Annotated in this window: 47 protein-coding genes, 1 tRNA gene and 3 pseudogenes (1 of these 51 running past the window's edge); 29 read left to right on the top strand and 22 right to left on the bottom strand. The window is 66.7% G+C overall.

Annotated elements, in window-relative coordinates:
• Both FHS42_RS28320 and FHS42_RS37585 read right to left on the bottom strand, forming a co-directional pair.
• A protein-coding gene (locus tag FHS42_RS28320; protein WP_184576975.1) for a site-2 protease family protein crosses the window boundary here: on the bottom strand, window positions 1–834 show its 5' portion. Its footprint begins 402 nt before the window's first position; 834 of the gene's 1236 nt are visible here — the first part of the coding sequence; the start codon lies at window positions 832–834; its stop codon lies off the left edge, out of view.
• A gap of 254 nt (window positions 835–1088) precedes the next feature.
• The gene (locus FHS42_RS37585; protein WP_246495523.1) at window positions 1089–1301 is read right to left on the bottom strand and encodes a hypothetical protein; all 213 of its coding nucleotides are present in this window, start codon (window positions 1299–1301) and stop codon (window positions 1089–1091) included.
• On the opposite strand from FHS42_RS37585, the gene FHS42_RS28315 reads away from it, so the two are divergent.
• Together FHS42_RS28315 and FHS42_RS28310 are read left to right on the top strand one after the other, a co-directional pair.
• A complete protein-coding gene (locus tag FHS42_RS28315) occupies window positions 1300–2115 on the top strand; it encodes a RecB family exonuclease (protein WP_246495521.1) in 816 nt (271 codons plus the stop codon). The two genes, FHS42_RS37585 and FHS42_RS28315, sit on opposite strands and share 2 nt — an antisense overlap.
• Before the next feature lie 13 nt (window positions 2116–2128).
• A complete protein-coding gene (locus FHS42_RS28310; protein WP_184576969.1) occupies window positions 2129–2800 on the top strand; it encodes a response regulator in 672 nt (223 codons plus the stop codon).
• 147 nt (window positions 2801–2947) lie between these two features.
• On the opposite strand, the gene FHS42_RS28305 is transcribed toward FHS42_RS28310, so the two are convergent.
• The 4 genes from FHS42_RS28305 to metH all read right to left on the bottom strand — a co-directional run bounded on the left by FHS42_RS28305 (window position 2948) and on the right by metH (window position 11590).
• Window positions 2948–4543 (bottom strand): ABC transporter substrate-binding protein, encoded by a 1596-nt coding sequence (locus FHS42_RS28305; protein ID WP_184576966.1) that lies wholly within the window; start codon window positions 4541–4543, stop codon window positions 2948–2950.
• A gap of 68 nt (window positions 4544–4611) precedes the next feature.
• A complete protein-coding gene (locus FHS42_RS28300; RefSeq protein WP_184576963.1) occupies window positions 4612–6216 on the bottom strand; it encodes an ABC transporter substrate-binding protein in 1605 nt (534 codons plus the stop codon).
• Window positions 6217–6949: 733 nt separating this feature from the next.
• Window positions 6950–7678, bottom strand: a complete 729-nt coding sequence (locus FHS42_RS28295; protein WP_184576960.1) for an HAD family hydrolase — start codon at window positions 7676–7678, stop codon at window positions 6950–6952.
• Window positions 7679–8083: 405 nt separating this feature from the next.
• Complete coding sequence (metH, locus tag FHS42_RS28290) at window positions 8084–11590, bottom strand: methionine synthase (RefSeq protein ID WP_184576957.1); 3507 nt, start codon at window positions 11588–11590, stop codon at window positions 8084–8086.
• Window positions 11591–11890: 300 nt separating this feature from the next.
• Here metH and FHS42_RS28285 point away from each other — a divergent pair, with 300 nt between their 5' ends.
• From FHS42_RS28285 to FHS42_RS28265, 5 genes and pseudogenes are all read left to right on the top strand, one after another.
• Window positions 11891–12655, top strand: coding sequence for an IclR family transcriptional regulator (locus FHS42_RS28285; RefSeq protein WP_184576954.1), 765 nt, complete (start codon window positions 11891–11893; stop codon window positions 12653–12655).
• Window positions 12656–13285: 630 nt separating this feature from the next.
• Complete coding sequence (locus FHS42_RS28280) at window positions 13286–14083, top strand: MIP/aquaporin family protein (protein WP_184576952.1); 798 nt, start codon at window positions 13286–13288, stop codon at window positions 14081–14083.
• A 37-nt stretch (window positions 14084–14120) separates the two neighbouring features.
• Window positions 14121–15686, top strand: coding sequence for a glycerol kinase GlpK (gene glpK / locus FHS42_RS28275; protein ID WP_184576949.1), 1566 nt, complete (start codon window positions 14121–14123; stop codon window positions 15684–15686).
• 2 nt (window positions 15687–15688) lie between these two features.
• Window positions 15689–17290 (top strand): glycerol-3-phosphate dehydrogenase/oxidase, encoded by a 1602-nt coding sequence (locus tag FHS42_RS28270; protein ID WP_184576946.1) that lies wholly within the window; start codon window positions 15689–15691, stop codon window positions 17288–17290.
• Between the two features lie 498 nt (window positions 17291–17788).
• Window positions 17789–18796: pseudogene (locus FHS42_RS28265) on the top strand (PAC2 family protein); the annotation flags it as partial.
• Window positions 18797–19292: 496 nt separating this feature from the next.
• Here FHS42_RS28265 and mshC read toward each other — a convergent pair.
• The 4 genes from mshC to FHS42_RS28245 all read right to left on the bottom strand — a co-directional run bounded on the left by mshC (window position 19293) and on the right by FHS42_RS28245 (window position 22909).
• Window positions 19293–20522: a cysteine--1-D-myo-inosityl 2-amino-2-deoxy-alpha-D-glucopyranoside ligase gene (gene mshC, locus FHS42_RS28260; protein WP_184576944.1), complete on the bottom strand. Its 1230-nt coding sequence runs from the start codon at window positions 20520–20522 to the stop codon at window positions 19293–19295.
• 96 nt (window positions 20523–20618) lie between these two features.
• Window positions 20619–21503 (bottom strand): Rv2133c family protein, encoded by an 885-nt coding sequence (locus FHS42_RS28255; RefSeq protein WP_184576942.1) that lies wholly within the window; start codon window positions 21501–21503, stop codon window positions 20619–20621.
• A complete protein-coding gene (locus FHS42_RS28250; RefSeq protein WP_184576939.1) occupies window positions 21467–22057 on the bottom strand; it encodes an Rv2134c family protein in 591 nt (196 codons plus the stop codon). The genes FHS42_RS28255 and FHS42_RS28250 overlap by 37 nt, the downstream gene beginning before the upstream one ends.
• 150 nt (window positions 22058–22207) lie before the next feature.
• Window positions 22208–22909 (bottom strand): histidine phosphatase family protein, encoded by a 702-nt coding sequence (locus tag FHS42_RS28245; RefSeq protein WP_184576936.1) that lies wholly within the window; start codon window positions 22907–22909, stop codon window positions 22208–22210.
• A gap of 65 nt (window positions 22910–22974) precedes the next feature.
• Here FHS42_RS28245 and corA point away from each other — a divergent pair, with 65 nt between their 5' ends.
• Window positions 22975–23967 (top strand): magnesium/cobalt transporter CorA, encoded by a 993-nt coding sequence (corA, locus tag FHS42_RS28240; RefSeq protein ID WP_184576933.1) that lies wholly within the window; start codon window positions 22975–22977, stop codon window positions 23965–23967.
• A gap of 170 nt (window positions 23968–24137) precedes the next feature.
• Here the strand turns inward: corA and FHS42_RS28235 are convergent, their stop codons facing one another.
• Window positions 24138–25187, bottom strand: a complete 1050-nt coding sequence (locus FHS42_RS28235; RefSeq protein WP_184576930.1) for an LLM class F420-dependent oxidoreductase — start codon at window positions 25185–25187, stop codon at window positions 24138–24140.
• 127 nt (window positions 25188–25314) lie between these two features.
• Here FHS42_RS28235 and FHS42_RS28230 point away from each other — a divergent pair, with 127 nt between their 5' ends.
• The gene (locus FHS42_RS28230; RefSeq protein ID WP_184576927.1) at window positions 25315–26298 is read left to right on the top strand and encodes an aldo/keto reductase; all 984 of its coding nucleotides are present in this window, start codon (window positions 25315–25317) and stop codon (window positions 26296–26298) included.
• Complete coding sequence (locus FHS42_RS28225) at window positions 26295–29090, top strand: helix-hairpin-helix domain-containing protein (RefSeq protein ID WP_312867069.1); 2796 nt, start codon at window positions 26295–26297, stop codon at window positions 29088–29090. Before FHS42_RS28230 ends, FHS42_RS28225 begins: the two co-directional genes overlap by 4 nt.
• A 245-nt stretch (window positions 29091–29335) precedes the next feature.
• Here the strand turns inward: FHS42_RS28225 and FHS42_RS28220 are convergent, their stop codons facing one another.
• The gene (locus tag FHS42_RS28220) at window positions 29336–30019 is read right to left on the bottom strand and encodes a hypothetical protein (RefSeq protein ID WP_184576925.1); all 684 of its coding nucleotides are present in this window, start codon (window positions 30017–30019) and stop codon (window positions 29336–29338) included.
• A 47-nt stretch (window positions 30020–30066) separates the two neighbouring features.
• Here FHS42_RS28220 and FHS42_RS28215 point away from each other — a divergent pair, with 47 nt between their 5' ends.
• Window positions 30067–30255, top strand: a complete 189-nt coding sequence (locus FHS42_RS28215; RefSeq protein ID WP_018537156.1) for a DUF5703 family protein — start codon at window positions 30067–30069, stop codon at window positions 30253–30255.
• Window positions 30256–30399: 144 nt separating this feature from the next.
• Here FHS42_RS28215 and FHS42_RS28210 read toward each other — a convergent pair whose 3' ends face one another.
• The 3 genes from FHS42_RS28210 to FHS42_RS28200 all read right to left on the bottom strand — a co-directional run bounded on the left by FHS42_RS28210 (window position 30400) and on the right by FHS42_RS28200 (window position 33438).
• On the bottom strand, window positions 30400–31545 hold the full coding sequence (locus tag FHS42_RS28210) for a chaplin family protein (protein WP_184576922.1): 1146 nt from the start codon (window positions 31543–31545) through the stop codon (window positions 30400–30402).
• A 143-nt stretch (window positions 31546–31688) separates the two neighbouring features.
• Window positions 31689–31922, bottom strand: a complete 234-nt coding sequence (locus FHS42_RS28205; protein ID WP_184576919.1) for a chaplin — start codon at window positions 31920–31922, stop codon at window positions 31689–31691.
• 178 nt (window positions 31923–32100) lie between these two features.
• Entirely contained in the window at window positions 32101–33438 is a 1338-nt protein-coding gene (locus FHS42_RS28200; RefSeq protein WP_184576916.1) for a M20/M25/M40 family metallo-hydrolase, read from the bottom strand.
• 232 nt (window positions 33439–33670) lie between these two features.
• On the opposite strand from FHS42_RS28200, the gene FHS42_RS28195 reads away from it, so the two are divergent.
• Window positions 33671–33758 (top strand) — tRNA-Leu (locus tag FHS42_RS28195).
• A gap of 86 nt (window positions 33759–33844) precedes the next feature.
• On the opposite strand, the gene FHS42_RS28190 is transcribed toward FHS42_RS28195, so the two are convergent.
• On the bottom strand, window positions 33845–35041 hold the full coding sequence (locus FHS42_RS28190; RefSeq protein WP_184576913.1) for a tyrosine-type recombinase/integrase: 1197 nt from the start codon (window positions 35039–35041) through the stop codon (window positions 33845–33847).
• An 80-nt stretch (window positions 35042–35121) separates the two neighbouring features.
• The gene (locus FHS42_RS28185; protein ID WP_184576910.1) at window positions 35122–35694 is read right to left on the bottom strand and encodes a helix-turn-helix domain-containing protein; all 573 of its coding nucleotides are present in this window, start codon (window positions 35692–35694) and stop codon (window positions 35122–35124) included.
• 132 nt (window positions 35695–35826) lie between these two features.
• Between FHS42_RS28185 and FHS42_RS28180 the strand changes: the two genes are divergently transcribed.
• The 5 genes from FHS42_RS28180 (at window position 35827) to FHS42_RS28160 (ending at window position 41249) form a co-directional block, all read left to right on the top strand.
• Window positions 35827–36048 (top strand): helix-turn-helix domain-containing protein, encoded by a 222-nt coding sequence (locus tag FHS42_RS28180; protein ID WP_312867068.1) that lies wholly within the window; start codon window positions 35827–35829, stop codon window positions 36046–36048.
• 932 nt (window positions 36049–36980) lie between these two features.
• Entirely contained in the window at window positions 36981–37376 is a 396-nt protein-coding gene (locus tag FHS42_RS28175; protein WP_184576908.1) for a hypothetical protein, read from the top strand.
• 53 nt (window positions 37377–37429) lie between these two features.
• Window positions 37430–38335 carry a phage major capsid protein gene (locus FHS42_RS28170; RefSeq protein WP_184576907.1) on the top strand — a complete coding sequence of 302 codons (906 nt, stop codon included), beginning with the start codon at window positions 37430–37432 and terminating at the stop codon, window positions 38333–38335.
• A gap of 396 nt (window positions 38336–38731) precedes the next feature.
• Entirely contained in the window at window positions 38732–39463 is a 732-nt protein-coding gene (locus tag FHS42_RS38745) for an Lsr2 family DNA-binding protein (RefSeq protein WP_312867067.1), read from the top strand.
• A gap of 403 nt (window positions 39464–39866) precedes the next feature.
• Window positions 39867–41249 carry a DUF3987 domain-containing protein gene (locus FHS42_RS28160; protein ID WP_184576903.1) on the top strand — a complete coding sequence of 461 codons (1383 nt, stop codon included), beginning with the start codon at window positions 39867–39869 and terminating at the stop codon, window positions 41247–41249.
• 252 nt (window positions 41250–41501) lie between these two features.
• Here the strand turns inward: FHS42_RS28160 and FHS42_RS28155 are convergent, their stop codons facing one another.
• The 3 genes from FHS42_RS28155 to FHS42_RS28150 all read right to left on the bottom strand — a co-directional run bounded on the left by FHS42_RS28155 (window position 41502) and on the right by FHS42_RS28150 (window position 42596).
• Window positions 41502–41714, bottom strand: coding sequence for a DUF397 domain-containing protein (locus FHS42_RS28155; RefSeq protein ID WP_184576900.1), 213 nt, complete (start codon window positions 41712–41714; stop codon window positions 41502–41504).
• Between the two features lie 422 nt (window positions 41715–42136).
• Window positions 42137–42415 carry a DUF7848 domain-containing protein gene (locus tag FHS42_RS39420; RefSeq protein ID WP_446696887.1) on the bottom strand — a complete coding sequence of 93 codons (279 nt, stop codon included), beginning with the start codon at window positions 42413–42415 and terminating at the stop codon, window positions 42137–42139.
• A gap of 25 nt (window positions 42416–42440) precedes the next feature.
• Window positions 42441–42596, bottom strand: a complete 156-nt coding sequence (locus FHS42_RS28150) for a hypothetical protein (RefSeq protein WP_184576897.1) — start codon at window positions 42594–42596, stop codon at window positions 42441–42443.
• Between the two features lie 404 nt (window positions 42597–43000).
• Here FHS42_RS28150 and FHS42_RS39515 point away from each other — a divergent pair, with 404 nt between their 5' ends.
• On the top strand, window positions 43001–44359 hold the full coding sequence (locus FHS42_RS39515; protein ID WP_512700944.1) for an NsdA family TPR-like regulatory protein: 1359 nt from the start codon (window positions 43001–43003) through the stop codon (window positions 44357–44359).
• Window positions 44360–44819: 460 nt separating this feature from the next.
• On the opposite strand, the gene FHS42_RS28145 is transcribed toward FHS42_RS39515, so the two are convergent.
• Window positions 44820–45335 carry a GNAT family N-acetyltransferase gene (locus FHS42_RS28145; protein ID WP_184576894.1) on the bottom strand — a complete coding sequence of 172 codons (516 nt, stop codon included), beginning with the start codon at window positions 45333–45335 and terminating at the stop codon, window positions 44820–44822.
• The gene (locus FHS42_RS39510; protein ID WP_512700945.1) at window positions 45313–46533 is read right to left on the bottom strand and encodes an NsdA family TPR-like regulatory protein; all 1221 of its coding nucleotides are present in this window, start codon (window positions 46531–46533) and stop codon (window positions 45313–45315) included. The genes FHS42_RS28145 and FHS42_RS39510 overlap by 23 nt, the downstream gene beginning before the upstream one ends.
• Before the next feature lie 183 nt (window positions 46534–46716).
• Between FHS42_RS39510 and FHS42_RS28140 the strand changes: the two genes are divergently transcribed.
• The 11 genes and pseudogenes from FHS42_RS28140 to FHS42_RS28095 all read left to right on the top strand — a co-directional run bounded on the left by FHS42_RS28140 (window position 46717) and on the right by FHS42_RS28095 (window position 57427).
• Complete coding sequence (locus FHS42_RS28140) at window positions 46717–46950, top strand: DUF7848 domain-containing protein (protein ID WP_184576892.1); 234 nt, start codon at window positions 46717–46719, stop codon at window positions 46948–46950.
• Between the two features lie 8 nt (window positions 46951–46958).
• The gene (locus FHS42_RS28135; RefSeq protein WP_184576889.1) at window positions 46959–47288 is read left to right on the top strand and encodes a hypothetical protein; all 330 of its coding nucleotides are present in this window, start codon (window positions 46959–46961) and stop codon (window positions 47286–47288) included.
• Window positions 47289–47627: 339 nt separating this feature from the next.
• A complete protein-coding gene (locus FHS42_RS28130; protein ID WP_184576886.1) occupies window positions 47628–47864 on the top strand; it encodes a hypothetical protein in 237 nt (78 codons plus the stop codon).
• 476 nt (window positions 47865–48340) lie between these two features.
• Entirely contained in the window at window positions 48341–48838 is a 498-nt protein-coding gene (locus FHS42_RS28125; protein ID WP_184576883.1) for an NUDIX domain-containing protein, read from the top strand.
• 34 nt (window positions 48839–48872) lie between these two features.
• A complete protein-coding gene (locus FHS42_RS28120) occupies window positions 48873–49391 on the top strand; it encodes an NUDIX domain-containing protein (RefSeq protein ID WP_312867066.1) in 519 nt (172 codons plus the stop codon).
• Between the two features lie 45 nt (window positions 49392–49436).
• Complete coding sequence (locus FHS42_RS39235; RefSeq protein WP_376772728.1) at window positions 49437–49976, top strand: NUDIX domain-containing protein; 540 nt, start codon at window positions 49437–49439, stop codon at window positions 49974–49976.
• 499 nt (window positions 49977–50475) lie between these two features.
• Window positions 50476–50958, top strand: a pseudogene (locus FHS42_RS28110) (transposase); the annotation flags it as partial.
• Window positions 50886–51161, top strand: a complete 276-nt coding sequence (locus tag FHS42_RS39230; RefSeq protein WP_376772727.1) for a transposase — start codon at window positions 50886–50888, stop codon at window positions 51159–51161. The pseudogene FHS42_RS28110 and the gene FHS42_RS39230, both read left to right, overlap by 73 nt.
• A 122-nt stretch (window positions 51162–51283) precedes the next feature.
• A pseudogene (locus FHS42_RS28105) lies at window positions 51284–51583 on the top strand (transposase); the annotation flags it as partial.
• A 272-nt stretch (window positions 51584–51855) separates the two neighbouring features.
• Window positions 51856–55965, top strand: a complete 4110-nt coding sequence (locus FHS42_RS28100) for an NB-ARC domain-containing protein (protein WP_184576877.1) — start codon at window positions 51856–51858, stop codon at window positions 55963–55965.
• 85 nt (window positions 55966–56050) lie between these two features.
• Window positions 56051–57427 carry an IS1380 family transposase gene (locus tag FHS42_RS28095; protein WP_184576874.1) on the top strand — a complete coding sequence of 459 codons (1377 nt, stop codon included), beginning with the start codon at window positions 56051–56053 and terminating at the stop codon, window positions 57425–57427.
• The last annotated feature ends 244 nt before the right edge of the window (window positions 57428–57671 follow it).

Genomic DNA, 57671 nt, shown 5'->3' with positions numbered 1-57671 from the left:
TTCGCGGAGCCGGGCCATGCGCAGGCTGTTGCCGGCGCCGGTCCAGATGATGGCGGCGAGGATGGCGGCGAGCAGTGCGTCGGTGAGCGAGTCAACGCTGCCGAAACCGTCGGACTCACCGAACCCCCCGGTCTGGGTGAGGAGCGGCAGCCCGATCAAAACGGCGACGGCGAGCGCGCGCCCGGTCCATGCGGCGGCGACGGTTCCGGTCATCGGCTTGCCGCTGATCTTCCACACCACGGCGCGCAGCATCCGTCCGCCGTCCAACGGCAGCCCGGGGAGCAGATTGAAGGCGGCGACGATGAGGTTGGAGATCATCAATCCGGCGAACAGCACGCCGGGCACCGTGCCGGACTCCACGGTGAGCATCCCGAGGTAGAAGAGCCCCGCGAGCACCAGCGAGAGCAACGGGCCGACGAAGGCGAGCACGAACTCCCGGCCTGGGGTCTCGGACTCCTTCTCGATCTCCGATACGCCCCCGAAGAACTGCAACTGGATGCGGCGTACCGGCAGTTTGAAGCGGAGCGCGGCAACCGTATGGGCCAGCTCGTGCACGAGCACCGAGGCGTAGAAGGCGATGGCGAAGAAGAGCGAAACCAGATAGCGCGCGTTGCCGAGTTCCGGCAGCACACGGTCGAGCTGGGCGCCGAACACCCAGGTGATCAGGGCGGCCACCAGGAACCAGCTCGGTGCGACATAGACCGGAACGCCGAAGGGCCGGCCCATCAAAAAGCCCCCGCCGACCTCCTTGGGCCGATCCGGTTTACGGTCCTCGGGCCCGGTCGGGCGGTCCGGCCCCCCGCTGCCGGACTGCCGCTGCCCGCTGTTGTCCACGGTGTCCTCTCGTCTGTATGTCCCTCACGCCGCCTGGCGCGGTCTCACGATCATGCAGCGTGAGGTGGTCTGCCGTCGATGGTATGCGTCTGCCTGGGCTTCGCTCGGCCTCGGCTCCCTCTTTACCCTCCCGAAGGCAAGGCCTCGGGCTTTTCGACCGTCCTGCAGGCCCTTGGGAGCACCGCAGGTACGACGCATGCCCGTGGTGCGTGTGGCGATACCGCGGTCCGGCGGGCGTCCGATTGCCGTGCATGTCAGTGCGGGGTCGTAAGGTCTTGCGCTATGGGAACCACTGAGAAAGCAGGTCCGGCGGCGCCCTCGTCACCCCAGCCGACGACGGCATCGTCCCGACCCGCACCGGCCTCGGCCCAGCCGGCAACGGCACCATCCCGGCCGGCAACGGCACCGTCCCGGCCGGCGCGGTCATCGCGATCGTCGCTGTCGCCGTCGCGCGCTGCCGACTTCATGCGGTGCCCCCTGCTCTACCGTTTTCGTGTGATCGACAAGCTTCCGGAGAAGCCGAGCGCGGCAGCGACCCGGGGCACGGTGGTGCACGCGGTGCTTGAGCGGCTGTTCGACACCCCGGCGCCGGACCGTACGGCCCCCCGGGCGCGGGCCATGGTGCCCGGTGAGTGGGAGCGGCTGCTCGCGGCCAAGCCGGAGTTGGCCGAGTTGTTCGCGGCGGAGGACGGCGCTCAGGACCCGGAGCGGTTGGCGGGGTGGCTGCGCGAGGCGGAGCAGTTGGTCGAGCGGTGGTTCACGCTGGAGGACCCGATGCGGCTTGAGCCTGCCGAGCGCGAGCTGTATGTCGAGACGGCCCTGGAGTCGGGGCTGACCCTGCGCGGCTATATCGACCGGGTGGACATCGCGCCGACCGGCGAGGTGCGGGTCGTCGATTACAAGACGGGCAAGGCCCCGGCTCCGCAGTTTCGGGGGGACGCCCTGTTCCAGATGAAGTTTTACGCGCTGGTGCTGTGGCGGCTGCGCGGGATCGTCCCCAAGCGGCTCCAGCTCGTCTACCTGGGCAGCGGTGACGTGCTCACCTACGACCCGCAGGCGGCAGAGCTTGAGGCCGTGGAGCGCAAGCTGCTGGCGCTGTGGGAGGCGATCCGGGAGGCGACCGAGACGGGGAACTGGCGACCGCGCCAGACGAAGCTGTGTGGCTGGTGCGACCACCAGGCGCTGTGCCCGGAATTTGGCGGCACTCCCCCGCCGTACCCACTGAAGGTCATCCCGGCGCAGTCCAGCCCAGCCAGTCAAGGCAGAATGGACCAGGTCTAACGAAGGAGAACCCGTGGCGATCCGCGTCCTGCTCGTCGATGACCAGCCGCTGCTGCGCACCGGCTTCCGGATGATCCTGGAGGCCGAGCAGGATCTTGCGGTCGTCGGTGAGGCCGGGGACGGGCTACAGGCTCTCGACCAGGTCAGGGCCCTACAGCCGGACGTGGTGCTGATGGACATCCGCATGCCGCGGATGGACGGCGTGGAGGCGACCCGGCAGATCACAGGCCCCGGCCGGGATGGTCCGGCGAAGGTGCTGGTGCTGACCACCTTCGACCTCGACGAGTACGTGGTGGAGGCGCTGCGCGCCGGGGCCAGCGGCTTTCTGCTGAAGGACGCGCCCGCTAACGAGTTGGTGCAGGCGATCCGGGTGGTTGCCGCGGGCGAGGCCATGTTGGCCCCCAGCGTGACCCGGCGCCTGTTGGACAAGTACGCCGGGCATCTGCCGTCCGGCGAGGAGCAGGTGCCCGACACGCTGCACACGCTGACCGACCGCGAGGTGGAGGTCCTCAAGCTGGTGGCCAGGGGCCTGTCGAACGCGGAGATCGCCGCCGACTTGTTCGTCAGCGAGACGACGGTCAAGACGCACGTCGGGCATGTGCTCACCAAGCTGGGGCTGCGGGACCGAGTACAAGCCGCGGTGTACGCGTACGAGAGCGGCCTGGTCCGGCCCGGCGCGCAGTAGCTAGCAGGGCGCCGACGTCCACTTTCGTCAGGTGGGGGCGCCGGTGTCCGAATCCGCAGGCCTACGCGCGGCGGCTAGGTAGGGCGGCGGGCTTCTGCGTGGCCGTTGGCCTCCGCTCGTATGCGCGCCGCCCTCGTCTTGCCGCTATCAGTCGTCCGACTTGCCGATCTCCCAAAAGCGGAAGACGGTGGACGCGTCCAGGGACCACTGGAGCCCGGAGACGCTGTCGCGGGCCACCGCGTACTGCTTTCCCTGCCACAGCGGGATGACCGGTAGGTCCTTCGCGACCTTCTGCTGGATGCGCTCGAAGTCATCGACCGTGGCGGCCCTGTTGACCTTGCCCGCGGTGCGCGGGAGCAGCTTCGAGGTGATGTCGCCGGCGTCGTAGTGGTTGGCCAGCACGTTGTCCGGGCCGAAGAAGGGCGCAATGAAGTTGTCCGGGTCCGGGTAGTCGGGGACCCAGCCCTTCACGTAGACGCTGTAGTCGCCGTTGTTGATGCCCTTTTCGTACGCATCGAACTCGGCGCTCTGCACGTTGGCCTCGAACAGGCCGCTCTCGTTGAGCTGCTTGGCGATCAGGCGCAGCGCGGGGCCGGTGCCGGGCCCATAACGGATCGGGGTCGCCCACAAGGTGAGCTTGACCTTGTCGGTGATGCCGTCAGCCCGCAGGGCCGCCTTGGCCTTGGTTTTGGCCTGCTGTGGGTCATCGCCGTACATGTCGTAGTACGGCGTCTTATGCGTGGTGATGCCTGCCGGAACGATGGAGTACAGCGGCTGAACAGTGCGCTGGTAGACGTCGCGCGCCAGTGCGCTGCGGTCGATGAGGTAGGCCATGGCCTTGCGTACACCCAGCTTTCGCACCACCGGGTCATGCATGTTGAAGACCAGATGTTGAACCTCGGACCCGGTGCCCTCGACCACCTGGAGGGCCGCGTCGTCGCCGGTCTGGGCCGATATCGCGGCGACGGCCGGGGACTCAAGACCGCGGTACGCGAGGTCGATGTCGCCCTTGCGTACGGCGGCGGCCAGCGCGGGCTGGTCGCCATGGAAGAACTTCATGGTCAGGCCGGAGTTCTGCGCGTCGGCTGGGCCCTTGTACGTCCCGTTGACCGCGAACTTCGCTTCCTTCTTGTCGAAGGAGTCCAAGCTGTAGACGCCGGAGCCGACTGCCTTGTTGTCGGTGCGCAGCTTGTCTTTTGGGTATTCGCGATGGTCCACGATGGAACCGGCGCCCGAGGCGATCTTTTGCGGGAAGGTGGCGTCCGACGTCTTGAGTCGGAAGGTAACGGTCCGTTCGTCCGGCGTATCGATCTTGTCGATCGAGGAGAGCATGACGGCGGGGCCGTCCGCGTCATCGATGGCCAGCGTGCGCTCGAAGGAGAACTTGACGTCCTCGGAGGTGAGGTCATGGCCGTTGGTGAACTTCAGCCCGCTCTGGAGCGTGCAGGCAAAGACCTTGCTCTCGCTGTCCTTGAAGCCACAGGTCTTGGCCGCCTCCGGCTGCGGCGTGCTGCTGCCCTTGGGGAAGCTGAGCAGCGACTGGAAGACGTTGTTGAACAGCAGCCAGGAGCCAGGGTCGTAGCCAGCGGCCGGGTCGGTGGACAGCACCTGGTCCGACATCCCCATGACTATCCGCTTGCCCGTGCCCGCCGACGCCCCGTCGCCTGAACCACACCCCGCCAGCACAGCAGCGACGAGCCCGACACCAAGCGGGGTCGCCAGCCACTGGTCACGTTTCCTCACGCGCGCCTACCTCACATTGCTTCGGAAAATTCCCCCTGGAACCGGTGACTCCGCTGGCACCGGCCTGATCAACCATCAACCCCACGGCCCAGTTCCCACAGCCGGAGCTTGCCTGCGTCATCGACCGCCCACTCCGCGCCGGTGACGCCGTCGCGGGTGGCGACGTACTGCTTCCCCTGCCACAGCGGCAGCACGGGCACCTCGTCGGCGACGATGTCCTGTATCTGCTGGAAGTCCTTGACGGCCGCGGTGCGCTGCTCCTGCTGTCGCGTGCGCCTGATCAGGACGTCCTCGATCATCGTGTTCCGGTAGGGGGAGTTGAGGAAGTTGTCGGCGCCGAAGAACGGCGCGATGTAGTTGTCCGGGTCGGGAAAGTCCGGGTACCAACCCATGCCGTACGCGGCGTACTTCCCCTTGGCCGCAGCCGGCCGGAACTTCGACCAGGGCACGTCCTGGATCTTCGCCTCGAACAGCCGGCTCGCGTTGAGCTGCCCCTGGAGCGTCTGGAACTCCTTGACTGACGCCGGCCCGTAGTGGTCGGACGAGTAGCTGAGGGTCAGCTTCACCGGGGTCGTGACACCGGCGTCCCGCAGGATCTTCCGGGCCTTGGCAACGCTGGGCTCGCCGTAGGTGTTGTGGAAGGAGTTGGTGTGCGCTGAGGTACCGGTCGGCACCAGCGAGTACAGCGGCACAGTGGTGCGCCGGTAGACGTCCCGCGCCAGCGCTGGCCGGTCAATGAGCTGCGCCATCGCCTGCCGCGTCGCCTTCTCACGCACCGATGACGCGTTGGTGTTGAAGGCGAGGTAACGAATTTCCTGACCTGACGACTCGGTGACTTTGACGTCCGCCTGGCCGCCATCGCGCAGGCGCACGATCTGCTCCGGTGCCAGGGTGCGGTTCAGCGCGCTGATGTCGCCCTTGGTGAGCGCCTTCTCCATGGCCTTGGAGTCATCGAAGAACCGCATTTCGACCTTGCTGTTCTTGACCTCGACCGCGCCCTTGTAGTCGGGGTTCTTGGTGAAGACGGCCTTGGTCAACCGGTTGTCGTGGGTCTCGGTACGCAGCGTGTACGGGCCCGAGCCGCTGGCCTCGAAGCCGGCCCTGAGCTTGCCCTTGTCATAGTCCTCGCTGTCAAGCAGCGCGGCGGCCGGGGTCGCGAGCTTGTGCGGGAAGGTGGCGTCGGGCGACTTCAGATGGAAGACGACCTCCAACTCACTGGCGGCCTCGACCTTGTCGATGTTGCCGGTCAGCGACAGGGGTCCGTTCTCGTAGTCGATGCCAAGCGTGCGTTGGAAGGAGAAGACCACGTCCTTTGCGGTCAACTCGTGCCCGTTGGCGAACGTCAGGCCCTCGCGCAGCGTGCAGCGGAACTGCTCGCTCTGCTTGTCCTGGAATCCACAGTTCCGAGCGGCGTCCGGCGCCGGCTGATTGCCCGAACGCGGCATACGCACGAGCGTCTGGAAGACGTTGTGCATCACGCCCCACGCTCCCACGTCATACACCTGGGCCGGATCGAGCGGCGCTGGCGCCGCATCCGTTGCCTCGATCAGATCCGTACTTCCCACGACGATGGAGTCGCCACCCGAGCCCGCACCACTCGTGCCCCCGCAACCCGCGAGAACAGATGTCAACAAGCCCGCCATCGCAGGCAACACCATCGTCTTACGGTTCATTCTCGGGGGTCTCCCTACCATCGAAACCCGGAACCCTACCGTTGTTCGGTGAGCGGGCTACGGGGCTGTGCTGAAGTGCTCCGCAAGACATTAGTAGTCGTCACCAGCATTACCGGAACGCAACGGAGTTGAGGCGATATCCCGACGTTATAACGCTCTCCTCTAGTGAGATATACGCACCCGGGAACGATTCGTGCGAGAGAACGCCAAACGGGACACAAGGACTTACCCGAAACCGACCGAATCGGTCAGCCAGCACACTCAACCACCGTCTGTCGATGGCCATTCCGGTGAGATAAATCACGGCCGGCGTGCGGGGGTGATACGCGTTTATGGCCTGGCCGGCGGGCCGATGCGCCGAGCAGAAATTGATCAGCTTATTTGGCCGGCGGCATCCCGCACTCCCCGCGCGCACCGTGATCAATTTCCGTAGTCTCGGCGCCGGCGCAGCGGAAGTTCGGTGCGCGACACGACATGAACTGTAGTGCTCCCGCACCGTGTTGGGCCTGCGGCGAGTTCCGCGCTTGGCCTCACGGGAGTTCGCTATGCCCGTGCGACTTCGCTCGGCGATGGGCCGCTGTTCGCCTCGTACTGTGCGGTCTACGCCTTCTACCGCGCGGATTGCGCTGCACACCGTACGAGCTCTACTTCGCGCTACGTAGAGTTCGCTTCGCGCTGTGTATGACGGGTATGGCGCACGGGCGAAGGTGGAATACGAGCGGCGACCGATCGATTACGCAATGGTCGTCCGAGCTTGATCAACTGGCTTCACCAGGGTGTGAAGAAAAGCGAGATTGACGTCCTCCAGGGACCGCATGATGGTCCGGCCTGGCGCGGGCTCGATCGGCACAACCGATGGCACCGCCAGCACCGGGCAGCCCGCGGCCTCGGCGGCCGTCACGCCGGTCACGGTGTCCTCGATGACCACGCACCGCTGCGGGTCGGCCCCCAGACCAGCAGCCGCGAGCAGATAGGGGTCCGGATGCGGCTTGGTCCGCTCGACCTCGTCACCGGCGACGGTGAGCGCGAAGTTCTCGGCCCCCAGTGAGACCAGCACCCGGTCGATGACCCGCCGGTGGGATGCGGAGACCAGCGCGGTCGGCACACCGTGCGCGGCCAGCTCGGTCAGCAGCCCCCTGGCGCCGGGCAGCAGCGGCACCGTGCTCCCGATCAGCTCGGTGAATCGGGTGTTGAGCAGCGTGATCAGCTCGTCCAACGCGATGTCGGCGCCGGTGGCCTCGATCAGGTAGGAGGCGCTGCGCGACATGGGGCCACCGACGACGACCGTACGGTGCGCCTCGTCCAGCACATGCCCGAGCTCGGCGAAGATCGCAGCCTCTGCCGTCCACCACACGCCCTCCGTGTCCACGAGGGTGCCGTCCATGTCCAGCAGGACGCCCTCCAGGGCAGGGGCGGGGGCTTGGGTCAGCCGGGTATCGACAGCCGGGATGCTGCTGGTCATCGGTGTACCTCCGTAACGAGAGCCCCTTCGCGGGAGGCTCGCCTGCCTGGCGGGGCGGAACCCTCACAAGGCCACAACGAGCCGGTCACCCTCCGCTGGGCGGAGGGCAACCGGCTGCTACCGGACCGATAAGTGTACGTCGGGTGCGCTGGGAGCGCGCTGGGATATCGCACGCCCCTGCCAGGCAGGGCGCCACCGTGGCGGCGCGGGGCGCCCCTGCACCGGGTCTTCTTGGCACCCGGGCCCCGATAAGGCCCACGCCCCACCTGAGCCCTTGCCAGGCCCGGGTGCCTGAGCCCTTGCCGGCCCGGGCGCCTCGGCCCTTGCCGCGCCCGCAACCGGCTCCGCCCCGGTCGCGCGCGGTGCGCGGCCGGGGCGGAGGGGAACGGTTCTAGCAGGTGGGGGTCAGCGGGCGTTGAAGTACTTCGCTTCCGGGTGGTGGATCACGATGGCGTCCGTGGACTGCTCCGGATGGAGCTGGAACTCCTCCGAGAGCTCCACGCCGATCCGTTCCGGCTTCAGCAGATCGGCGATCTTCGCGCGGTCCTCCAGATCCGGGCAGGCGCCGTAGCCGAGGGAGAAGCGCGCACCTCGGTACTTCAGGTCGAACATCGCATCGACGGAGTCCGGGTCCTCCCCGGCAAAGCCGAGTTCGGAGCGGACGCGGGCGTGCCAGTATTCGGCCAGCGCCTCGGCGAGCTGGACGGAGAGGCCGTGTAGTTCGAGGTAGTCGCGGTAGGAGTTGGCCTCGAAGAGCTCGGCCGTGGCTCCGCCGATCTTCGAGCCGACCGTGACGACCTGGAGGCCGACCACGTCCCGCTCCCCCGACTCCTCCGGGCGGAAGTAGTCGGCGAGGCACAGCCTGCGGCTCCGACGCTGGCGGGGGAAGGTGAACCGGGTGCGCTCAGTGCCGTCCTCGTGCAGCAGCACCAGGTCATCACCCTTGGACACGCACGGGAAGTAGCCGTAGACCACGGCCGCCTCCAGCAGGTTCTCAGTCAGCAGCTTGTCCAACCAGCCGCGCAGCCGGGGCCGCCCCTCGGTCTCGACCAGTTCCTCGTAGGTCGGTCCGTCGCCGGTACGCGCCTGCTTGAGGCCCCACTGGCCCTTGAACAACGCGCCCTCGTCCAGCCAGGACGCGTAGTCCACGAGCTGAATGCCCTTGACCACCCGGGTCCCCCAAAACGGCGGCTCGGGCACCGGGTTGTCGGTGGCCACATCGGAGCGCGCCGGGCCCTCATCCGGCTCCGGCTCGCTCACCTCGACGGCGCGCTTGGCCACCCGCCGCTGTCGTAGCTCGGGCAGTGCGGCGCCCGGCACGCCGCGCTTGACGGCGATCAGCGCGTCCATCAGCCGCAGTCCCTCGAAGGCGTCCCTGGCGTAGCGAACCTCGCCCTCGTAGATCTCGTACAGGTCCTGTTCGACGTACGCACGAGTCAGGGCGGCGCCGCCGAGGATGACCGGGTAGTCGGCGGCCATCTTGCGCTGGTTCAGCTCTTGCAAGTTCTCTTTCATGATCACGGTGGACTTCACCAGCAGCCCTGACATGCCGATCACGTCCGCCCGGTGTTCCTCAGCGGCCTCCAAGATCGCCGAGACGGGCTGCTTGATGCCCAGGTTGACGACGTTGTAGCCGTTGTTGGACAGGATGATGTCCACGAGGTTTTTGCCGATGTCATGGACGTCGCCGCGCACGGTGGCGAGCACGATGGTGCCCTTCCCATCCGCGTCCGTCTTTTCCATGTGCGGCTCCAGATAGGCCACCGCGGTCTTCATGACCTCGGCCGACTGGAGGACGAACGGGAGCTGCATCTGGCCGGAGCCGAACAGCTCGCCGACCACCTTCATGCCTTCAAGCAGCGTGTCATTGACGATCTCAAGCGCTGGACGGATGGACAGGGCCTCATCCAGGTCCCGCTCAAGGCCCTTCTTCTCACCGTCGATGATGCGCCGCTGGAGGCGCTCGTCCAGCGGCAGGGCCAGCAGTTCTTCGGCCCTGCCTGCCTTGAGCGACTTGGTGGTCGCGCCCTCGAAGAGTCCGAGGAACGTTTGCAGCGGGTCATAACCCTCCGCACGCCGGTCGTAGATGAGGTCAAGCGCGGTCTTGACCTCCTGTTCCTCCAGCCGGGCGATGGGCAAGATCTTCGAGGCGTGCACGATGGCCGAGTCCAGGCCGGCCTTGACGCATTCATCGAGGAAGACGGAGTTCAGCACGATGCGGGCGGGCGGGTTGAGACCGAAGGAGATGTTCGACAGGCCCAGCGTGGTCTGCACGTCCGGGTGCAGGCGCTTCAGTTGGCGGATGGCCTCAATGGTGTTGAGGCCGTCCCGGCGAGACTCCTCCTGGCCGGTGCAGATGGTGAAGGTGAGGCAGTCGATGAGGATGTCCGACTCGTGGATGCCCCAGTTGGTCGTCAGGTCCTCAATCAGCCGTTCGGCGATCGCGATCTTGTGCTCGACGGAGCGGGCCTGGCCCTCCTCGTCAATGGTGAGCGCCATCAGCGCGGCGCCGTGCTCCCGGGCCAGGGCGCTGACGCGGGCGAAGCGGGACTCGGGCCCGGCGCCGTCCTCGTAGTTGACCGAGTTGATCACCGCGCGCCCGCCGAGCTTTTCCAAACCGGCGCGGATGACGTCCACCTCGGTGGAGTCGAGCACGAGCGGCAGGGTGGAGGCGGTGGCGAAGCGGCCCGCCAGTTCGCGCATGTCGGCAACGCCGTCTCGGCCGACGTAGTCCACACACAGGTCGAGCAGGTGGGCGCCCTCGCGGATCTGGTCGCGGGCCATCTCCACGCAGTCGTCCCAGCGGCCCGCCAGCATGGCCTCGCGGAACTTCTTGGAGCCGTTCGCGTTCGTCCGCTCGCCGATCGCCAGGTACGAGGTGTCCTGGCGGAACGGGACGGTCTGGTAGAGGGAGGCGGCGCCGGGCTCGGGGCGCGGGTTGCGCACGGTGGGTGTCATGTCCCGCACCCGTTCAACGACCTGGCGCAGATGCTCGGGCGTGGTGCCGCAGCAGCCGCCGATCAGCGAGAGCCCGTACTCCCGGACGAACATCTCATGGGCGTCGGCCAGCTCGCCAGGTGAGAGCGGGTAGTGCGCGCCGTTCTTGCCGAGCACGGGCAGTCCGGCATTGGGCATGGCGGAGACCCGGGTACGGGCGTGCCGGGCCAGATAGCGCAGGTGCTCGCTCATCTCGGCAGGACCGGTCGCGCAGTTGAGGCCGATCATGTCGATGCCCAGCGGTTCGAGCGCGGTGAGGGCCGCACCGATCTCGGAGCCGAGCAGCATGGTGCCGGTGGTCTCGACGGTGACCTGCACAAGGAGCGGCAGGTTCACGCCCGCATCGGTCAGCGCCCGCTTGACGCCGATCACGGACGCCTTGGTCTGCAACAGGTCCTGCGTCGTCTCCACCAGCAGGGCGTCGGCACCGCCCGCGATCAGCCCTGCGGCGTTTTGCTGGTACGCATCGCGCAGCGCGTCGTACGGGGCGTGGCCCAGTGTGGGCAGCTTGGTGCCGGGCCCCATCGAGCCGAGCACCCAGCGGGGGCGGCCATCGGCAGCGAACTCATCGGCGACCTCGCGGGCGATACGGGCGCCCGACTCGGACAGTTCGTAGATCCGGTCAGCAATGTCGTACTCGCCCAGCGCCGATAGATTGGCGCCGAAGGTGTTCGTCTCCACACAGTCAACGCCGACGGCGAAGTACTCCTGGTGAACGCTGCGCACGATGTCGGGGCGGGTGACGTTGAGAATCTCGTTGCAGCCTTCGAGCTGCTCGAAGTCGTCGAGGCTGGGGTCCTGCGCCTGAAGCATCGTGCCCATCGCGCCGTCCGCAACCACCACTCGGGTGGCTAGGGCCTCGCGCAGTGCGCCTACTCGGTCGGTGCTGTTGGACGATGGCTTGTGCGAGGCCATGGGTGAGCTCTCCCTGAGGTGCGACGGCTGTCGGCTTTGCGTCTTCCGGTGGAAGGCGCACCCGGCCAGCCTAGCTCTCGGCCCTGAAGCGGCGCCGGATGTCCCACGAGACGGGACGGCGAAGGGTGGCGAATAACGGCCAAGAACAGCCGAGAACAGCCGAGAACGGCCAGAACGGCAGCATCCTGGACGTTTTCTAGATCTTTTTCGCCTGGCGTTCTGGTACCCCAAGGTCGGCATGGGCCGATAGTGTTCAGCATTGTCGAACCGTGTTGGTCGAACTCAAGAGGAGGTTGCGCGATGGCACGGACCATCCAGTCGCTTGAGCGCGCCGCGGCGATGCTCCGGCTGTTGGCGGGCGGCGAGCGCAGGCTTGGCCTATCCGATATCGCGTCCTCGCTTGGCCTCGCCAAGGGCACCGCGCACGGCATTTTGCGCACCCTCCAACAGGAGGGCTTCGTCGAACAGGACGCAGCATCGGGCCGCTATCAGTTGGGCGCGGAGCTGCTGCGGCTAGGCAACAGCTACCTCGATGTACATGAGCTGCGCGCCCGGGCCCTGGTGTGGACGGATGACCTTGCCCGGTCCAGCGGCGAGAGCGTGTACCTGGGGGTGGTGCACCAGCAGGGCGTGCTGATCGTTCACCACGTCTTTCGGCCCGACGACAGCCGCCAGGTGCTTGAGGTGGGGGCGATGCATCCGCTGCACAGCACGGCCCTTGGCAAGGTGCTGTCCGCGTACGACCCGGTGGCCCACACCGAGGTGGCCGAGGGAAAGCGCGAGGTGTTCACACCTCGTACGGTGACCGGGCTCGCGGAGTTCGAGGAGGTTCTCGATCTGGCCAGGGCGCGCGGCTGGGCGGCCGATGTGGAAGAGACCTGGGAGGGCGTGGCCTCGGTGGCGGCGCCGGTCCATGACCGGCGCCGGATGCCGGTGGGCGCGGTGGGCATCACCGGCGCGGTGGAGCGGGTCTGTGCGGACGGTGCGCTGCGCTCGGATCTGGTCGCCGCCGTACGGGACTGCGCCCGGGCCGTCTCTCGTGACCTGGGCGCCGGCCGTTTTTGACCTGCCCTGGGTGCCGCCGGCAACCGGCCACCACCCCCGCCACGGGTTCGGGCGCGACTAGGGGCTTAGGCGGGGCTCGGACGCAGGCGGGCCGCACCATACGCACGCGCGGGGCCGCGGCACACAGGGCTGCTGACACATCGAGGGCTGCCCCGGCCCCGGCTACGACGCTGAGCCGGCCCTGCCCAGACCGCGGCCAGCCACGGCCGTCTGCCCTGGTCGCCGTCCAGGCACGCCTGCCTACCCCGCCTGCCCGCCTGCCTGCCTGCCTTTCGCGCGGGTTTCGCGGGCCGCCTGCGTGCTGTTCGGTCGCCGACCGGCGATCGCTGCTAGTTCGTGAGGCCGCGGCTGGCCCGTGAGGCCGCTGCTCGCGGAAGGTGCCGCAACCACCCGCCGTAACCACCCTGCACTCCCCGTGAGTTACCGGCGAGTTTTGCGTCACAGGACTCTTGACGCGACCGAGGCGGTGAAGAAAACTGCCGTTCATCGGTCGGCATTGTCGAACATCTAACGACAATATTCGCTATGGTGGGCACTGCCACGGGCCGGTGAACGCGCTCACCGAGCGCGCGAACCTCCGGTAGGGACCCGGGGTTCGCCTTCCCTGGACGAACGACAAAGGAGTCGCGGGTGTCCAGCTCCGACATCTTCTTCGGCGAAACCATCGGTACCGCCGTCTTGATCCTGCTTGGCGGCGGCGTGGTGGCCGCTGTCACACTCAAGCGGTCAAAGGCCCTCAACGCAGGCTGGCTCGCCATTACCTTCGGGTGGGGTTTTGCCGTACTGACCGGCGCGTACATCGCGGGCGGCCTCAGCGGTGCCCATCTGAACCCGGCGGTGACCGTCGGCCTCGCCATCAAGGGCGGTGCGGGCGGCACCCAGTGGAGTGACGTACCGCTCTACTTCGCCTCCCAGCTGCTCGGCGCGATGATAGGTGCCGTGCTGGTGTGGATCTCGTACTACGGCCACTTCCATGCCCACCTCACCGCTCCCGAGGTCATCGGGGCGGCCACCGGGCAAGAGGGCCTTGTCGATAAGTCGGCAGCACCCGCCGCCGGGCCCGTGCTCGGCATCTTCTCCACCGGTCCGGAGATCCGCCACGCCGTGCAGAACCTGGCCACCGAGATCATCGCCACCACCGTTCTCGTGCTGGCCATCCTTACCCAAGGCCTCACCAAGGGCCTGGCCGTCTCGGGCACCGGCGCCCTGATGACCGCGCTCGTCGTGGTCGGACTCGGCCTCTCCCTCGGCGGGCCGACCGGCTACGCCATCAACCCGGTGCGCGACCTCGGCCCGCGCATCGTGCACGCCCTGCTGCCGCTGCCCAACAAGGGCGGCTCGGACTGGGGCTACGCCTGGATTCCCGTCGTCGGCCCGCTTGCTGGCGGGGCCATCGCCGGCGGACTCTACGAACTCGCCTTCGCATAAAGCCCCCACCGACGCAACTCAGCAGGAGCCGCACATCATGACCGACACCCAGGACTACACCTCGGGCCCAGGCGCCGCATCGCACGGGCACGGGCACGGCCCGTTCATCGCGTCCATCGACCAGGGCACCACCTCAAGCCGCTGCATCGTCTTCGACCGGGACGGCCGCATCGTCGCGGTCGACCAAAAGGAGCACGAGCAGATCTTCCCGAAGCCGGGCTGGGTGGAGCACGACGCCGCCGAAATTTGGACCAACGTCCAAGAGGTCGTCGACAGGGCGATCGCCAAGGCCGGCATCACCGGCGCCGACGTCAAGGCCATCGGCATCACCAACCAGCGCGAGACCACCTTGCTCTGGGACAAGGCCACCGGCGAGCCGGTGCACAACGCGCTGGTCTGGCAGGACACCCGCACCGACGCGTTGTGCAAGGAACTAGGTCGCAACGTCGGATCGGACCGTTTCCGGCGCGAGACCGGGCTACCCCTCGCCTCCTACTTCGCCGGCCCCAAGATCCGTTGGCTGCTCGACCACGTGGACGGGTTGCGCGAGCGGGCCGAGGCGGGCGAGATCCTCTTCGGCACCATGGACTCCTGGGTCATCTGGAACCTCACCGGCGGACCCCATGGAGGCGTACACGTCACCGACGTCACCAACGCCTCGCGCACCATGCTCATGAACCTGGCCACGCTGGACTGGGACGAACGCATCCTGACGTCCATGGAGATCCCGGCCGCCGTGCTGCCCACGATCCGCTCGTCGGCCGAGGTCTACGGCACCGCGGCGGCCGGCGCCCTCGCGGGGGTGCCAGTGGCCTCCGCGCTCGGCGACCAGCAGGCCGCGCTGTTCGGCCAGACCTGCTTCGACAAGGGCGAGGCGAAATCCACGTACGGCACCGGCACCTTCCTGCTGATGAACACCGGTGACGCGCCAGTCAACTCCTACAACGGCCTGCTGACCACCGTCGGGTACCGGATCGGCGACCAGGCACCGGTCTACGCGCTGGAAGGCTCGATCGCCGTCACCGGGTCGCTGGTGCAGTGGATGCGCGACCAGATGGGCCTGATCAAGAGCGCGGCCGAGATCGAGACGCTCGCCAGCTCCGTCGAGGACAACGGCGGCGCCTACTTCGTACCCGCCTTCTCCGGCCTGTTCGCCCCCTACTGGCGTGCCGACGCAAGAGGCGTGATCGCCGGACTCACCCGCTACGTCACCAAGGCGCACATCGCGCGTGCCGTGCTTGAGGCCACCGCTTGGCAGACCCGCGAGATCGTGGACGCCATGACCAAGGACTCCGGTGTCGAGCTGACCGCCCTCAAGGTTGATGGCGGAATGACCTCCAACAACCTGCTGATGCAAACCCTTTCGGACTTCCTGGACGCGCCCGTGGTGCGCCCCATGGTTGCCGAGACCACTGCACTCGGCGCGGCCTACGCCGCGGGTCTGGCCGTCGGATTCTGGCCGGACACCGATGCCCTGCGCGCCAACTGGCGCCGGGCCGCCGAGTGGACACCCCGGATGGAAGCGGACGTACGCGACCGCGAGTACAAGAACTGGCTCAAGGCCGTCGAGCGGTCCATGGGCTGGATCGAGGACGAGGAGTAATCATGACCACCCTGCAGAGCGTCCCCGAGCCCGGGACGCGCCCGGCTGCCGGTCCGCGCCAGGACCGCGCCGAAACCCGGGACCGACTGTCCAGTGCGACGTACGACCTCCTGGTGATCGGCGGCGGCATCCTGGGCACCTCGGTGGCCTGGCACGCCGCGCAATCCGGACTGCGGGTCGCGATGGTGGACGCCGGCGACTTCGCCGGCGCCACCTCGTCCGCGTCATCCAAGCTGGTCCACGGCGGTCTGCGCTACCTACAGACCGGCGCGGTCAAGCTGGTCGCGGAAAACCACCACGAGCGGCGGGTACTGGCCAAGGACGTGGCCCCGCACCTGGTCAGCCCGCTCACCTTCTACCTGCCGGTCTACAAGGGCGGCCCGCACGGGGCCGCCAAGCTCGGCGCGGGCGTATTCGCCTATTCCGCGCTGTCCGCGTTCGGCGATGGCGTCGGCCGGGTCATCTCACCCGCCAAGGCCGCCGCCGACAATCCGGCGCTGCGCACCGAGAACCTCAAGGCCGTAGCCGTATTCGGTGACCACCAGATGAACGACTCCCGGGTCGCGGTGATGACCGTGCGCGCCGCGGCCGAGTCCGGTGCCATAGTCCTCAACCACGCCAAGGTGCAGAGCCTGCGCTTCACGCACGGCCGGGTCAGCGGCGCGGAGCTACGCGACAGCGTGGACGGCACCGAGTTCGGCGTGGACGCCCGGATCGTGCTCAACGCCACCGGCCCCTGGGTGGACCACCTGCGCACCATGGAGGACAAGGGCGCGGCGCCCAGCATCCGGCTCTCCAAGGGCGCGCACGTGGTACTCAAGCGAAAGGCCCCGTGGAAGGCCGCCATGTCGACGCCGGTCGATAAGTACCGGATCACCTTCGCGCTGCCCTGGGAAGACCAGCTTCTCCTGGGCACCACGGACGAGGCGTACGAGGGCGACCCGGCGGATGTGCGGGCCACCGATGCCGACATCGACCAGATCCTGGAAGAGGCGGCGTTCTCGGTCCGCGACGAGCATCTGTCGCGGGATTTGATCACCTACGCGTACGCGGGGCTGCGGGTGCTGCCCGGTGGGCCCGGCGGCACCGAGTCCGCCAAGCGCGAGACGGTGGTCACCGAGGGCCGCGGCGGGATGCTGTCGGTGGCGGGCGGCAAGTGGACCACATACCGCCACATCGGCCGCACCGTGATGAACAAGCTGGCCAAGCTGCCCGGCGGGGCGCTCGCCGATGACATGGAGCCGCTGTCCCAGCTCCCGCGCCGGGTGCCGCTCCCCGGCATCGCCAACCCGAACGCCGTCGCACACCGACTCCTGATGGACCGCGAGCCGGGCGTACGGATGGACCCGCTCACCGCCCGCCAACTCGCCACCCACTACGGCTCGCTGTCCTTCGAGATCGCCCGCCTGGTCGCCGATGACCCGGCCCTCGGCGAGCGCATCCACCCGGACGGCCCGGAGATCTGGGCGCAGGTCGTGTACGCGCGCGACCACGAGTGGGCCGAGACCGTCGATGACGTGCTGCGCCGCCGCACCACGCTCACCGTCCGCGGCCTGGACACCGAGGAGGTGCGGGCCACGGTCGCGGACCTGCTGCGCCGCTAGCGCGCGGTCTGGGCCGGACCCATCCGGCCCAGACCGGGCCACACTGCGCTGGGCGGGGCTAGTTTGAGCTGGACTGAGCTGGACTGAGCTGGGTGAAGCCGGGCCGCCCGAGCGGGTGGGCCCGGCACCCCGGCGACTGAGGGGAGAGACTCCTGACGGGGCTTCTCCCCTCGGTCGTTGCCCGCCGCACCCGGTCAGCTTCGGTCGCCTTCAGCCATCCTTTGCCGCCTTGTGTCGCCTTCGGTTCGCTCTCGGCCGTACGATGACGCGCCCGCGCCGGTAGACGGAAAGCGGAGCTCAACGCGGAAGCCGCCCACCCGCGACCGACCGCGCCCCTCATCGCATCGCACCACGGTTGCGCTCCACGCTGTGAGCTAAACGTGATGCGTCCACAGGGGCTGCGGGCAAGGGTGGGGGAAGCCGTAGGCTTGGGGCCGCACGCAATGGAACTGGAACCGGCGGGGTCTCCCGACCACCCCGGTCGGAAGGAGGCGCTGGGTGATCGAGCTTGAGGGGGTTCCCGAGCTGATCGACCCGGTCATGATCTGTGCCTTCGAGGGTTGGAACGACGCCGGGGACGCCGCGTCCACCGCGGTCGGGCACCTGGACCGGGAATGGAAGGGTGAGGTCTTCGCGGCGCTCGATGCCGAGGACTACTACGACTTCCAGGTCAATCGGCCCACCGTCTGGCTGGACGGCGGGGTCCGCAAGGTCACCTGGCCGACTACTCGGCTCTCGGTGGTCAGGACCGGCGGCGACAAGCCGCGCGACCTCGTGCTGGTGCGAGGCATCGAGCCGAGCATGCGCTGGCGCTCGTTCTGCAACGAGATCCTCGGCTTCGCGCACGAACTGGGCGTGGAGATGGTCGTAGTCCTAGGGGCGCTGCTGGGCGACACCCCGCACACTCGGCCAGTGCCGGTCAGCGGCGTGACATCGGACCCGGATCTGGCCCGCACCCTCGACCTGGAGGAGTCCCGCTACGAGGGCCCGACCGGCATTGTCGGCATCCTCCAGGAATCATGCACGCATGCCGGTGTTCCGGCGGTGAGCCTGTGGGCGGCGGTGCCGCACTACGTGTCGCAGCCGCCCAACCCGAAGGCCACGCTGGCACTGCTCAACCGTCTGGAGGACCTGCTCGGGCTGCGTATCCCGCTCGGCGAATTGCCGGAGGACGCGCGGGCCTGGCAACTGGGCGTGGACCAACTCGCCGCAGAGGACAGCGAGGTGGCCGAGTATGTGCAGTCGCTGGAGGAAGCCCGCGATACGGCGGAGTTGCCTGAGGCGTCGGGTGAGGCCATCGCCCGGGAGTTCGAACGGTATCTACGCCGGCGGGACGGCCAACCGGGGCCAGGTGGTCACGCCACGGACACCGGCGGCATCGCCGACGGCCGCGATTCCTACCTTCGCGATACGACGAGCGGGCGGACCCGTCCAGCCAGGCCAACGGCGCGCGAAGAGCCCAAGGAGGAGCCGGGGGACGGGCCACAGGACGAGCCGGAAAGCGAGCCCAAGGCCGAGGCAGATGGCGAGTCGAAGGACGGCCCATCGGGCGGGGCCATGAACGACCCCGACCACCAGGCGACCGCCAACGGCAATCGCGCCAAGAGCTCCGCAGACGACACAGGCAGCACAGGCAGCACAGACGGCACAGACGGCAAGGACGACGCAGAGGCCACGGACGCCGAAGACACCAAGGGCCCCCCGGACGCCGAAGACGCTGAACAAGACCCTGCCGCCAAGGACGACGCGGCCGAGCAGGACACCAAGGGCAGTGACACCAAGGGCAGTGACGGCACGGGCAGCAGCAACGCCGCCGGTGGTAGCAAGGGCAGCGGCAACAAGGGCGGTGCGGCCGGGGGCCGCAGCGGCGAGGCGGACGGCGGTGCCTAAGTCACCGCACAGCCTCAACTCACCGCACGGTAGAGGCTGAGCCACCGGTACGGGGACGGGCCGCAGCCCGCCCCCGTACCGGCATGGTGCTCCGCCGCAGGGTGCGCTGGCCCTACAGGGCCACACCAAGCAGTGCGTCAACGGCGCGCGAGACGACACCGGGGGCGCCCTCGTCGGTGCCGCCATCGTCCGCCTGCTGTGCCGCCCAGCGGTCCACTGCCGCCAGCGCGGCCGGTGCGTCCAGGTCGTCGGCCAGCGCCGCGCGCATCTCCTCGACCACGGCTTCGGCCGCGGGGCCATCGGGCCGAGAGACCGCGGCACGCCAGCGGCCCAGCCGCTCGCGCGCCGCGCTCAGCACCTCGTCCGTCCACTCCCAGTCGGCGCGGTAGTGGTGCGCGAGGAGGGAGAGACGGATCGCCGCCGGGTCCACGCCATCTCGCCGAAGCTGGGATACAAAGACCAGGTTGCCCTTGGATTTGGACATCTTAGCGCCGTCAAGGGCGACCATCCCGGCGTGGACGTACGCCTTGGCGAAGGGTCGTTCGCCGGTAAGCACCTGGGCGTGCGATACGCCCATCTCGTGGTGCGGGAACACCAGGTCGGAGCCGCCGCCCTGCACATCGAAACCCATGCCGAAGTGTTCCAGCGCGATGGCGACACACTCGATGTGCCAGCCGGGACGGCCAGCTCCCAGCGAAGCACCGTCCCAGCTCGGTTCGCCCGGTCGGGCGGCCATCCACAGCATCGGGTCGAGCGGGTTCTTCTTGCCCGGGCGGTCCGGGTCACCGCCGCGCTCGGCCGACAGCAGCCGCATGGCCTGCGCATCGAGTCCGGAGACGGCGCCGAAGTCGGGATCGGACTCGACGGAGAAGTAGGTGTCGCCCTCGACCTCGTAGGCGGCGCCCAGCTCGCGCAGCCGCTCCACCAGCGGAACGATGCGCGGTATGGACTCGACCGCGCCGATGTAGTGGCGGGGCGGCAGCATGCGCAGGGCGGTCATGTCCTCGCGGAAGAGAGCGGTCTCGCGCTCGGAGAGCGCGGTCCAGTCCTCCCCGTTGGCGACCGCCCGCTCTAGCAGCGGGTCGTCGATGTCCGTGACGTTCTGGACATAGTGCACCTGCCGCTTGGTATCGAGCCACACGCGCTGCACCAGGTCAAACGCGTTATAGGTCGCCGCGTGTCCCATATGGGTGGCGTCGTACGGCGTGATGCCGCAGACATAGACGCGAGCGACGGGACCGGGGTCGAGGGCCATCGGCCCTCCGGTCGCAGTGTCGTAAATCCGGAGGTCGCGGCCCCTGCCGGGCAGGGCGGGGACCTCAGAAGCGGGCCAGGCATACATGTCATGAGCGTAACCGGACGCGGCATCCGGCTACGCACCGGATCGGATGTCTTGGCGCGATAGGCGGTCTTGCGTCAGCGCCTGCACCATGCTGCGTCAGACCGGAGGCCAGGGGATCGCGGGCCACTGGCCGCTGGGCTGCGGGTGCCTGCCGCTTCGCAGCAGATCGGCTATCCGGCCGCGGAGCGCCTCGATCTCAGCGGTGGTGATGAGTTCCGCCATGCGTGCGGCCAGCGGTCGAGTGTCGGCCAAATCGTCTGAAAGTCGCCGTAGCACTCGGCCCGCCTCATCGGTCAGCGGCTCCCCCGCCCAGCCCCACAGGAGGGTGCGCAGCTTGTCCTCCGCGTTGAAGGTGACTCCGTGGTCGATGGCGTAGACCTCGCCGGTCGCGGTGGGCAGCAGATGCCCGCCCTTGCGGTCGCCGTTGTTGATGACGGCGTCGAGTACGGCAAGCCGCCGCAGTCGCGGATCATCGGCGTGTACGAGGAGTGCGGTACGGCCATCGCCCACATCGGCGTAGCCGACCGCCTTCCAGCCGGGCCCCGGCTCACCGCCCTCGACCAGCGCGAGCAGCTGCGGCCCCGGGGAGTCGCTGTCACCGGCTGGGGGCTCGATCCACAGTTGGCACATGCCCTCCCCGTACGGCCCCTCGCGCAACACTGTCGGCGGGATCAGCCCCCACCCGGTGGCCTCGGAGATCTCGTACGCGGCGACCTCTCGCCGGGCCAGATTGCCGTCCGGGAAGTCCCACAGTGGCCGCTCTCCAGCCACTGGCTTGTAGACGCACTCCAGGCTCTGTCCGCGGTGGGTGACCGTGCACAGCAGCACGGCGTTGGACGCATCGGTGACCTGGCCGCGCACGGTCAGCTCACCGGCGGCCAGCGCCTCGCGCGGCGGCAGCGCACCGGACGCGACGGGGGACTTGGTAGCGGGCCCCTGCGGCATCAGGCCCCCCTGCGGTAGCCGTTCTGACGCGGGCATACGTGTCCCTCCGGGTCGAGCGGCAGGCTGCACAGCGGGCACGGCGGGCGGCCCGCGTTGACCACCTCAAGGGCGCGCTTGGCGAACGCGCGGGCCATGGTGCCGGTCAGTCGCACCCGCAGCATTGGCGGGCCGTTCACATCGTCTTGCAGCAGTCGTTCCTCGGCCTCGGCCAGGTCCTCGTCGGTGTCGGCCTCAAGCTCGACGAGCGCCTGCGCTTCCACGACCATGCGCTGCTCTTCGCCGTCCCAGGCCAGCGCCATGGTGCCGACCCGGAACTCCTCCTCCACTGGGGCGTCGAGCGGCGCCGCGTCAGCCATCTCGGAGGGCGCGACCGCAGGCACCGGGGCGTTGCCGCCGGTGCGCCGTACGACCTCGTCAAGCAGCTCATCGATCCGCTCGGCCAGGGCCTCCACCTGCGCCTTTTCCAATGCCACGCTGGTGGTGCGGCCGGCCGCAGTCGCTTGCAGGAAGAAAGTACGGCGGCCAGGTAGCCCGACCGTACCGGCGACGAAGCGGTCCGGCGGGTCATAGAGGAACACCTGACGGGACAACGTCCTGCTCCATTTTGTTTCGAGGTTCGGCTTGGGGTGAAGCTACGACGACGGCTGTGCGGCCCCGGCCCGCTGGTGGCCGTTGATTCCGTCGTCTTGGGCATCAAGACCACGGTCTCATTCGCGGAACCACCCTACTGCGCTGGGCGATCACGGTGCCCCCGCGCCACCCCCCACCGCCGCGTCCCCGGCAGCAGCCTGGCTTTCCTCCGGGCGCGGAGCGAGCCCCGTGAGGCTTCCGGTGTCCCCAAGCCGCAGCAGGAAGGGACGCAGCCGGGTGTAGCGGATGGCGGTGACGGAGCAGGGTTCCACGGAGATGCGTTGGAAGAGGTCGAGGTGCATGCCGAGCGCCTCGGCGACAAGCGACTTGATGATGTCGCCGTGCGAACACATGACGTACGCGGCGTGCTCACCGTGTTCGGCGTCGATGCGGGCGTTCCAGTCCCGTACCGCGTCCACCGCCCGGTGCTGCATGGCGCGCATCGACTCGCCGCCCTGCCCGGGGAACACGGCAGCGGACGGGTGCCGCTGCACGACCTCCATCATCGGCTCATCGGCCAACTCGGCCAACTTGCGGCCGGTCCAGTCGCCGTAGTGGCACTCACCGATCCGCTCTTCGGTGTGCACGGCAAGTTCCGGGCGAGCGGCGATGAGCGGCGCCAGCGTCTCCTGGCAGCGCGGCAGCGGACTGCTCACGGCGGCGGCCAGCGGCAACTCCGCCAGGCGCCCTGGCAGTGCGGCAGCCTGGGCGATGCCGCGTTCGTCGAGCGTCACGCCGGGCGACCAGCCGGCGAGCACGCCCGCGGTATTGGCGGTGGACCGGCCGTGCCGGATCAGGATCAGCGTGGGCATGCCTGACAGCGTACGACCCCCAGTCGATGGCGCTCCCGATGCATACCTCCCGCAGGCGGGGAAGAATGCCCGGGGTGATCGTGGACTGTGCCATCTACCGCGACGGGCGCCGAACGGAGGGCCCCGCGGACTTTTCCGACGCCATCGACCAGGCGCGTAACAGCGGCAACGCGTTCTTGTGGATCGGCCTCTACGAGCCGACTGAGGACGAGTTTGCCCAGGTAACCAGCGAGTTCGGGCTGCACCCGCTGGCCGTGGAGGACGCGCTGCGCGCCCATCAACGCCCCAAGTTGGAGGTGTACGACGACTCGCTGTTCCTTGTCCTCAAGCCCATCCAGTACGAGGAGGGCACCACCACCGTCACCACGGGAGAACTGATGATCTTCATCGGTGACTGCTTCGTGGTGACGGTGCGGCATGGTGAGGCCAACCCGCTCGGTGCCGTACGCGAACGCCTGGAGCACACCCCTGATGTGCTGCAACACGGCCCGACCGCAGTGATGTACGCCGTTTCGGATGCGGTCGTTGACCACTATCTGGAGGTGGCCGATGCGCTCCACACCGACCTAGATGCGCTGGAAGCGGAGGTCTTCACACCGGATGCCGGGGTCGGGGGCGGCTCGGCAGGCCGCATCTATGCCTTCAAACGCAAGGTGTTGGAGTTCCGTCGGGCCACTGCCCCGCTCACCGAGCCCATGGCGCGGCTCGCCGGGGCCACTGTGCCGTTCGTGCACCGACATTCGCAGCCGTTCTTCCGCGACGTCAGCGACCACCTGACGCGCACCAACGACCATGTGGACAGCCTGGATCGACTGCTGTCCGACATCCTCTCGGCGCACCTCGCGCAGATGGGCGTGCGACAGAACGACGACATGCGCAAGATCTCCGCATGGGCCGCGATGATCGCCGTCCCCACGATGATCGCGGGCATCTATGGCATGAACTTCACACACATGCCGGAGTTGTCGCAGGTCTGGGGCTACCCGGCCGCACTCGCGGCCATGGTCATCGCCATCCTCGTGCTGTATCGCATGTTCAAGCGGCGCGGCTGGCTCTAACGCCTGGCGAAGCCGGCCGGGGCAGCAGGTGGTGCGGGCGGCTCCCCCAGTCGAGTGACACGACTGGGCGCTCAGGCCCGTAACCGTGCGGCGGGCGAGGCGTTGTGTTCAGTGACGGCCGTGGCGGGGTAGACCCCCGAGCCCCCACCACGGCCGCTGAACGGGCGGGCTCAGGCGAGCCCGGCGCGCTCCAGCGCCTCAACCCCCGCACGCAGGCCCGCGACCCGCTCATCAAGCGTGAAACCCGCGGGCGCCAGCGACAGCGTGGTCACCCCGGCCTCGGCATAGACCCGCATCCGGTCCGCGATCCGCTCAACAGGACCGACCAAAGTGGTGGCATCGATCAACTCGTGCGGAACGGCGGCAGCCGCGCCGTTCTTGTCGCCAGCCAGGTACTTCTCCTGGATCTCGGCGGCAGCCTTCTCATACCCCATGCGCTGGGCCAGCTTGTTGTAGAAGTTCTGTTTGGCGCTGCCCATGCCCCCCACGTACAGCGCGGTGTACGGGCGGAACTGGTCGGCGAGGCCGCCCACATCGTCGCCGACAGCGAACGGCACGGTGGGCACCACATCGAACCCCGCAAGCTCCTTGCCCGCCTTGGCCCGGCCTGCGCGCACCGCACGCAGCGTGGTCTCCTCCGCGTGCTCGGGAGCGAAGAGGACCAGCAGCGCACCATCGGCGATCTCGCCGGTCTGCTCCAGGTTCTTCGGGCCGATCGCGGCGATGTACAGCGGAATGCGCTCGCGAACCGGGTGCACGGTCAGCTTGATGGCCTTGCCAGGACCGCCCGGGAGCGGCAGCGTCCAGTGCTCGCCCTCGTGGCTGAGCGGCTGCCGCTCCATGGCCTTGCGGATGATCTCCACGTACTCACGGGTGCGGGCCAGCGGCTTGTCGAACTTCACGCCGTACCAGCCCTCGGACACCTGCGGGCCGGAGACGCCAAGACCGAGCCGGAACCGGCCGCCGGAGAGCGAGTCCAAGGTGGCGGCGGTCATCGCGGTCATGGCGGGGGTACGCGCCGGGATTTGGAAGATGCCGGCGCCGACGTCGATCCGCTCGGTCTGCGCGGCGACCCAGGACAGCACGGTGGCCGCGTCGGAACCGTAGGCCTCGGCCGCCCAGCACACGGAATAGCCGAGCCGATCCGCCTCGCGCGCGACGGCCAGATTGTCCGCGTCCATCCCCGCGCCCCAGTAGCCGAGGTTGATGCCAAGCCGCATACCGCTCCCCTTACCCATCAGTAACGTCCCTGTGGCGGGGACTCTAGCGCGCATATCCCCGCTGCGGCAGTGTTGGGTTATCCACAGGCCGCCACGGGCCCGGGCGTGGCCAGTAATGTCAGCGACCATGGAGCAGAGGCATCTCGGCCGTACGGGCCTGCGGGTATCCCGGATTGGGCTTGGCACGCTCACCTGGGGCCGGGACACCGACGAACACGACGCGGCGGACCAGCTCAAGACGTTCTGGGACGCGGGCGGCACGCTCGTGGACACCGCCGATGTCTACGCCGACGGCAGCGCCGAGTACCTACTGGGACAGTTGATCGATGGCCTCGTGCCGCGCCGGGACCTGCTGATCGCGACCAAGGCAGGCAGCGTTCCCGACCCGGACCGGCGCTTCGACGGGTCGCGCGGACATCTGCTGGCGGCGCTCGACGCCTCGCTTGAGCGGCTTGGCACCGACTATGTCGATCTGTGGCAAATCCATGCGTACGACGTGACGACGCCGCTTGAGGAGACCTTGCAGGCCCTGGATATCGCGGTCAGCAGTGGCCGGGCGCGCTATGCGGGCGTTTCCAACTTCTGCGGTTGGCAACTCGCGAAGGCGGCCACCTGGCAGCTTGCGGCCCCGGGCCCGCGCACCCGGTTGGCCAGCACACAGATGGAGTATTCGCTACTCCAGCGCGGAGTGGAGCGCGAGGTGCTGCCCGCCGCACTGGACCTCGGCATCGGCTTACTGCCCTCGTCACCGCTGGGCCGGGGCGTGCTGACCGGCAAATACCGGCATGCGACGCCGGCGGATTCGCGCGGTGCGTCGGAGCATTTGGCGCCGTTCGTCGCCCCCTATCTCGACGACGCGGCCAGCCGGATCGTGGACGCGGTCGCCATCGCCGCTGACGGGCTCTCGGCCACCGCCCTTCAGGTGGCACTCGCATGGGTCCGCGACCGCCCGGGAGTGACCGCCCCCATCGTGGGCGCGCGCAATGCGCAGCAGCTCAGAGCGGCATTGTCGGTGGAGGCGCTTACGCTTCCTGACGAGATTTGTGAGGCGTTGGACGATGTGTCGGCGCCCGTGCACCGCTACCCCGACCATGACTGGAGCACGCTGTGACTTCCGACCGCCCCACGGGCGAGGCCGCCTCCCCTTCCGAGGAGGACACCGCGTCCGAGGGCACCGCCGCGCCGCGCCCCTCGTCGGCCCTTGCCACCGCCGCCGACGCGGATGCGACCGGCATGGTGGCGTCCACCGGGGCCGACCGGGAGGCCGGGGGCACCGGGGACACCGCGAACACCGGGGACACCGGAACAGCCGGGGAAGCCGCGCTGGCGGACCCTCCCAAGGACGCGGCCCCCCAGGCCGGGGGGGCCAGTGAGGCCGCCGCGGACCACGGCGCGGAATCGGCTGCGGACGCCCCCGGTGCACAACGACCCACTCACTCGGCGGGCGTGGACGAGGGCCGGGGCGCAAGGTCGGCCGCTGCTGAGGCGCTGGCCGCCGCGGTGCGGGCCGTGGAGCGAGGTGAGGCCGACGCCGCCTCGTTCTTCAACAGGTCATCCCGCAGGGCAGCGCCGGCCGGCCCCGCTGCCCCGACCGGCGACGGCGCACCTGGCTCACCTCGCCACCCGGGGCCGACCGGGCCCGGACCTACGGCGGCGCACGCCGAGCCCCGGCCCGGTGACGGCTCGTCTTACGGGGGCGCGCCCGCCCGGCCCCGGCCAGAAGCCGATACCGAGTCGCCCGCCCACACATCCGCCGGTGAGGGCGCCTCCGCGGTGAGCTCGGTCGGTGGGCGCACCGCCGGCCCCGGCGCAGGGGACGCAGACAGCCCGGCGACGGATGGCGAGCCGACCCGGCACGGCGGCGCTTCGCGCGCCGCGGCCGAGCCACTTGTCCCCGGGCCGGCCGACGCCAGACCTGCCGATGGGGCAGCGGGGCAGCAGGGGCGCGGGCCGCAGGGGCCGTCATCGGGCGGCCCGGCGGCGAATGCACCGGCAGAGCAGGACGAGACGTCCCGGGTGCTGGCCGCGGGAGGCGCGCCTGAGCAGCTTGCCGGGCCTGTCGTACGGGCCCTTGGCGAGCGGGCAGCCGAGACGTTGCGGGCGGACCCCTGGCAGTTGCTCGCCGTCTTTGGAGTGCGCCCAGAGCAAGCGGATGGTTTCGCGCGGGCCCTGCTGGGCTCCGCGTGCGGGCCCGGCGATGAGCGCCGGTCCCGGGCACTCGTCACCTGGCTGCTGGAGCGCGCGGCGCTGGAGGGGCACACGGCCCTGGAGTCCGCGACGCTGCGTGACGCACTCGGCAAGCAGTCCGTTCCTGACCCGGACCAGGCCTTGCGCGAGGCCATCGCGGAAGGCGGGGTTCTGGTCTTCCAGGACGCCCTGGAGACGCCGGGAACGGCCCGCGCCGCGGCGGACGACGAGGACGAGCAGCCGGTACGCGTGCTACTCGGGCTCGATCGGTACGCGTTGGCCGAAGAGAGCCTGGCCGATGGTCTCGCCCGGCTGATCAACACCTTCGAGGCACACGAGGAAACCGACACCGCCCCACCGGCCAGCGACGCCCCGAGCCCCGACGCCAACACCGACGCTGATACCGATACCGATGTCGATACCGATACCGACAGTGACGGTGACGGTGACGGTGACATCACAGTGCCCGACCCCGATGCCACGGCCGGCGATCAGGCGGCCTCCCCGGCCGTCGCCGTACGGCAGGCCCCGACGTGGGAGGCGGTCGCAGAGGCCGCGCCCGCGCCCTCTGCCGCCGAGTTGATCAGGGCCGTCGCGAGCAATGGAGTGGTCGCGCACAGCGGGGGCGAGGCGGCCCGCGCCGAGCCAGTGGCCCTGATCGCCGCCGCGCAGGCGCGCGGCCTGCGGGCCTACGCCGCCGCGCACACCGACGACGGCAAACGGCGGCTGGCTGCCGCCTGCGAGGCTCAAGGCCTGCCCGCGGCGCTTGCCGTCACGGTCACGGAACTGCTCGCCGGTTCCGAGGGGCCGGGGCGGAACGCGGAGGGCGCGCTAGCGCTCGATGTGCTCGCCGTGCTCGATGCGCCGCAACTCGATGTGGAGTCCGCTGCGGCGCTGGTCGAGTCGTTGTCAGACGGCGCCAGGCTGGTGCTGAGCGGCGACCCGGGAGTGCTCTGGTCGGCGGGTCCCGGTCGAGTCTTCGCCGATCTGCTGGCTGCCCGCGCGTGCCCGCAGGTCGTCTCCCGTACGCCGGACCCGGGCCCGATCGGCGAACTCGTCTCCGGCATCGGAGTCGGTGAACTGAATCAGGTGGAGGCGCCGGGCAAGGAGGTGGTGATCGTGCCCGTACGGGATGCGGGTGAGGCCGTGCACCGCACGGTGCAGTTGGTCGCGGACTCGGTGCCGCGGGTGATCGGGGTGGCGGCGACCGGCACGCAGGTGATCACCGTCGCGCATGGCGGCGCTGTGGGGTCGCGGGCGCTCAATGCCGCGCTCAAGGAGCGGATCAACCCGGGACCTGGGAGGTTCGGCGGCTTCGACCCCGGTGATCGCATCGCGTACGCCGTGGCGCCGGGCCGCGCCGTGACCGGCACGGTGGTCGCGGCCGAGCCCGAGGGGCTGCGAATCGACTGCGCAGGCGAGGAGTTGCTCGTGCCCAGGGCGCGCGTCGCCGACGCGCTGCGGCACGGGTGGGCGATCACGGCCCACCAGGCGGTCGGAGGACGCTGGCCGGCGGCCGTCGTCGTGCTCCCTGGCGACGCGGGTTCGCTGCTGACTCGGGCTTGGATCTATACGGCGTTCAGCCGCGGCGAACGGCATCTGTCCGTGGTCCACGGAGCGGGCGAGGAACTGCCGCGTGCAGTGGCCGAGGTCCCGGCCAAGGAGCGTACGACGCGGTTGCGAGCGCTCCTGCAAGCCCAGAGCCCGGCTATGTGACGCGTCTGCCGGAGTCCAGTGCGGCCCCCGTGGCAGTGGGCCACCCGCTGCCCGCGGTCACCGAACCGGACCTCGCGGGCAGCGGCGGGCGAAGCCGGACGGCCCGGAAAGAAGTTCAGATGGCCCGGGGAGGGGCCGGGCGCGGCCCATGGCACACGCCTGGCCTCAGCCGATGCCGGCCCGGCCCGGTCCGGTCCGGTCAGCAGTGGGCAGTACCCGGCCCAGCGGAGGCAGCCCCCGCTGGGTCAGTGACCGGGGTCGAGGATCTCCAGATCGTCGTCGTCCGCGTCATCGGGTTCCTCGTCGAAGACCGCGCTGACGTCAAAACGGCAGACGATACGCTGCGGGTCCGCATGGTCGAACGGCGCCGCCAGCCACTCCCCCGGCTCGGCTGGCTCGTCGGCAGCCGTCACCCACAGCGTGGAGTCGCCCTCCTCCAGGCCAAACTCCGTGTGCCGAGAGGCGATTTCATCCGGTTCGTACTCCCCGAAGAGCACCCCGAGCGCGGCATGCACACTGCCCCCAACGGCCGCTGCCGACGCGCCATTGCCGGGCAGCCCGTTGCTAGAGACGGCGTCCGGGTCAAGATCAGCGATCCGCTGGGCCTGCGAAAGCAGCCGCTGCGGCTCCGCCACCGCATAGTCCCTGCGGATCAACACGCTGAGCGCGTTCGGCTCGTCCGGCCCGTCATACGCGGGCAGGGTGTCATCGCCGGGGATCTCGAAGGGCGTCACTTCGTCATACGCGTCGTAGAGGAGCTCGTCGTAGCTCTCAGCAGCCGCGGCCAGTTCGTTGAACGCGGCATAGACGGCCGGGTCATCCCCTCCGACCCGCCGTTCGACAGCATCGAGGTGACGGTCCAGTGCGGCTTTGACCGCTTCGGCGGCGGTGCGTACCTCGGCAGCGGATGGCTGCGCAGCATCAGACATAGTGCAGACGCTATCCGTACCAGGGCAGTTCCCGCACAATAGATGCGATGCCGGAATACGAATTCTGCGATGTGTATGTGCCTCGGGGGGTATCCCGCAAGGCCGCCACTCGCCTACTGACCGACCACGCCGAGTACGGACACTGGGAGTTGGACCGCCTACGGCTCAACCCCGACGGCAGCCGCCGAGTGCGGCTGCGCCGCCGAATCATCCGACAGCTCCGCGCCACCTGGTGAAACACTGCGAGCCCCGGTTTGCGGGGCTCGCAGCGTTTCCCAGGATGTTGTTGCTACCCGTGCAGGCAGCGGTTTGGGCCCGCTGGCCCGCCACGAGCCCGGTCGGTCGGGGGCTCATGAGCAGGGCCGGTGCGTAGCCGCTCGCTAGGCTGCCGCGCGCGACCTGCGGTAGAGCACCGCACCCGCGAGGAGCATGCCGACGCTGGCCGGCAGCGCAACTGCCAGCGACCCAGCACCGGTTTCGGCGAGCTGCTCAACGGCCGCGCGGGGAGCCTGCTCGTGGACGGCGACGACCGGTTCGGGCCGGGGTGCGGGCAGTTCCGCGCCACGCTCCGTATGCGTTTCCATCCGCGACGGCCGCTCGGCCGCCGGATCGGACTGCCGCTCGGGCGCCGGTGCGGACGGCTGCTCCGGTGACGGTGCGGACGGCTGCTCGGCAGGCGCCTCACCCTTCGGCTGCACCTCCGGCTTCGGCTCCGGCTGCACGTCAGGCTTCGGCTGCACCTCCGGCTCCGGCTCCGGCTGCACATCAGGCTTCGGCTGCACCTCCGGCTCCGGCTCGTCCCGAGGCTCGTCCCCGGGCTCAGGCCTGGGCTGGGGCTGGGGCTTGGGCTTGGGCTTGGGGGCAGGCTTGGTCTCTGTTGTGGGCTCGGGCTTCGCCTTCGGCGGCGTTACCTCTTCCCGCTGGTGGTCGGGCGGGCTGTGGGGCGTCTGCCGGGCCGTGGAGCCGGAGTCGTTGGTGCAGTCGTTGCCCTTGACCGGATTCAGCAGTCCGACGACGTTGAGACTGTTCCCGCAGGCGTTCAACGGTACGTGCGCCGGCACCTGGGCCAGGTTTCCCGAGCCGACACCGGGCGAGCCGTGCGCGACGCCATTCGCCTGGGCGTCCCCACGCCCAGGCGCCCACTGCTCCCATACCGGCGCGCCGTCGCTCTTCTTTCCGGTCTTGCCGGTCTTGCCGGTCTTTCCGGTGTTGCCGGCCTTTCCGGTGTTGCCGGTCTTGCCCTTACCGGTCTCCTTCTTCGCGCCGGTGTGGCCTCGGTGTGCGTCCTCATTGGTGCACCGGTTGCCCACTGCCGGGTTGAGCAAGCCGACCACATCCACCGTGTTGCCACACGCGTTGGCAGGGATGTGCAACGGCAGCTGTGCGTTGTTGCCGGATAGAGCGCCCGGCGAATGCGTGCTCGCACCGCTGGCACCCGAATCCGCGTGTGCGTAACCGCCAGCCATGGCGAAAACGCCACTGGCGGCGGCCACGGTGATCAGGCCCTTCTTCGCGACCTGTCGCATAGGTTTGGTCCCCTGACTTTCTGCCGTCCGGAAAGCGCAAGAGCACGACTGCGCCTGCGCCCATACCCGGGCGGCCCCGGAGTGCATGGCGCGCACTCCGGGGCCGCCCGGGTCTCACCCCCGCACGGGGATGAGGCACAACGTCACTTGTTGATGCAGGTGTTGCCCACAGCAGGGTTCAGCAGCCCGACCACGGAGACCGTGTTGCCACATACGTTCACCGGCACGTGGACGGGCACCTGAATGTTGTTGCCCGACAGCACACCCGGGGAGCCCACCGCGGCACCCTGCGCGCCCGAGTCGGCGGCGGCGACACCCGCACCGGCAAGCAGCAGGCCACCAGAGGCAGCCGCAGCGGCGACGACCTTCTTGATCATTGTTCCTCCTAGTTGGCAATGCGGCCCAGGCCGCGGGCCGCAAAGCCTGTAACGAAGAGGAGGAAAACGAGCAACGCACACGATGGGGCGTTCACTCTTCCCAGCTAACGCCCCGCTTGTCACTTGCGCTACGCGCCGATGCCGGACTCATCGGCGCGCCATCCGGCAACTCGCGTGCTTAGCAAGCGTCGATGAATCGGTCGAGGACCCGGACTCCGAACTTGAGCCCGTCCACAGGCACCCGCTCGTCCACCCCGTGGAACATCCCAGCGAAGTCCAACTCCGGCGGGAGCTTCAGCGGGGCGAAGCCGAAGCCACGGATACCAAGGTCATCAAAGGACTTGGCGTCAGTACCCGCCGAGAGGCAGTACGGCACGGCGCGCGCGATCGGGTCCTCGGCGCGCAGCGCGGTCTGCATGGCATCGACCAGCGCACCGTCGAAGGTCGTTTCCAGGGCCTTGTCTGCGTGCACATCCTCGCGCTTGACGCGCGGCCCCAAGATGCGGTCAAGGTCGGTGAGGAACTCCTCCTCGAAGCCCGGCAGGAAGCGGCCGTCCACATGCGCGGTCGCCTGCCCGGGAATCACGTTGACCTTGTATCCGGAGCCGAGCATGGTCGGGTTGGCGGTGTTGCGCAGCGTCGCGCCGATGATCTTCGCCAGGCTGCCGAGCTTCTCCAGCGTCGCGTCCATGTCCTCGGGGTCGAGCGGGGTGCCCAGCGCGTCGGAGAGCTCGTCGAGGAAGGACCGTACGGTCTTGGTCACCCGCACCGGGAACTGGTGCCGGCCGAGCCGGCCGACCGCCTCGCTCAGCTCGGTGATCGCATTGTCCTTGTGGATCATCGACCCGTGGCCCGCCGTGCCGTCCACGGTGAGCTTCATCCAGTGCATGCCCTTTTGAGCGGTTTCCACGAGGTAGAGCCGCAGGTTCTCGTTAACGGTCAGCGAGAAACCGCCGACCTCGCTGATCGCCTCATTGACCCCTTCGAAGAGCTCGGGGTGCTTATCGACCAAGAAGCGCGCCCCGTACTTACCGCCCGCCTCCTCATCCGCGAGGAAGGCCAGCACGATGTCGCGCGGCGGCTTGCGCCCGGTACGCAGCCGGTCCCTGACAACGGCCAGGGTCATGGCGTCCATGTCCTTCATGTCCACCGCACCGCGCCCCCAGATGCAGCCGTCGGCGATCTCGCCTGAAAACGGGTGGTGCGTCCAGTCGTCGGCGTTGGCTGGTACGACGTCCGTGTGCCCGTGGATGAGCAGCGCGGGACGCGAACGGTCTTCGCCCTCGATCCGCGCAACGGTCGAGGCCCGGCCCTGGTGCGACTCGAAGATCCGTGGTTCAAGGCCGACCTCGGCGAGCTTCTCGGCGACGTACTCGGCCGCGGCGCGCTCGCCGGGCCCGGAGTGATCTCCGTAGTTACTGGTGTCGATGCGGATCAGGTCCCGGCACAGCTCGACGACTTCCTCTTCGCCGGTGACGGTGGTGGAACCGGTTCCGGCCGGGTTCGACTCGCTCACGCTGCCTCCTCGTCGTTCGTACGCCGCGAGCATCCGCCCTCGGGAGGCGGAGCACCCGCGACGGGGTCCGCCGCCCATACTCCCGTGCCCGCTCGCACAGCCCAAGGCGGTGACGTTGCGGACACGTGCCCGTCACACTGCCCCGTGCGTCCGGCCGTGTGATCGAGCACGCTCGGATGTTTGCTATGGTTTTCCACGTCGGAGCGGGCACAGCCCAGCCGACAGACACCCGGTCCGGGTGGCGGAATGGCAGACGCGCTAGCTTGAGGTGCTAGTGCCCTTTATCGGGCGTGGGGGTTCAAGTCCCCCCTCGGACACCAGCTCAGACCCCTGTTGACCAGGGGTTTTCTGCTTTTCTGGGCTTTACGTGACCCGCAGCGTGACCCGCAGCCCAGCGATCTTGCTTTTAGGTCAGGGCGGAGAGGCCGAGTCGGCCCGCGCCGGAGGCGGCGAGCTTGCGCGCCCCGTCCTTACGTGAGTGGCCGTAGCGGGCCATCGTGTAGCCCGGCGAGTGGTGCCGGACGTTCGCGGAGACCTCTACGGGGTTCTCCCCGGCCTCTAGATCGTTCGTGACCTTGCTGTGCCTCCAGTCGTGAATCCGGAAGTCCTCGGGCAAGTGCAGCCGGTTCCGGAGGGTGCGCCAGCGCGCCGAGACCTTCTCGGGGTCCTGCGGCCCGCCCGCCTCACCCCGGTACAGCTTGAAGCCGTCCCGAGCGAAAACGAGATCGTGATCCACCCAGGCCGCACCAACCCCCTTCCGCTCCACCTCCTGGCGCTCCTTCTGCCATTTCAGAACGTTCATGACGGACTGATCGACATAGATCACGGCGTTGTCATCACCGTCCTTGGTCAGCTTCCGCAGGCGGTAGGTGTTGCCCTCTTCCACCACGACCCAGCCCAGTTCGATGGCGCCTGAGTCCCAGTTGATCAAAGACCACTTCAAACCCAGGGCCTCACTGCGCCGGACGCCAGTGGCGACGTAGACGCTCCACAGAGGGGCGTCACGGAGACAGTGGTGTGTCAGGCCGCCATCACAGACTCGATTGCCACACGGCTCCCACAGGGCCGACAGGAAGCGGCTCGACTGATCGTCATCCAGAGTCGGGTGTTTGCTCTCCTGCGCCTTGATCTGCCGCTGTGTGGGCGGGTGCGCCGTGGCTGCCGGGTTCGCCGGTATCAGCTTGGGTACAGCCGCGCCGAGGGCGCCAGACAGGATGTTGTGCACGTGGCGCACGGACTTGGCCCCCAGGGGCTTCCCCTTGTTGGTGGGACACGGGGCGGACTCCAGCATCCGGTACAAGTCGTCAAGGGTGTCGTCCGTGACATCGCACAGCTTCACGTTGCCGATGTGCGGCTTGATGTGCAGACGGATCTTCGTCTCGTACCCGGCCACGGTCGTTCCCTCCTTCCGATGGTTCGCCAGCCACTTGTCCAGCCAGTCACCCAGCTTCATGTCCGATCGAGCCACGACCTTGCCTGCTTCGTGATCGGTCATCCACTTTCGGAGTGCTCGCTCAGCTTCTGTCTTGGTCTTGTACTCCCGTCCGATCCAGTAGCGCTCTTCCTTTCCTGTCGCCTTGTTGATGTGGCGGGGCGTGCGCACCCCCCACGTATTTGGTCTTCCTTTGCGGGGTATCTCCACGGGAGTCCCCCCAAGCTTGTTGCCTTTTCTGGCCACTCTTGTTAGTTGCCTCTCTCTTCGTTGTGCCACTGGTTGAGGACGGTCCGAGCCTGTTCCGTGAGTTGTCTCCCGTCCCACAGTCCGAGTTCGGTTGCTCGTTTGACTCGCTCGGACATGGTGGCTTTGCCGATGCCGAGGTGAGAGGCAAGTTCGCCTTGCGGGGCGGTGGTTCCCGTGGCGCGCATCCGGGCTAGTTCCGCCACGAGCAAGACGTAATCCAGCTCGCTTAGGCAACGCTTGGGGACCGGGTACGGCTGGTTGAACATCCGGTCCTCTTGTTGGGCCAGGGCCGCGCGGGCTTGTCCCTTCATCTCTGCCAGCGGAATCTGACGAAGGAGGCTGGCCGGGATGCCGTCAGTTTCCGTCGCCTCATCCACGAGTTGTGTGACTCTTTCGTCGGGGTCGGTCCCGCTGATGCCTAGCTGAATGTGCAGGACAGAGGGCCCGTCAAAAGGGGCGTGCACGGGTGATTCAGCAGTGACGGTCCAGGGACCGTACTGGCGGTACCAGTGCAGGACGTCTCCTCGACGTACCCATGTCGCTTCGGGGTCGGGTTGGTTCGTTGGTTCGTTCATGTGAGCACCATAGCATTGAGCGAACTTACTGCAACTAGTTCGGCTTCTGTCGCCTCGGGCTGGCTGTCGCACCGGATTCGTCCGTTTCCGTCAGGGTCTCGACGAAAAGGGCTTGACGGCGCGGGGGGCGGGATGCTTGATTCTCGGTGGGCAGCGGCCCAGCAGGCGAGCCTGGGAGGTGGTTTGACGGACAGACTGATGACGATGAACGAGGTGGCCGCGTACTTGGGTAAGCCACCGTCGTGGGTGTACGGGAACTGGAGAAGGCTGGAGATTCCGTTCCGGAAGGTGGGGCAGGCTCTACGGTGCCGCCCCACAGACTTGGAGAAGTGGTTAGACCAGCAAACCGATTGAGCACAACGCTATATATGAGCCTCCGAGGCCACCTCGGGGGTTTTTTGTTTGCCAGGTAAGGGAGGGCGAAGCCATAGAGACAGTTGAATTGATTTGTGGATGGTGCAGACAGCCTTGGTTGTACAAGCGGCCAAAGGGGAAGGGTGGCCGTAACCCGGCCACCAATCCCAGTCACTTCGCATGCAAGAAGAAGCGGGGGAACGAAAACCGGGCCATATCGCGGGAACGTGAGCGTCTAGGCTTGAAGCGCAAGCCCCACGAGGACGCATTGCAAGTGGCATGGCGCGCTGGCGATCACATAGAAAACGTGGGCTCTTTCGAAAGTGCTACTGATGTAAATTGGCGAGAGGATGAGAGGCATGCCCTGTGTGACATCCAGTATTCTTCCGCTGCCGATAAGCGGACTGTGAACACTTGGTTCCTGGACACACGCGAGCCGAAAGGCGGGGCAGAGACAGGGCGCACCGTGCGTGCCAAACTACCCGTGATCGGGTCGGCTGCTCCGTGGCGCGAGGTCGAAGAGGGGCGAGCACCAGGGGCTTGAACCCGCAGTTCAGGCGACGTAGTGTCCGTTTTTCCTTACTAGTGAGGGGCTTGCTCCTCGGGGTCATGCTCACTGGGCGGTGAGCCTCTGACGCGGACGAGAGTCCGGGCCGGTACCAAGTCCACGGCACGTCGCCGAAATGGGTCTGTGCGGATACCTCACTGTGATAACCGAGGGAATACGTGCGGATTGGTTGCCCTCCCAAAGTTGAGTTGTGTGGGGAGGGGACCAGTTTGCTATACGTTTCCTTCTATGAAGTATCTAAGGCCGCTACAAGGCGGCCTTAGAGTCTAGAAAACTCTTACTTCTATTCCGAAGAGAAGGCCCCGGCCTCCCAAAAGGTCGGGGCCTTACTCATTGATTCTAATTAGTTAGTGGAGGTGTCGCCTTGAGCGACGAACTGAACTTCTCTGAAACCGAAGAGTCTGACAGTTCGGGAGACCCTACGGAAGTGGGTATTCCGGTTGTTGGTGAAGAGGAGATCGTCCCAGTATCGGCGATCCGCGCCGAGGTGCGGCATGAATTCGCTGTTCAGTTGGCCAAGGCCGAGTTGCGCGCCAAGGCCGCAGAGGACGGCTACACCCTTGCCGAGGGAATCACTGACTACATTGACTTTTCCAAGGTGTTGGATAGCGACGGCCACGTAAGGCCGGAAGTTGTGGAGAAGGTGTTGAAGCAATTCGGGAAGGAAAAGATAGAGTGGCCTGATCTTCATGGCGTGGGAACTTTTCCATCAAGGGGCCCGGTGTTTCCGGAATTCAACCTCGATGCGCGTAGGCGCTAGGAGGCACCGCCGTGAATCAAGGTCAACGACCGTTGCAGACCCAAAGGATACCTATGGCTTCGACTTATCAGAATGTTTCTTCCCATACTTTCGTTCCCGCTGTGTGGGATTCCAAGCTCATTACCCAGTTCGACCCGTTGCTTGTCTGGGCTTCGCCTATTGTCGCGAATCGCAAGTATGAGGGTGTCATTCGCCAAAAGGGCGATGTTGTTCACATTAACTCGCTGACCCGGCCATCGGTCGGTACGTACACCCTGCCGGAGGGCATGACGTCTCAGCGGCCGGAGACGGTTGATCAGGCGCTTCCCATCACGGAAGCCAAGTACATTCAGGTTTTGGTCGAAACGATCGAACAACTCCAATCCGCGGGGGCCTTGGAGACCCCGTTGAATCAGCAGATGATCCGGGCCCTGGCCCGTGAGGCAGATACCTTCATGGGTAACCTCATTGTTAAGGGGGCGATGGCTCTTCCCGTCGTCAAGCCCACGGCCGGGAGCCTGCCTCAAAGCCTCTACAGCACCATCTTGGACATGATGCTGGCCCTGGATGGCAACGACATCCCGGACGGCCGTTACGTCGTCGTCTCGCCCCGCGTAAAGCGGTACCTGATCGAGCATCCGGCCATTTCCAACGCAGGCGCCTACGGAGAGGCCGGCGTCACGGCCAACGGGCTCGTCGCGCGGCTCGCCGGCTTCTCGGTGCTCTCCACCACAGCCATGCCGGCAGGCGTGGACATCGTGGCCGGACACTCGGAGTTCACCACCTACGCGAGCCAGTTCACCGGTTTCCGCCTGGGTCAGTCGGAGAAGTACCGGGCCGACTACATCGACTCCCTGCACCTGTACGGCGGAAAGATCGTCCGTTTCCCCGGCCTGGACACCCAGAAAGCAGGCAATACCTTTGATGAGAGTAAGCCGACGAAGGGAATTGTAAAGGCCGCCGTGGAGTGGCCCGCATAAAACGCTGAACCGAAAAAGCCCCCCGCCATTACGGCGGGGGGCTTTTTTATTGTCCAGGAATCGATGGAATGAGTAAGTGGAGGTCAAGAGAGTAGCTATTCAGGGAACCCGTACGCGAAGAAAGGGAGGTGCCCTCGGCGGTACCTATTTACTTACGAACACGCATTACCCCGGGTGGTGGGCGCATAGAGAGTGCGTTGACCTGCGGAAATGCAGATTAGTTATGCATGCGAGACGAGAGTGTTACCAATTAGAAATCTGAATAGCATTGACGTCTAGTCCGTCTAGGGCAGGATTAAAGCCGGTCAACTAAACAGACGAACGTGGGAAGCGGAATGCAGAACGATGGCATTCCAGTCTCCCCGTATATCCAACCCAGACAGCCGAGGGGGGACCGTGCTCAAGACGGTTCAGGTCATCACCTACGAAGAGCGCACCGTGTGCGATGCCTGCCACGCCAAGAGCGGTGCGGACGCGGGAGCGGTAGAGGTTCTGAGACTGGGTGAACGCACATGGGACTTATGCGCGGACCACGCCACACGCTTCGGGGTGTGGCTGGCTGATGCGCTGGACGCTCCCCAGGCGGACAGGCAGAGCACCCCCGAGCCGTGCCCCGACTCGGAGCCTGAGCAGGCCGCAGAACGCGCGCCACAACCCGACTTGGAGCCGTCCGACGTGGAGCCTGCCCGGTCCGTGATGATCGCGGGTGAGGTGCCGGGGTACGACTGGAGCGACGCGCGGGAAGCGGTACGCAACCTTGGCTATCAGGTGGTTGGCCGCGCTGATGACTCCACGGTGTTGCTGATCTTGGGGGAGGGCGGCGACCGCAACGGCACCAAGCTGCGAGATGCGGCAGACCGTGCCATCCCCTGCATGGACGTGCGGGAGCCTGGACGGTTCAAGTCGGCTGTCACCACTGGCCAGTTGAACGGTGGCGACCCGCTTCCCGAGCCTGCCAGGGTAGAACCCAAGGCCATGTCGGAGCGAGAGCGGAACAAGGGCATGCGGGCATGGGCGCGAGAGCAGGGGTACAGCGTGCCCAGCAAGGGACGCATACCCTCTAGCGTCCGACACGCCTACGAGCTGACGCACCGGGACGCGTCGGAGGGAAAAGCGGTAGCGGCCTGAAGGCCGCGCCCCCGGTGCCGACCGCTTCGCGCGGTGGTCGGCACCCCCGGCCCTTCGACCTTAGTACCTGGAAGCAGGCCAGGGGGTACGGGGCACAGTCCAAGCCCAGCGAGCGCGACTACGGCCCCGGTTCCTGGGTGATGTGGACAGCGCCGAGCGGTCGGCGCCGGATGGGCGTCGTCAGTGACGACCCGTTCACCCTGGCCGCTGTCAAGCGGTCGATGCAGGTAGGGCAGTCCAAGGAAGCGCGTTGCAAAGCCGTGGTTGTCCCCGCCGACGGTGGCGACATCTTGCCTCTGTGCCTGCCCAACAGCAACAACCCCCACGCGCTCCTCACGGACGACGGTCGGTGGCGACCGGCCCGCCCCCACCACCAACAAACTCAACAGAGAGCAGTAGCAGCATGATCACTCCCGTTCTGTACGGCCCCATTGGTCGAGCCGTCCGCAAGATCACCCCGTTCTTGGAAGCGGACGCGTTGGGCGCGTACGTGGCCGCACTGTCCATGTGGTCAGCCGCTATCGGTGGCACGGTCAAGGTCTCATCCCGTGGGAGCACCCGACCCGTCCTGCTGTGGTCGGCCCTGGTGGCCGGTACCGGGCGCGGGAAGGGAACCGCGCTGCGGGGGGCGCTTCACGTGTTGAACCAACCGTTAGGGCGCTTCCTGGTGACCCACACGACATCGGGCCTCACGTCCGGGGCGAGCTTGGTCAATCACCTGTGGGAGCAGCAAGAGGCCACGCAGGAGACGGAACGCGGGCGCGACGTGCGGTCTCTAGTGGTCGAAGAGGAATGGACAGAGGTCTTGAAGCGCGTCAAGCGCGATCCCTCATTCACTACCAAGCTTCGGGCCGCGTGGGACGGGGCCACGCTTCGCAACACGACCAAGGAAGAGGCGCAGGAGATACGGGACCCTGCCTTGGTGTTGCACTCCCACATCACTCCGTCCGACTGGGCCAAGTACGTAGGGCAGTCGGACGCGGCCGGAGGCTCGTACAACCGCATCCTGCCTTTCCTCCTCGGTTCGGCGCCCATGCTCGATGACGACCGGGCGACCCTGCCCGCGATCGATGGGGGCGAGCTGGCCGACGCGTACGGCTGGGCCACCGCCAGGCCCCGAATGATCACCCTGGCGGAAGAGGCGCGGCCTCTGTGGCGGATCGTGCGCCGATACGCACGCATCCTGGGTGAGACCCTGCCCCAAGGGCAGGCCGTGTTCATCGAACGCACCGCAGAGCAGACCCTCAGAGTCGCAGCCTGTCTCGCAGCTTCCGAGTGCTCCGAGGAGATCACGGACGAGACGCTGTTCGCGGCCTTCACGCTGGTGCGCCGCTCTGTGCAAGACGCGGTGCGCATCAGCAGGGGAGCCGACGCGCCAAAGAAGAATCGCCAACCGCTCACTCTGGCGGACAAGGTCCGAGCCCGCATCGAACTACACGGTGGGAGGGCGACCTCCTCTCAACTCCTTCCCTATGTGGGGGCGACGGCCGATGAGGTTAAGGCACTGGCCGAAGTCGTCGTCACCGTCGCACGGGAAGGCAAGGCCGGACGTCCGAAGACGGTCTTCACCCTCCGTAGTGACTTTTCGGGCCACGCACAGCGACCCAAAGACGCTCCGAGCCCCAGGCCAGCCGGAACTGAGAGTGAGGGAAATCGCCCTACAGTCGTGCGGATGGACACCTACCGCCCCGCCCCCACACCGGCGTCAGCCCCGCCCCGACCGGTGAGTCAGACAACGGCACCGGTACCGCAAACGACCATCAACCCGTTCCGGGCCCTGCTCTAACTTCTCGAACAGAACAACGAACGCCCCCGCCGATCCGGCAGGGGCGTTCATTTACTTGATCATCGGCGGAGGTCCCGGAACTCTTCCAACATCCGCAGTGACGCCATCAGCGTCGGACGGTGACCGGGGCAAACTCGGGGTTTCGGCAGTGCCCACACTTCCCAACACGACAGGCAACGCATCACCCCATCATGCTCAGGGTCGAACTCCGCGCTGCCACTGCACCGGGGGCACTGCACCACAACCAGCTCCCTACGCCGCTACGTCGAACTCACCCAGCTTGGCACCGTTCAGGAACTCGGTCCACTCCACGGCCGTGAACTCGACCGTCGTTCCGGTCGCTGAGTTACGGACGGCCACCTTGTCGCGGACGTTGGTCGCCACCTCTACGCACCGGGGGTCGCTGTTGTTGTACTTGCACGTGCTGGACGTCTGGAACTGGAACTCGTCGGGGATCGCGCTCATTGGTGCTTGTCCCTTCACGAAACCAACTATGGGGAGTCGTTCCCCACGCCGTTCTGCGGCCCCGCCATGGCCCAACTGAGCCGTTAGCGCCTCTAGTTGGGAAGAGGCGGGGTGTGCTTCGATTTCCCTAGGCTCGAAGCTGGTGCCCTCACCGCCTAGGGCGGCACCCCAGCGAAGGGGCGGACCGGGGCGAGAGCCTGAACCCGTCAGTTCAGTGCTGGGACACGTTCTGTCCCTACTCAAGGCTTGTCCGGTCGGGGGCTACCGACTGCCCGTTCCGGGGGGATAACAGGCAGTCGGAGTCTCTGTTGTAAGGGGGGATCAAATGTTCCCTGTCACTGCGGCAGCGATTGTCAGACCCACAACCGCCACTATCACGGCCGCGAATATGGCTCCCGCCGCATCAACCCAAACCCTTCGCATCACAGGCGCCAATCCTCAGGCAGCGTGTGTGTGACGTGTTCCGGGAGTCCGCCCGGGGGCGCCATACGGCACTGGCTCTCATAAGCACGCGAGAATAAAACGTGACCCGTGGTCTGGGTATGCATGGCCATCCACTGAACGGCAGCGTCGGGGTCGTTAATGGCCCCTGTGGTTGCCCCGCACGAACCGTTGTGACCAGAGACGCACAACACGGTGACCAACACCCTTTGTGGCTCCACCTGTTGAGGCGTGAATCGAACCTCCGGATAGAGGTGCATGAATCCTCTTTCGCATATTCGTGAATCAGGGACGGTTCTGGTCACTGTCCAGCACGTACAGAAAACCACCCGCCTTTTCGATTTGGCGGGCAATCTCGTCGTACTCCCCTACCAATGGCGAGATCATCGACCGCCATGCCGTAACAACTGCACCAACCTCACCGTTGGTGATCCGTTTCATGACCTCATCGAGACCGGGCCGACCCTGCGGGGGAAGCAGCCCTTCCCGATCCTCAATGATTGCAACTACCTCCCAGGCGTACGCAGACGCTGCGTCAACACAAGCCGTGCGTAGCGGAGCAGTTCGCGCATTCGGAGCGGTACACAGATACACGACCACACGTAAGCATTCGGCCTTGGGTCGCTCAACCGTCTTACCGAGAACCTGTCTCATCGACCGTTTCACCCCACCCGGGCCGTGGCCCCATGACTGCCTGATCTCTAACAGCTCATCCCCGGGCCACTAGAGCCGTCGCCGGGGTGTTCCTGTCCTAGGTAACCGGATCAGCACGCACGGCGGTACCGTGGGAAGGGGCTTACGGTTCAAGAGTGTTCAAGCGCCGATGCGCTAGGGAGCGGAGACAGATGCCACCATCAGAGCCCAACGGCAAGTTCGAACGGTTGTACCAGGAGACCGGTTGGACGTTGCGTCAGCTCGCGCAAGATGTCAACCGCATTGCTACCGAAGCGGGCTCACCAACTAAGTATCAGGCGCAGTCCACTTACCAGTGGTGTAACGGGCATATCCCTGCGCGGGCCGTGCGTCCCTTGATCCTGGAATCATTATCTCGGAAATTAGGGCGAGTGGTGTCGCATGCTGAGGCAGGATTCCCCACGCCTCCCGCAGGGGCGAGTATTACTGGACAAGGCGATATCGTCGCTGAACTAATCTCTCTGGGAAGGCTGGACATGGATGCCTCTCGCCGAACCCTACTCAGTGCGGGAATCTTCTCAGCAACACTCACGGTGCCCTCTTGGACGGAAGCGATAGAGAGAAAGGATCTCGTAACCCTTGATAGTTCTGCCCGCGTAGGTGCGTCGGACGTGTCCTTCATCCGGACCATGATTAAGCATTTCGCGAAGCTCGATAATTCCGTAGGGGGAAAGGCGGCTCGGCCTAGCGCGGCTACTTTCCTAGTCAACGATGTGATTCCACTCCTCCGGGCACCTGCAAGAGAATCCGTACGAGCGGATCTCTTGGCCGCTATTTCCGAGTTCTGCTACCTACTTGGCCTAATGGCGGTTGATGAAGGCGCGCACAGGCTGGCGCAACGGTATTATTCTAAGTCTCTCGAATTGGCGGGAGGGGCGGGAGATCCTTCTCTTTACTCCCTGACCTTGCGGGGAATGGCCTCACAGGCGGTCAACGCGGGCCACGGGCCGACAGCCCTTCGACTAGCTAACGCTGCCGCAGACGTGACACAGCGTGTGAGCCCCAACATGCGCGTTCATCTGCTGACCCAGCGGGCACATTCCGCAGCGGCAGCGGGGCATAGATCCGAAGCTATCTCACTGCTACACCAAGCAGAGAAAACGCTGAGTAAGGCAGAACCCGAGACGAGTAAATCCACTGTTCCTCTAGCCGAACAGGGACTACTAGACTATTTTCGCGCGAAGGTTGAATACAGCCTAGGTGACGTGTCGGGTTCCGTGACAGCAATGCATGAGGCATTAGAACCCCTGAAAGGGCAGGGCTGTGTTCGGCGCCGCATTCTTGACACAAGCTGGCTAGCTGAACGGCAGCTACAAACCGGGATGTTAGAAGAAGCCTGCGCCACCTGGAGCACAGCGCTAGCGGAGTATCCGCAAGTGCGCTCGGGGCGCTGTGACGAACAAATGCGTATCATGTTTAGTCGTCTGCGCCCGTACCTCCGCAATGCATCTGCGCACTCTCTATACGAACAAGCACGCAATGTCGTCCCGGCCCACCTAGTGGCTAAGTAACGGGAACCGGGCGGCCCATGGAGGGGCGGCGCCGTTGATGCTGACACCCCCCGCAAGGGCCGAGCTACGACCGCTGCGGGCCACGTGACCCGCGCGTGACCCGCAGCGGTCCGATACGGGCAGAAACAGCAGGTGAGGGTGACCAGCACTCACAGGTTCAGAGGGCACCTATCCGGCATGTTTCCGCAGGTCAGCTAACTAATGAGCTGGTGCCCGAGTGGAGAGTTCAAGTCCCCCCTCGGACACCAGCTCAGACCCCTGTTGATCTGCTGTGATGCAGCCTCAACGCAGTACAGGACCTCTCGTCCATTGGTCCCGCTCACCTGCTGTTTCTGCCCACTTCCTGGCTCTGTTGGTCACCCGTTGGTCACGGGGCCGGCGTCGGCTGAGAGACCGTTCCACTGACCTACAACAGCCCGCCCCCACCAACCCCGGGGGCGGGCTGTTGCGTGTCTGCGCTCTACGGTTGCAGTCGCTTGACCATGACAGCGAAGGTAGGCGAGTCGTCATACGGCTTGGACTCGCTCACCTTTCGATATCCCCATGTCTCGTAGAGCGCTTGGACTCTCGGATGAGAGGAGTCCACGAAGAGAGTGACCAACTCCTCATCACGGCCGTAGAGAAGGGCGTCGTGTAGACGTAACGAGATGCCTCTCTTGCGCCAAGTCGGAATCACCATAAGTTCCGACAAGGCAAAGGCCCTATCGGTTGCGGCCATTTCGCGAGGGGTATCTGACCCTCGCCACCAAGCGCCCCGCGAGAAGGGGGCGCCGTAGGCTAGCCCGATTGCTTCTGGACCTTCATAGGCGACGATGCATGACCACTCATCGTTCACGCTCCACCTATCCACGAAACCGGAGAAGCTTTCGCGGGAATGAAATGAATCAGTCTCCTCCGCGTAGCAGGCGCTGTGCACGTCCAGCAGGACGCCACGCACGCTTCCCACCTGCGGTTTACCGTAGCGTTCGAGCTCCATTTTCGACCCTCTCTAGCCATGATGTAACTTCTGGCGCTGACGAATTTACGGAAACCAACACACGCCGTACATCCCGCAAGGTCTTTATTGTCCTTTGTGAACCAGAGCCGGGATTAAGTGTATGCAGGGCTCTATCTGCTGTGGCGCATGCTTGTTCAACCTCGCCTTTACGGGCCTGGCTGAGGGATAGGTGTGCCATATATAGGGCCCTGTTTCGCACAAGGCTCGGGCGCAAGTTGTCTAGGGCCTGAGAGAAGCACTCTTCGGCTCGGGCGAAGTCTCCTAGCTTGAACCACACGCTTGCGGAAAGACCGCTGACTTCGCTTTCATCGTAAAAGTCAATCCACGCGGCATGTTGGTCGGCGTTGGAGACACGCCCGTAGGCTTTCTCCGCTGCCGATAGAGATCGAAGCGCTTCCGTGCGGAGGTTCCCATAAGTTAGGGCGACAGCGTTTCGCATGTGTGCTAGCGAACCGTACTTTGCGTTTCGCTGCGCTACCCTGAACCCTTTCATGGCTGCGGTGGCCGCAGCCGCTTCCGTGGCATTCCTCTGCTGGCCGGCCAGCATCGCGTAGTGATTCCATACGTGATACTGACTTTCACTGCTCCGTGACAGACCCGCCAAAGCTACCGCATGATTGAGGTGCGTACGTGCCCGCTCGTTCACTCGTGCGTCGATTGCGGCGAATGCTGCACAACTCATAACGTCCGAAGCTAGTGAATATAGCTGTTGGCGGACTCGCGTGGAGCCACTGCCCGCGGACAGCGTTTGCTGTACTTGTGCGGCTAGCTCGACTGCTTTGTTCTCGACATCCCTGGAGCCGCCAACAGCCCAGTCAGCGTTTACGATACGTAGGTATTCGTCACGGAACCGTTCGGCATCGCTATGGCCAAAGCGGGGACCGGTCACCCCTATAGCGGCTACGGCTCCTGTGGCGGCGTTCACGAAGGTGCGGCGTTCCATCGGGTCCCTCCTGGCGGACGACTTAGCCCGAGGCTTGAACCCTAGTTCGACTGCTGGTCGATTCAACACGGCCTCTAGTGCCATGCGCTGAACCTCCTGGGGCCACCCCACCTCGCCATTGAGCCAGCGGCGCACCTGTCGGTTCGTCAACTGGGCGTCTCTGCCCGTGATTCGCCTGATCTCGTCATCCAGTCTGTCCGCCAGATCGGCTTGCTTGATGCCCACGGCGTCCATGGCGGCAGCTAACGCCGCGTTGTGCTCCATCAGCTCAGAGTAGCGGGGTCTCGACTTGCCGCGATAGTAATGGCCAGGCAAAAAAGACCGAGGGGCGACAGCCACCCGGCCCCGTTTCGTCCTGTCGTCCTCATGTGCGCTTGGCCCATCGTGGGACCCCCGACACAGGCAAGGGGGCGCGTCGTGAGCGTCGTCGGTGGTGAGGTCATCCGTCAGGGCCGGGCGGCCGTCAAGCAGTTCGAGGCCGCGTGTGTGGCCATCGGATGCCATGACCTGTTCGGCGTCTGGGGGGACCCGGGACGCGAAGAAGGCGAAAGAGCCCTAGAAGACTGGTGCTTGGCGCACGCGAGCCGTCATCCGGGGCACGACCAGTTCCGGCGCACGGTCATGGACTACCTGACTGTGCGTCCTGAGTGAGTGAGCCCGTGACAGAGGCGAACTGCCTTCGGGAGATCAGCGGACGACTGCGTTTCGGCAGTGAGACCACTTTCGGTGAGGCGCTGGTCGATACCGGGCCGGCGCTGAAAAGGGCCCTGGAAAGTCGCCGCCTGGACAAGCTGCTGGGCCTCCTGGTGCGCCTCGCGGAGCAACGCATTGCCGACGCCGGCACCGAGGTGACCCAGTTCAAACGATGGTGGCTAGCTGAGTCGCTGGACAGGGTGGCGGATGCCTGCGACGCGTACGACAAGCGCAATTGCTGGAGCGTCACAGGAGTTCATCGAGAGAGAAGGGGGGCGCCAATTGATAGACATTGAGGGAGTAGCGGGGCTTGTCGTCGCGGCCCTTATAGCGGTGATCACGAGTTTGACAGTGATCGCCGCGGTGACCGGGCAGCTCTGACTCAAAGGATTTCCTCATGGTCACAGCTGAGGACATCGGCAAAAGGGTCGAAGACGACTCGGGCCGAGTCGGGATCTTGCGTGACGTGATCCCGGACTACGAGGACCCTTCCGAACTCCCATGGCGGCGCCGTAAGCAGCCCATAGCGTTCCTGTGGCCCGAGCAAGGGGGCAGGGAATGGCTGGTCCCGCCAGGAAACGTAAAACCCAGTCTGCTTTCCCCCTGACTGGATAGGGCCCATCGAGGGATAGGTAGTGTCTGTTCAGAACTTGTTGAATCTGATTACGCCGCGAGGTGGTCAGGTAGACCCCAAGGCGTGCATGCAATGCGCACAGCTTCGAAAGAAAATCGTGGAGGCAGCCGACCGTCACGACGCTGCCGCTGCGGATGCGGCAGTGCAGGCGATGGATGCTCACATGACCTACGGCCATCCTGATGACATGCGGCGGCCTTCAGATAGAGGCAATAAACAGCGCCACCTGCGCAAGTAACCCAGCAATCCCCAGTTTCCGGCAGCCTGCCCCCATGAGGCTGCCGGTTAGTGGGTCCAAAAGAGGGCGCTAGGCATGAATCCAGACGTGAAGGTGACCCTTTTGTGGGTAGTTATCGCCGCGTTCTTTTTCGTCGTGGCCGTCCTGTTGCTACTCGGCTGATTTAGGACCGATGCGTTACACAGGCCGTCGAAGAAATCGCACTTTCCTGCGGCGTGAGTAGCACCGTGGCTAGGCGATGGCTCAACGCAGCGGGAGTGAAACTCCCTCGGCGATATGCCTCCGGTAACTGGAGCATGCAACCCATGAGTGAGAAATCAATCTCACGGGCCGCTGACCTCTCTTTCATGGAGGGGCTTTCTCCAGCCGAGATCGGCCGGCAGCTAGGCATGAGCGCAGACTCCGCGAAAAGGCGAGTACAGCGAGCCGCGGAGCTAATGACCCAAAAGGAGAAAAGCATGCAAGGGGAACACGAAATGACTGCTGCGGAATTCAACCCGCACCGCCCCCTGCCGTTGGACGTCGGTGCCAGCGTGCTCGTCACAGGCCCGGAGAACAGCGTCCTGATGGTTCTGGTCAACTACGGCGACAATAAGTGGCACCTCCCTGGGGGTGCCCGCGCCCGGGACGAGGCACCACACCAGACTGCGACGCGGCGGGCTCTGCGGGAAACAGGCATCCGGCGAGATGTACGGGACGTGCTCGCGGTCGATTACCGCACGGCCGGCGCTGCCCCGGACAAAGGCGAGGGGCTGCACATCGTCTACGACGGGGGAACGCTTACCGATGACGAGGTGTCGGGGCTCAAGCTCCCCGAGCGCGTTCGCGGAGCGCACGAGGCCATTGGTCTCATTCCTCCGGATCAGCTTTCCGAGCACTGCTCGCCGCGCATCGCGCACCGCGTGACGCAGGCGCTGGACGCTAGGACTCGGAAACTGGTGCTTCCTATGCTGACGAATGGCCAGCCCGCTTAGAGCGGCCTCAAAGGTCCGGTAAGAAAGGCTGAGAGTGCTGCACTCGAACATTGACCCCCATAATCCGCCCGCCCGACGTCTCGGCTGTGTCGCCCTGCTTGTAGATGCTCAGGAACGCATTCTCCTCGTGAAACCGACATACAAGCCCCATTGGCAACTCCCTGGCGGAGCTGCCCACAAGGGCGAGGAAATTAGCCAGGCCGTGCAACGGGAAGTGCTCGAAGAAACGGGGATCATCCGCAAGTTCACGCACTACGTCGCGGCTGATCAGGTCATGGCAAGCAAGACATCAGCGGAAGGCATCAACTTTGTTGCCGTGGCTGACGAACTCACGGCTGACGAAATCGTGAACCTGGCTGTGCCGGCAGCGGCCTCCAAAGAGATCAGCGATATACGCATGGTGTCTCGGGATGATATGGGTGATCTCGTCATCCCCGGCCAAGAAAGGCGCATTAGGGCAGCCTTCAGAACACTTCAGGCGGGCCTTTTGTCGCCATTTCTGGTAGAAGGCAAGCCGGCCGACGGCATACCACACTGGATAAGCACAATCTGAAGTAGGGCGTCTCTCTCCCCAGTTCTCCCGTCTCCAGCCCCCGTGATGGCCCCGGAGCTGGAGACGGGTTTCCCAGGCATAGGAGGCACGGTTATGAGCCTGGCTGAGGGCTGTAGCTCAACTCTGAAAACAAGCGCTAGCGCTCTTCTCCAGAGCCAGGACATGAAAACCGTCTTAATGCTCCAGGCACGCTACGGAGACAAGAAATGGCGCCTCCCCGGTGGCCGGCGCACAGAAGGGGAAACCCTGGGCCAGGCCGCGGAACGCTGCCTCCTTCGAGAAACTGGACTTGAGCGCCACGTATGGCAGGCCCTCGTCCTGGACTCACGTACACGCGAAGCGGAGCCAACGAAAGGCGAAGGACTCCACGTCGTTTTCTACGGCGGTTTCTTCACGAAGGAAAAAGGCCAACCGCTTATCCTCCCAGAAAGCGCTAGCGACTCGTACGGGGCAATCGCCCTTATTCGCTATGACCAACTCTCTGATCACTGCACGCCGCTTACCATGCGCCGGGTCGATCACGCGCGGCGGGCTCAACGCCTACGACAGGGTATTCCGCTCCTAACAAACGGCCACTACGAGTAAAACCAGGCTCGTGGAACTAGCTCACCACTCCACAGGTCGCCGAGGCCCTGGCCGCGGCAACCCACACGTAGGCCACGCGCCGCGCGGCCTTGTAGAGCCTCCCCGGCTCCGAACGGCTAGATCAGCACTACCCATGGCGACCGAATCGGGTCAGGGTCGCACAGCACCACCCCAGAACTCCCGCTGTCGTGACGTCTCTTGGAAGGCGCCGCAGCAGCGGGTTGGCAAGCGCACGGCAGCGCGGGGGCGGCCCTCGCGCTGAGCAAGGTGTGGAGGGTAAGTGACAGCGATCATCGAAGGTCCGGCCATCAGCCAGACCACGCGGCCTACGAAATTTCTCTGGCTCGACCTCACGCGGCGATGCCAACTCCAATGCGTCCACTGAGCTTCTTCAGAGTGGTCACTGATCGGGTGACGCTGGCGGGGTGCGCAACGCACGAGGCTCCTGTGCCGTTGAGGGAGGTGTTCGACATCTCAACTCATCAGCTCAAAAGCCCCGTTGGTTCCGTATCCTGCCGCACTCGACCTGCCTCATGCGCTGGTCGAGTGGGTCACCATCCTCATCGTCACCCGCGAGGGTGACCGCCGCTGCAAGCTTCCTGCGCACCAACGCGCGCTGGTCGCCCTGGTGTACCTGCGCAAGCACGACACCCTCGCGCAGACAGCCGGCGGCTTCGGCATCTGCGTCGGCACCGCCCACGCCTACACCAGCCGCGTCCCCAGCCTGCCGGCCGACCGGGCACCGGGGCTACTGAAGGTCCTACACACTCATGATCCTGACTACGTCCTGCTGCACGGCACCCTGGCGCAGTGCGACCGCGTCGGCGACAGCACAGCCCACTACTCCCACAAACACCGCCGCCACGGCGTGACCATGCACGTTGTCACCAACCCGGCCGGCAAGGTGCTGTGGATCTCGCCCGCACTGCCCGGCCGGTGCCACGACCTGACCGCGGCCCGCACCCACCGGATCAATCGAATGACGTCAACCGCCATGGCCATCCTCACCCTGGAGCACCACCGCTGAAAAGGCTCAGTCGGTGGTCCGGGTGTTCGCTGACCGATGCGCAGTGGGCGCGGATCGGGCCGTTCCTTCCGGACCGGACACCCAAGCGGGGTGGGCGCTGGCAGGATCATCGTGAGGCGATCGACAGAGTCGTCTACAAGTTCCAGACTGGTACCTAGCCTCGGGCTTTCACGTGGATGGGTGTCCGAGGCTTGATCGGAAACGCGAGAAGTGCTTCTGACCTGGAACGATAGGACTTTTCGAGGGTCCAGATCGTGTCGTGGAAAGAAGCACTTCTCAGGTGAAGAAGCGTATCGGGTCGTACCCGCATGTCCGTGTCGAGGGCAGCGGTCGTGGAGTGGTCTCGCAGGCAGGGGCCGTGCTGCTGGTGGGAACGGTCCGCAAGACGGGCCTGGATACTGCGATATCGGCGGCTCTGGCACCCTGGCGCAAGCCTCGGGCGGTGCACGATCCCGGCAAGATCCTGCTGGACGTGGCGCTCGCGGTCGCTCTCGGCGGCGACTGCCTGGCCGACGTGGGCATGCTGCGGGCCGAGCCGGCCGTGTTCGGGCCGGTGGCCTCGGACCCGACGGTCTCCCGGCCTCGGTGATTCTGCCGGATCGAACAGCCTCGGCGTCGTCCAGCTTCCATTGCTGCACCGTCACGCCGATCTCGAAGGCCAGCTTTCCGAAGCGCACTCTGCGGCGAGACAGTTCGACCACAGGAAGTTGCAGCCCGCCGGGAGTACGAAGCTCCCGGCGGGCTGCCATGGCTGCCGCATCACGCAGCGGAGTGTGATCAAACGGCCCATGCACGTTGCGGCGTCGGGCAGACTGATCGCAACCGGTGTGTGACGAGAAGGGGTGGCGACCGGTGAGCAGTCCGACGCAGCGAGCGCAATTGATCCGCTTCGGGCTAACTACGCTGGGCGAACACAACGCGCACCACGACTTCGAGCGAATCTGCTTCGAACTGGCACGGCACCGCATCGTCAGCAACCTGGTTCCCGCCACAGGGCCGGTGAGCGGTGGCGGAGACCAAGGACGAGACGGCGAGAGCCACTGGACGAACCTACCGAACGAACTCCCGGACAGCTCTGTCTTCGTGACGATGGCGTCCACCGAGAAGGTCGTGCTCGCCTGCACCATCCAGGAGAAGGACGTCCCGTCCAAGATTCGCAAGGACCTCGCGACGATCTGCGGCCAGGGCGACGTGGTGCAGCGTGTCGTCTACTTCACGGTGGCCGCTGTCGCGGTCAAGAAGCGCCATGAACTGCAAGATGAGGCGCGGCAGAAGTACGATGTTGCCCTCGACATCTGGGACGCCGCGGCCATCGCACAGCATCTGAGCGATCCCGACCTGTTCTATCTGGCCGTCGAGTTTCTGCATCTGCCCGCCGACCCGACCTGTGCGCCGCCGCAGCGAGACACCTGGCTGATGCCGGTGCCCGATGCCCGCTCTGCAATCGCGCGCCCCGAACTGCTTGACGCCATCGTGCGTGCCCTGCGGACCGATGCGATGCCAGTCGTGCTCACCGGCCTGACAGGCGCGGGCGGGTTCGGCAAGACCACGCTGGCCGCACTGGCCTGCCGGGACCAGCGGGTGCTGGCCCACTTTCCGGACGGTGTGCTGTGGAAGACCCTCGGTCAGCAGATCGTCGGCGCCCATATCGCGACGGCGGTCAATGATCTCGTCGAATACCTGACAGGGCAGCGGCCCACCTATAGCGACCCCCAACTTGCCGGTTCCCACCTGGCCAGGGTGATCGGTGAACGCAGGTGTCTGCTGGTGCTGGACGATGTGTGGAGTGCCGATCAGCTCGCGCCCTTCCTGATCGGCGCACCGAACTGCGCGCGCCTCGTCACGACGCGAATCGGCGCCGTGGTACCGCCGGAGGCGGCCTGCGTCCGGGTCGACGCCATGACCGGTGAACAGGCCGAAGCCGTTCTGGGCCGCGGGCTGGACGTCGATCGAGCGGCGCTCGCCGGCCTGGTGGCCCGCACCGGCGGCTGGCCGGTGCTGTGCGGACTGGTCAACGGGACGCTGCGGCGCCGGGTCGCGCGCGGGGGCGGCACCGCCGAGGCAATTCGCTGGGCGGAGGCCATGCTCGACACGGGTGGGCCGGCCTCACTGGACACCACCGACCCCACCGCCCGGGACATGGCGATCAGGACGACGATGGCGGCCAGCCTGACCATGCTGGCCGAGACCGATCCTGGCGCGGTCGACCGCTACCGCCAACTCGGCGTGTTTCCGCCCGGCACAGACATCCCTCTGGAGACGCTGGTCCGCTACTGGCGACACTCCGGCGACGTGGATCGGCACGAGGCCGAACGGCTGTGCCTCGTCTACGCGGAAGTGAATCTCATCGAGGAATTCCGGCTCGCCCCTCCAGCGATCCGCCTCCACGACGTCATCTCCGGATATCTCCGGCACGATGTACGCCCGCGCGCCACCATGCTGCACCGCGCCCTGCTCGACAGCTACCGCGCAGATCTGCCGAAGGCCGACAGTCTGCCGACCGCCTGGTGGCAGCTCCCGGCCAAGGAGCCTTACCTGTGGCGTCAGCTCGCCCCCCACCTGCGCGATGCCGGTCGCGCGGACGAGCTCACGGCGCTGCTGCGCGACCTGCGATGGGCCAGCGTGAAGAACCACCGGCTGGGACCGGCGAGCGCGGAAGCGGACACGGCCGTACTGCCGGACGACACCCACGCGCGGGCACTCGGGCAACTGCTCCGCGGCACGAGCCACCTGTACCAGCCTGGCGACCCGATGACGATGACCATCGCGACCTTCGCCGCCTATGCCGCCGGGGATCCCGTACTGGGCGCCGCCGCGACAGCTCTCGTCGATCGGGTCACTGCCCCTCATCTACGGCCCACCATGGCGCCCTTGCCCGACCAGCCCCATCCCGCTGCCGACCGCGCTCTCACCGGCCACGTCGTGAAGGCGAGCGCCTTCGCAGTAGCACCGGACGGGACCTGGCTGGCCAGCACCGGATACGGCGACCCCGTGCGGGTGTGGAATCCCGCCGAGGGGACCGAGATGTTCTGCCTTCCCGGTCCCGAAAAAGGGGCGTACACCCTGGCCGTCGCACCCGATGGAAGCTGGCTGGCCAGCGGCGGCGGTGACGGCACCGTGCGGATGTGGAACATGCCGGACGGGACCGAGCGAGCCGTGCTCCCCGGCCACACGGACATCATCTGGGCGGTGGCTGTCGCACCGGACGGCAGCTGGCTGGCCAGCGGAGGCGACGACGACACCGTACGGATCTGGAACACTGCGGACGGCACTCCACGTGCCGTGCTGCCCGGCTGCACCAGCAGGGTCGCGTCGATGGCCGTTGCGCCGGACGGCTCCTGGCTGGCTGTCGCGTCCAGCACCGGTCACCGCAGAATGACCGCGTGGGTGTGGCGCCTGGCCGACGGAGCCCGTCTCGACCTGGGTGTCACCAACTCCTATTGCAGTCCAGCACGAGCCCTTGCCGTGGCACCGGACGGGTCCTGGCTGGCCAGCGCGGCTTTCGAGCAGGTGCGTGTGTGGAACCCGAAGGACGGCAGCCTGGTCCATGACCTGACGGGCCATGAAGGCTGGGTGTCGGCGCTGGTGGTGGCGCCGGACGGCTCCTGGCTGGCGAGCGCGGGCGACGACCGCACCGTCCGACTGTGGAGCCCGGCCACCGGCGCCGAACTCGATCGGCTAACCGGCCACACCGGGCAGGTCAATGCGCTGTCGGTGGCGCCGGACGGGTCCTGGCTGGCGAGCGCCGCAGGGGACAGCTGGTACGGCGATGACAGCACCGTGCGGGTGTGGCACCTCGCCGATCACACTGCCCGGGCCGTGCTGACCGGGCATTCCAACGCCGCGGAGACGTTGCTGGCCGCGCCGGACGGCTCCTGGCTGGCCAGCGGGGCCGACGACCACACCATCCGGCTGTGGAACATGACCGTCGACCAGGATCCGGCCGGGGTCGCCGGTCACACCGGAGAAGTCACCGTCCTGGCCATGGCCCCGGACGGATCCTGGGCGGCCAGTGCCGGAAGCGACGGCACGGTACGGCTGTGGAACACCGCCGACGCAACGGAAAGGGCGGTGCTCCACGGGCATACCGACCACGTCAAGTCGATGGTGGTCGCCCCCGACGGCTCGTGGCTGGCCAGTGCTGGACAAGACGGCACGGTGCGGCTGTGGAACACCGCCGACGGCTCCGCACGGGCTGTCCTCAAAGACGGCACCGATTTCATCTCCGACCTCGTGGTCGCCCCGGACGGATCCTGGCTGGCCGCCACCGCCTACAAGGACACGCTCTGGGTGTGGGACACCGACACCGGCAACGCGGTGGCCGGACCACTCAGCAGCGAGACACCCGTGACGAAGTTGGCCGTGGCCGGCGACGGCTCCTGGCTCGCCGGCGCGGGCGACGGCGGCACCGTCAGACTCTGGGATCCGGCCGACGGCACCGCCCTCGGGGCGATACCGAGCCAGACCTTTCGGATCAACGCGCTCGCCTCTGCGCCCGACGGATCGTGGCTTGCCAGCGCCGGGGAGGGCCCTGCGATACATCTGCGGAACGTCGCCGACAGGACGCACAAAACCATCCTCCGAGGGCATACCGACGGGGTGCTGAAGCTCGCGGTCGCCCCGGACGGGTCGTGGCTTGCCAGCGTCGGACGCGACCACACGGCGCGGGTGTGGAACGTCACCGAAGGGGTCCAGCAAGCCGTCGTCCGTCATTCCGGCACCACGCTCGACGTGGCCGTGGCGCCCGACGGTTCCTGGCTGGCCAGCGTCGGACGGGACGGCGCCGTCCGGGTATTCGACCCACATGGCCACGTCTGGGCATCAACTCGCCTGGACAGTCAGGTGGCGCACTGTGTCGTCAACCCTGCCCGACCGCAACTGGCCGTGGCGGGCTCGCGGCACGTCTACTTCCTAAACATCACTAACCTCGGGCTTTCACGTGGATGGGTGTCCGAGGCTTGATCGGAAACGCGAGAAGTGCTTCTGACCTGGAACGATAGGACTTGTCGAGGGTCCAGATCGTGTCGTGGAAAGAAGCACTTCTCAGGTGAAGAAGCGTATCGGGTCGTACCCGCATGTCCGTGTCGAGGGCAGCGGTCGTGGAGTGGTCTCGCAGGCAGGGGCCGTGCTGCTGGTGGGAACGGTCCGCAAGACGGGCCTGGATACTGCGATATCGGCGGCTCTGGCACCCTGGCGCAAGCCTCGGGCGGTGCACGATCCCGGCAAGATCCTGCTGGACGTGGCGCTCGCGGTCGCTCTCGGCGGCGACTGCCTGGCCGACGTGGGCATGCTGCGGGCCGAGCCGGCCGTGTTCGGGCCGGTGGCCTCGGACCCGACGGTCTCCCGGCTGATCAACACGCTCGCAGCGGGCCGCCAACGCGCCCTGGACGCGATCCGCAGCGCCCGGTCCCACGTGCGCCAGCACGTGTGGAAGGTGGCCGGGCAGACGGCGCCGGATGCGACCGGCTCTGTGACCGTGGACTTGGACGGCGTCCTGGTGATCGCGCACTCCGACAAGGAAGACACGGCCGCGACCTGGAAGAAGACCTTCGGCCACCACCCGCTGATGGCCTTCGTGGACCACGGCACGGGCGGGACCGGCGAGCCGGTGGCCGCTCTGCTCAGGCCCGGGAACGCAGGCAGCAACACCGCCGCCGATCACATCACCACCACCGAACTGGCCCTGACCCAGCTGCCCAAGTCCTACCGGCGCGGACGCCGGACGCTGATCCGCACCGACTCCGCGGGCGGCACCCACGAGTTCGTGGCCTGGCTCGCGAAACACGGCCGGTGGCTGTCGTACTCGGTCGGCATGGCCATCACCGACGCAATCCACCAGGCCGTACTCAAGGTGCCGCCCGCGGCATGGACGCCGGCCGTCGAGCCCGACGGAGAGATCCGTGACGGGGCCTGGGTCGCCGAACTCACCGGCGACATGCTCGACGGCTGGCCCAAGGGCATGCGACTGATCGTCCGGAAGGAACGCCCGCACCCCGGTGCCCAGCTGAGGATCACGGACGCTGACGGCATGCGGATCACCTGCTTCGCCACCGATACCACCGGCCAGCCCATCGCCGAACTCGAACTCCGCCACCGACTGCGGGCACGGGCCGAGGACCGCATCCGGGCTGCCCGCGCGACTGGCCTGCGGAACCTGCCCCTGCACGACACCGCGCAGAACAGGGTCTGGCTGGAGATCGTCCAGCTCGCACTCGACCTGCTGGCCTGGATGGCGATGCTTGCGCTGAACGGCAAGGCCCGGCTCTGGGAGCCCCGCCACCTGCGGCTCCGCCTGTTCAGCTCGGCCGGCCAGCTCGTTACCACCGGCCGCCGCCAGATCCTCCGCCTCGCCCGCCACTGGCCCTGGATGCCTGTCGTCACGGACGCCGTCGAACGGCTCGACCAACTGCCCAACCCAGTCTGACCAGTAGCTTTCCATCCCTACGAGCAGCACCGTCGTCTCCGAAGCAGTGGAACCCGGCGCCCACCCGACACGACAGCCGGGCTACCGGCCTGCCCGCCAGCAGCCACGGAAGGCGAAACGGTCTACCGACTCCGCCGGCAAACCGTCACGTAGGGTCGAGGGCTGGCGCGGTTGCGGAGTACGTCCGCCCCGTTTCCAGCCCCCGCCGCATCGAACCGTGCATGCGGTTCTCCCGCACACGGCT

The sequence above is a fragment of the Streptomyces zagrosensis genome, from assembly GCF_014203645.1.
GTDB lineage: Bacteria > Actinomycetota > Actinomycetes > Streptomycetales > Streptomycetaceae > Streptomyces > Streptomyces zagrosensis.
This window is presented reverse-complemented; position numbering and strand designations above follow the sequence as displayed.

Coding starts and splice junctions, on each gene's coding strand:
- FHS42_RS28315 (WP_246495521.1), top strand. CDS start 1,300: ATGCGGTGCCCCCTGCTCTACCGTTTTCGTGTGATCGACAAGCTTCCG.
- FHS42_RS37585 (WP_246495523.1), bottom strand. CDS start 1,301: ATGAAGTCGGCAGCGCGCGACGGCGACAGCGACGATCGCGATGACCGC.
- FHS42_RS28300 (WP_184576963.1), bottom strand. CDS start 6,216: ATGAACCGTAAGACGATGGTGTTGCCTGCGATGGCGGGCTTGTTGACA.
- FHS42_RS28295 (WP_184576960.1), bottom strand. CDS start 7,678: ATGACCAGCAGCATCCCGGCTGTCGATACCCGGCTGACCCAAGCCCCC.
- metH (WP_184576957.1), bottom strand. CDS start 11,590: ATGGCCTCGCACAAGCCATCGTCCAACAGCACCGACCGAGTAGGCGCA.
- FHS42_RS28285 (WP_184576954.1), top strand. CDS start 11,891: ATGGCACGGACCATCCAGTCGCTTGAGCGCGCCGCGGCGATGCTCCGG.
- glpK (WP_184576949.1), top strand. CDS start 14,121: ATGACCGACACCCAGGACTACACCTCGGGCCCAGGCGCCGCATCGCAC.
- FHS42_RS28270 (WP_184576946.1), top strand. CDS start 15,689: ATGACCACCCTGCAGAGCGTCCCCGAGCCCGGGACGCGCCCGGCTGCC.
- mshC (WP_184576944.1), bottom strand. CDS start 20,522: ATGTATGCCTGGCCCGCTTCTGAGGTCCCCGCCCTGCCCGGCAGGGGC.
- FHS42_RS28255 (WP_184576942.1), bottom strand. CDS start 21,503: ATGCCCGCGTCAGAACGGCTACCGCAGGGGGGCCTGATGCCGCAGGGG.
- FHS42_RS28245 (WP_184576936.1), bottom strand. CDS start 22,909: ATGCCCACGCTGATCCTGATCCGGCACGGCCGGTCCACCGCCAATACC.
- corA (WP_184576933.1), top strand. CDS start 22,975: ATGCCCGGGGTGATCGTGGACTGTGCCATCTACCGCGACGGGCGCCGA.
- FHS42_RS28235 (WP_184576930.1), bottom strand. CDS start 25,187: ATGCGGCTTGGCATCAACCTCGGCTACTGGGGCGCGGGGATGGACGCG.
- FHS42_RS28230 (WP_184576927.1), top strand. CDS start 25,315: ATGGAGCAGAGGCATCTCGGCCGTACGGGCCTGCGGGTATCCCGGATT.
- FHS42_RS28220 (WP_184576925.1), bottom strand. CDS start 30,019: ATGTCTGATGCTGCGCAGCCATCCGCTGCCGAGGTACGCACCGCCGCC.
- FHS42_RS28215 (WP_018537156.1), top strand. CDS start 30,067: ATGCCGGAATACGAATTCTGCGATGTGTATGTGCCTCGGGGGGTATCC.
- FHS42_RS28210 (WP_184576922.1), bottom strand. CDS start 31,545: ATGCGACAGGTCGCGAAGAAGGGCCTGATCACCGTGGCCGCCGCCAGT.
- FHS42_RS28205 (WP_184576919.1), bottom strand. CDS start 31,922: ATGATCAAGAAGGTCGTCGCCGCTGCGGCTGCCTCTGGTGGCCTGCTG.
- FHS42_RS28185 (WP_184576910.1), bottom strand. CDS start 35,694: ATGAACGAACCAACGAACCAACCCGACCCCGAAGCGACATGGGTACGT.
- FHS42_RS28180 (WP_312867068.1), top strand. CDS start 35,827: ATGCTTGATTCTCGGTGGGCAGCGGCCCAGCAGGCGAGCCTGGGAGGT.
- FHS42_RS28170 (WP_184576907.1), top strand. CDS start 37,430: ATGGCTTCGACTTATCAGAATGTTTCTTCCCATACTTTCGTTCCCGCT.
- FHS42_RS28160 (WP_184576903.1), top strand. CDS start 39,867: ATGATCACTCCCGTTCTGTACGGCCCCATTGGTCGAGCCGTCCGCAAG.
- FHS42_RS28155 (WP_184576900.1), bottom strand. CDS start 41,714: ATGAGCGCGATCCCCGACGAGTTCCAGTTCCAGACGTCCAGCACGTGC.
- FHS42_RS39420 (WP_446696887.1), bottom strand. CDS start 42,415: ATGCACCTCTATCCGGAGGTTCGATTCACGCCTCAACAGGTGGAGCCA.
- FHS42_RS28150 (WP_184576897.1), bottom strand. CDS start 42,596: ATGAAACGGATCACCAACGGTGAGGTTGGTGCAGTTGTTACGGCATGG.
- FHS42_RS39515 (WP_512700944.1), top strand. CDS start 43,001: ATGCCACCATCAGAGCCCAACGGCAAGTTCGAACGGTTGTACCAGGAG.
- FHS42_RS28145 (WP_184576894.1), bottom strand. CDS start 45,335: ATGGAGCTCGAACGCTACGGTAAACCGCAGGTGGGAAGCGTGCGTGGC.
- FHS42_RS39510 (WP_512700945.1), bottom strand. CDS start 46,533: ATGGACGCCGTGGGCATCAAGCAAGCCGATCTGGCGGACAGACTGGAT.
- FHS42_RS28125 (WP_184576883.1), top strand. CDS start 48,341: ATGACTGCTGCGGAATTCAACCCGCACCGCCCCCTGCCGTTGGACGTC.
- FHS42_RS39235 (WP_376772728.1), top strand. CDS start 49,437: ATGGCCCCGGAGCTGGAGACGGGTTTCCCAGGCATAGGAGGCACGGTT.